53 protein-coding genes and 2 pseudogenes are annotated in these 56,041 nt (G+C 62.8%); 27 read left to right on the forward strand and 28 right to left on the reverse strand.

Features of this window, described 5'->3' with window-relative positions; genetic code table 11:
• Positions 1-85: 85 nt before the first annotated feature.
• A pseudogene (locus tag ACVWZA_RS19780) lies at positions 86-1,117 on the reverse strand (IS3 family transposase); the annotation flags it as partial.
• Between the two features lie 116 nt (positions 1,118-1,233).
• On the opposite strand from ACVWZA_RS19780, the pseudogene ACVWZA_RS19785 reads away from it, so the two are divergent.
• Positions 1,234-2,371 (forward strand): annotated as a pseudogene (locus ACVWZA_RS19785) (IS3 family transposase).
• 260 nt (positions 2,372-2,631) lie between these two features.
• On the opposite strand, the gene ACVWZA_RS19790 reads toward ACVWZA_RS19785, so the two are convergent.
• The gene (locus ACVWZA_RS19790; RefSeq protein ID WP_457313140.1) at positions 2,632-3,186 is read right to left on the reverse strand and encodes a nucleotidyltransferase family protein; all 555 of its coding nucleotides are present in this window, start codon (positions 3,184-3,186) and stop codon (positions 2,632-2,634) included.
• A gap of 464 nt (positions 3,187-3,650) precedes the next feature.
• Between ACVWZA_RS19790 and ACVWZA_RS19795 the strand changes: the two genes are divergently transcribed.
• The 3 genes from ACVWZA_RS19795 (at position 3,651) to ACVWZA_RS19805 (ending at position 5,354) form a co-directional block, all read left to right on the forward strand.
• Positions 3,651-4,517 carry a peptidoglycan-binding protein gene (locus ACVWZA_RS19795; RefSeq protein WP_457313142.1) on the forward strand — a complete coding sequence of 289 codons (867 nt, stop codon included), beginning with the start codon at positions 3,651-3,653 and terminating at the stop codon, positions 4,515-4,517.
• Positions 4,514-5,077: a hypothetical protein gene (locus tag ACVWZA_RS19800; protein ID WP_457313144.1), complete on the forward strand. Its 564-nt coding sequence runs from the start codon at positions 4,514-4,516 to the stop codon at positions 5,075-5,077. Before ACVWZA_RS19795 ends, ACVWZA_RS19800 begins: the two co-directional genes overlap by 4 nt.
• Before the next feature lie 91 nt (positions 5,078-5,168).
• A complete protein-coding gene (locus ACVWZA_RS19805) occupies positions 5,169-5,354 on the forward strand; it encodes a hypothetical protein (protein ID WP_457313146.1) in 186 nt (61 codons plus the stop codon).
• A 294-nt stretch (positions 5,355-5,648) separates the two neighbouring features.
• Here ACVWZA_RS19805 and ACVWZA_RS19810 read toward each other — a convergent pair whose 3' ends face one another.
• Positions 5,649-6,548, reverse strand: coding sequence for a HEPN domain-containing protein (locus ACVWZA_RS19810; RefSeq protein WP_457313148.1), 900 nt, complete (start codon positions 6,546-6,548; stop codon positions 5,649-5,651).
• A 391-nt stretch (positions 6,549-6,939) separates the two neighbouring features.
• On the opposite strand from ACVWZA_RS19810, the gene ACVWZA_RS19815 reads away from it, so the two are divergent.
• The 4 genes from ACVWZA_RS19815 to ACVWZA_RS19830 all read left to right on the forward strand — a co-directional run bounded on the left by ACVWZA_RS19815 (position 6,940) and on the right by ACVWZA_RS19830 (position 13,523).
• Complete coding sequence (locus tag ACVWZA_RS19815; RefSeq protein WP_457313150.1) at positions 6,940-7,527, forward strand: RNA polymerase sigma factor; 588 nt, start codon at positions 6,940-6,942, stop codon at positions 7,525-7,527.
• Between the two features lie 5 nt (positions 7,528-7,532).
• Positions 7,533-8,552, forward strand: coding sequence for a FecR family protein (locus tag ACVWZA_RS19820; RefSeq protein WP_457313152.1), 1,020 nt, complete (start codon positions 7,533-7,535; stop codon positions 8,550-8,552).
• A gap of 154 nt (positions 8,553-8,706) precedes the next feature.
• Positions 8,707-11,568 carry a TonB-dependent receptor domain-containing protein gene (locus ACVWZA_RS19825; protein ID WP_457313154.1) on the forward strand — a complete coding sequence of 954 codons (2,862 nt, stop codon included), beginning with the start codon at positions 8,707-8,709 and terminating at the stop codon, positions 11,566-11,568.
• A complete protein-coding gene (locus ACVWZA_RS19830; RefSeq protein ID WP_457313156.1) occupies positions 11,565-13,523 on the forward strand; it encodes an Atxe2 family lasso peptide isopeptidase in 1,959 nt (652 codons plus the stop codon). The genes ACVWZA_RS19825 and ACVWZA_RS19830 overlap by 4 nt, the downstream gene beginning before the upstream one ends.
• On the opposite strand, the gene ACVWZA_RS19835 is transcribed toward ACVWZA_RS19830, so the two are convergent.
• The 7 genes from ACVWZA_RS19835 to ACVWZA_RS19865 form a co-directional block, all read right to left on the reverse strand.
• Positions 13,470-15,233, reverse strand: a complete 1,764-nt coding sequence (locus ACVWZA_RS19835; protein ID WP_457313158.1) for an asparagine synthase-related protein — start codon at positions 15,231-15,233, stop codon at positions 13,470-13,472. The genes ACVWZA_RS19830 and ACVWZA_RS19835 overlap by 54 nt on opposite strands.
• The gene (locus tag ACVWZA_RS19840; RefSeq protein WP_457313160.1) at positions 15,230-15,892 is read right to left on the reverse strand and encodes a lasso peptide biosynthesis B2 protein; all 663 of its coding nucleotides are present in this window, start codon (positions 15,890-15,892) and stop codon (positions 15,230-15,232) included. The genes ACVWZA_RS19835 and ACVWZA_RS19840 overlap by 4 nt, the downstream gene beginning before the upstream one ends.
• A gap of 45 nt (positions 15,893-15,937) precedes the next feature.
• Complete coding sequence (locus ACVWZA_RS19845) at positions 15,938-16,072, reverse strand: benenodin family lasso peptide (protein ID WP_457313162.1); 135 nt, start codon at positions 16,070-16,072, stop codon at positions 15,938-15,940.
• A gap of 117 nt (positions 16,073-16,189) precedes the next feature.
• Positions 16,190-16,813: a GntR family transcriptional regulator gene (locus tag ACVWZA_RS19850; RefSeq protein ID WP_457313164.1), complete on the reverse strand. Its 624-nt coding sequence runs from the start codon at positions 16,811-16,813 to the stop codon at positions 16,190-16,192.
• Positions 16,810-17,685, reverse strand: coding sequence for a phytanoyl-CoA dioxygenase family protein (locus ACVWZA_RS19855; protein WP_457313166.1), 876 nt, complete (start codon positions 17,683-17,685; stop codon positions 16,810-16,812). Before ACVWZA_RS19855 ends, ACVWZA_RS19850 begins: the two co-directional genes overlap by 4 nt.
• Positions 17,686-17,699: 14 nt before the next feature.
• Positions 17,700-18,320, reverse strand: a complete 621-nt coding sequence (locus tag ACVWZA_RS19860) for an acyl-homoserine-lactone synthase (RefSeq protein WP_457313168.1) — start codon at positions 18,318-18,320, stop codon at positions 17,700-17,702.
• Between the two features lie 76 nt (positions 18,321-18,396).
• Entirely contained in the window at positions 18,397-19,137 is a 741-nt protein-coding gene (locus ACVWZA_RS19865; protein WP_457313170.1) for a LuxR family transcriptional regulator, read from the reverse strand.
• Between the two features lie 206 nt (positions 19,138-19,343).
• Here ACVWZA_RS19865 and ACVWZA_RS19870 point away from each other — a divergent pair, with 206 nt between their 5' ends.
• From ACVWZA_RS19870 to ACVWZA_RS19900, 7 genes are all read left to right on the forward strand, one after another.
• Positions 19,344-19,556 carry a transcriptional regulator domain-containing protein gene (locus ACVWZA_RS19870; RefSeq protein WP_457313172.1) on the forward strand — a complete coding sequence of 71 codons (213 nt, stop codon included), beginning with the start codon at positions 19,344-19,346 and terminating at the stop codon, positions 19,554-19,556.
• Positions 19,510-20,133, forward strand: coding sequence for a DUF2285 domain-containing protein (locus ACVWZA_RS19875; protein ID WP_457313174.1), 624 nt, complete (start codon positions 19,510-19,512; stop codon positions 20,131-20,133). Before ACVWZA_RS19870 ends, ACVWZA_RS19875 begins: the two co-directional genes overlap by 47 nt.
• 479 nt (positions 20,134-20,612) lie before the next feature.
• Positions 20,613-21,623, forward strand: a complete 1,011-nt coding sequence (locus tag ACVWZA_RS19880; protein WP_457313176.1) for an ArdC family protein — start codon at positions 20,613-20,615, stop codon at positions 21,621-21,623.
• On the forward strand, positions 21,620-21,847 hold the full coding sequence (locus tag ACVWZA_RS19885) for a hypothetical protein (RefSeq protein ID WP_457313178.1): 228 nt from the start codon (positions 21,620-21,622) through the stop codon (positions 21,845-21,847). Before ACVWZA_RS19880 ends, ACVWZA_RS19885 begins: the two co-directional genes overlap by 4 nt.
• A gap of 2 nt (positions 21,848-21,849) precedes the next feature.
• Positions 21,850-22,383: a DUF2958 domain-containing protein gene (locus ACVWZA_RS19890; RefSeq protein WP_457313179.1), complete on the forward strand. Its 534-nt coding sequence runs from the start codon at positions 21,850-21,852 to the stop codon at positions 22,381-22,383.
• A 4-nt stretch (positions 22,384-22,387) separates the two neighbouring features.
• Entirely contained in the window at positions 22,388-24,211 is a 1,824-nt protein-coding gene (locus tag ACVWZA_RS19895) for a ParB/RepB/Spo0J family partition protein (protein ID WP_457313180.1), read from the forward strand.
• A gap of 107 nt (positions 24,212-24,318) precedes the next feature.
• Positions 24,319-24,762, forward strand: a complete 444-nt coding sequence (locus ACVWZA_RS19900; RefSeq protein ID WP_457313181.1) for a hypothetical protein — start codon at positions 24,319-24,321, stop codon at positions 24,760-24,762.
• A 71-nt stretch (positions 24,763-24,833) separates the two neighbouring features.
• On the opposite strand, the gene ACVWZA_RS19905 is transcribed toward ACVWZA_RS19900, so the two are convergent.
• A complete protein-coding gene (locus tag ACVWZA_RS19905) occupies positions 24,834-25,442 on the reverse strand; it encodes a cation transporter (RefSeq protein ID WP_457313182.1) in 609 nt (202 codons plus the stop codon).
• A 523-nt stretch (positions 25,443-25,965) separates the two neighbouring features.
• Here ACVWZA_RS19905 and ACVWZA_RS19910 point away from each other — a divergent pair.
• The 6 genes from ACVWZA_RS19910 (at position 25,966) to rlxS (ending at position 30,782) form a co-directional block, all read left to right on the forward strand.
• A complete protein-coding gene (locus ACVWZA_RS19910; protein ID WP_457313183.1) occupies positions 25,966-26,286 on the forward strand; it encodes a DUF736 domain-containing protein in 321 nt (106 codons plus the stop codon).
• Positions 26,287-26,458: 172 nt separating this feature from the next.
• On the forward strand, positions 26,459-26,686 hold the full coding sequence (locus ACVWZA_RS19915) for a helix-turn-helix domain-containing protein (protein WP_457313184.1): 228 nt from the start codon (positions 26,459-26,461) through the stop codon (positions 26,684-26,686).
• On the forward strand, positions 26,679-27,218 hold the full coding sequence (locus tag ACVWZA_RS19920) for a S26 family signal peptidase (protein WP_457313185.1): 540 nt from the start codon (positions 26,679-26,681) through the stop codon (positions 27,216-27,218). Before ACVWZA_RS19915 ends, ACVWZA_RS19920 begins: the two co-directional genes overlap by 8 nt.
• Positions 27,212-27,817 (forward strand): lytic transglycosylase domain-containing protein, encoded by a 606-nt coding sequence (locus tag ACVWZA_RS19925; RefSeq protein ID WP_457313186.1) that lies wholly within the window; start codon positions 27,212-27,214, stop codon positions 27,815-27,817. The genes ACVWZA_RS19920 and ACVWZA_RS19925 overlap by 7 nt, the downstream gene beginning before the upstream one ends.
• A gap of 280 nt (positions 27,818-28,097) precedes the next feature.
• Positions 28,098-28,457 (forward strand): hypothetical protein, encoded by a 360-nt coding sequence (locus ACVWZA_RS19930; protein WP_457313187.1) that lies wholly within the window; start codon positions 28,098-28,100, stop codon positions 28,455-28,457.
• Positions 28,458-28,799: 342 nt separating this feature from the next.
• A complete protein-coding gene (gene rlxS, locus ACVWZA_RS19935; RefSeq protein ID WP_457313188.1) occupies positions 28,800-30,782 on the forward strand; it encodes a relaxase/mobilization nuclease RlxS in 1,983 nt (660 codons plus the stop codon).
• A gap of 169 nt (positions 30,783-30,951) precedes the next feature.
• On the opposite strand, the gene ACVWZA_RS19940 is transcribed toward rlxS, so the two are convergent.
• Complete coding sequence (locus tag ACVWZA_RS19940) at positions 30,952-31,881, reverse strand: DUF4238 domain-containing protein (RefSeq protein ID WP_457313189.1); 930 nt, start codon at positions 31,879-31,881, stop codon at positions 30,952-30,954.
• A 25-nt stretch (positions 31,882-31,906) separates the two neighbouring features.
• Positions 31,907-33,505, reverse strand: a complete 1,599-nt coding sequence (locus tag ACVWZA_RS19945) for a hypothetical protein (protein WP_457313190.1) — start codon at positions 33,503-33,505, stop codon at positions 31,907-31,909.
• A gap of 310 nt (positions 33,506-33,815) precedes the next feature.
• Between ACVWZA_RS19945 and ACVWZA_RS19950 the strand changes: the two genes are divergently transcribed.
• Positions 33,816-33,953: a hypothetical protein gene (locus ACVWZA_RS19950; RefSeq protein WP_457313191.1), complete on the forward strand. Its 138-nt coding sequence runs from the start codon at positions 33,816-33,818 to the stop codon at positions 33,951-33,953.
• Positions 33,954-34,160: 207 nt separating this feature from the next.
• On the opposite strand, the gene ACVWZA_RS19955 is transcribed toward ACVWZA_RS19950, so the two are convergent.
• The 5 genes from ACVWZA_RS19955 to ACVWZA_RS19975 form a co-directional block, all read right to left on the reverse strand.
• A complete protein-coding gene (locus ACVWZA_RS19955; RefSeq protein ID WP_457313192.1) occupies positions 34,161-34,643 on the reverse strand; it encodes an SgcJ/EcaC family oxidoreductase in 483 nt (160 codons plus the stop codon).
• A 32-nt stretch (positions 34,644-34,675) separates the two neighbouring features.
• Positions 34,676-35,197: an SgcJ/EcaC family oxidoreductase gene (locus tag ACVWZA_RS19960; RefSeq protein ID WP_457313193.1), complete on the reverse strand. Its 522-nt coding sequence runs from the start codon at positions 35,195-35,197 to the stop codon at positions 34,676-34,678.
• Positions 35,198-35,263: 66 nt separating this feature from the next.
• The gene (locus ACVWZA_RS19965; protein WP_457313194.1) at positions 35,264-35,983 is read right to left on the reverse strand and encodes a helix-turn-helix domain-containing protein; all 720 of its coding nucleotides are present in this window, start codon (positions 35,981-35,983) and stop codon (positions 35,264-35,266) included.
• Between the two features lie 529 nt (positions 35,984-36,512).
• Positions 36,513-36,896, reverse strand: a complete 384-nt coding sequence (cueR, locus tag ACVWZA_RS19970) for a Cu(I)-responsive transcriptional regulator (protein ID WP_457313195.1) — start codon at positions 36,894-36,896, stop codon at positions 36,513-36,515.
• On the reverse strand, positions 36,893-39,163 hold the full coding sequence (locus tag ACVWZA_RS19975; protein ID WP_457313211.1) for a heavy metal translocating P-type ATPase: 2,271 nt from the start codon (positions 39,161-39,163) through the stop codon (positions 36,893-36,895). Before ACVWZA_RS19975 ends, cueR begins: the two co-directional genes overlap by 4 nt.
• Positions 39,164-39,652: 489 nt before the next feature.
• On the opposite strand from ACVWZA_RS19975, the gene ACVWZA_RS19980 reads away from it, so the two are divergent.
• Complete coding sequence (locus tag ACVWZA_RS19980; protein ID WP_457313196.1) at positions 39,653-40,807, forward strand: hypothetical protein; 1,155 nt, start codon at positions 39,653-39,655, stop codon at positions 40,805-40,807.
• A 539-nt stretch (positions 40,808-41,346) separates the two neighbouring features.
• On the opposite strand, the gene ACVWZA_RS19985 is transcribed toward ACVWZA_RS19980, so the two are convergent.
• From ACVWZA_RS19985 to ACVWZA_RS20030, 10 genes are all read right to left on the reverse strand, one after another.
• A complete protein-coding gene (locus ACVWZA_RS19985; RefSeq protein WP_457313197.1) occupies positions 41,347-42,309 on the reverse strand; it encodes a hypothetical protein in 963 nt (320 codons plus the stop codon).
• Entirely contained in the window at positions 42,306-43,004 is a 699-nt protein-coding gene (locus tag ACVWZA_RS19990) for a MarC family protein (protein WP_457313198.1), read from the reverse strand. The genes ACVWZA_RS19985 and ACVWZA_RS19990 overlap by 4 nt, the downstream gene beginning before the upstream one ends.
• Positions 43,001-44,521: a putative glutamine/gamma-aminobutyrate antiporter GadC gene (gene gadC, locus ACVWZA_RS19995; protein ID WP_457313199.1), complete on the reverse strand. Its 1,521-nt coding sequence runs from the start codon at positions 44,519-44,521 to the stop codon at positions 43,001-43,003. Before gadC ends, ACVWZA_RS19990 begins: the two co-directional genes overlap by 4 nt.
• 64 nt (positions 44,522-44,585) lie before the next feature.
• On the reverse strand, positions 44,586-46,241 hold the full coding sequence (locus tag ACVWZA_RS20000) for a pyridoxal phosphate-dependent decarboxylase family protein (RefSeq protein ID WP_457313200.1): 1,656 nt from the start codon (positions 46,239-46,241) through the stop codon (positions 44,586-44,588).
• Positions 46,242-46,831: 590 nt separating this feature from the next.
• Positions 46,832-47,563 (reverse strand): VIT1/CCC1 transporter family protein, encoded by a 732-nt coding sequence (locus tag ACVWZA_RS20005; protein WP_457313201.1) that lies wholly within the window; start codon positions 47,561-47,563, stop codon positions 46,832-46,834.
• Between the two features lie 4 nt (positions 47,564-47,567).
• The gene (locus tag ACVWZA_RS20010) at positions 47,568-48,584 is read right to left on the reverse strand and encodes a glycosyltransferase (protein ID WP_457313202.1); all 1,017 of its coding nucleotides are present in this window, start codon (positions 48,582-48,584) and stop codon (positions 47,568-47,570) included.
• The gene (locus ACVWZA_RS20015) at positions 48,550-48,903 is read right to left on the reverse strand and encodes a hypothetical protein (RefSeq protein ID WP_457313203.1); all 354 of its coding nucleotides are present in this window, start codon (positions 48,901-48,903) and stop codon (positions 48,550-48,552) included. The genes ACVWZA_RS20010 and ACVWZA_RS20015 overlap by 35 nt, the downstream gene beginning before the upstream one ends.
• Before the next feature lie 22 nt (positions 48,904-48,925).
• Positions 48,926-49,462: a cytochrome b gene (locus tag ACVWZA_RS20020; protein WP_457313204.1), complete on the reverse strand. Its 537-nt coding sequence runs from the start codon at positions 49,460-49,462 to the stop codon at positions 48,926-48,928.
• 33 nt (positions 49,463-49,495) lie between these two features.
• Positions 49,496-50,755: a hypothetical protein gene (locus ACVWZA_RS20025; protein ID WP_457313205.1), complete on the reverse strand. Its 1,260-nt coding sequence runs from the start codon at positions 50,753-50,755 to the stop codon at positions 49,496-49,498.
• Positions 50,745-52,226 (reverse strand): multicopper oxidase family protein, encoded by a 1,482-nt coding sequence (locus tag ACVWZA_RS20030; RefSeq protein ID WP_457313206.1) that lies wholly within the window; start codon positions 52,224-52,226, stop codon positions 50,745-50,747. The genes ACVWZA_RS20025 and ACVWZA_RS20030 overlap by 11 nt, the downstream gene beginning before the upstream one ends.
• Here ACVWZA_RS20030 and ACVWZA_RS20035 point away from each other — a divergent pair.
• The 4 genes from ACVWZA_RS20035 to ACVWZA_RS20050 all read left to right on the forward strand — a co-directional run bounded on the left by ACVWZA_RS20035 (position 52,114) and on the right by ACVWZA_RS20050 (position 55,757).
• Positions 52,114-53,025 (forward strand): response regulator transcription factor, encoded by a 912-nt coding sequence (locus ACVWZA_RS20035; protein WP_457313207.1) that lies wholly within the window; start codon positions 52,114-52,116, stop codon positions 53,023-53,025. The two genes, ACVWZA_RS20030 and ACVWZA_RS20035, sit on opposite strands and share 113 nt — an antisense overlap.
• A 55-nt stretch (positions 53,026-53,080) precedes the next feature.
• Positions 53,081-54,367: a sensor histidine kinase gene (locus ACVWZA_RS20040; protein ID WP_457313208.1), complete on the forward strand. Its 1,287-nt coding sequence runs from the start codon at positions 53,081-53,083 to the stop codon at positions 54,365-54,367.
• Positions 54,368-54,472: 105 nt separating this feature from the next.
• The gene (locus ACVWZA_RS20045) at positions 54,473-55,021 is read left to right on the forward strand and encodes a DUF3833 family protein (RefSeq protein WP_457313209.1); all 549 of its coding nucleotides are present in this window, start codon (positions 54,473-54,475) and stop codon (positions 55,019-55,021) included.
• Between the two features lie 52 nt (positions 55,022-55,073).
• A complete protein-coding gene (locus tag ACVWZA_RS20050) occupies positions 55,074-55,757 on the forward strand; it encodes a ferritin-like domain-containing protein (RefSeq protein ID WP_457313210.1) in 684 nt (227 codons plus the stop codon).
• Positions 55,758-56,041 lie beyond the last annotated feature (284 nt).

A 56,041-nucleotide genomic window follows, 5' to 3' on the forward strand; every position in this document is an offset into this window, starting at 1 on the left:
TCAAGAACCACGACCGTTCGTCTGGAAGGCCGATCCCGATCACATTATCGCAGCTGTCAGGCGCGGGCACCAAACGTTGGAATCAATCCACTAGCTCGCCAGCGATGTAGCTGGGACCGTTATCGCTGAGCAGTCGGGGTTTGTGACGGGCATGGGCCTGGTCGCAACCTGAGGCTGCCAGCGCCATATCGAGGGTGTCGGTGACATCTTCGGCGCGCATCGTGCTGCACAGCTTCCAGGCGATGATGTAGCGCGAGTAATCGTCGAGCACGGTCGACAGATACATCCAGCCCCAGCCGATGATCTTGAAGTAGGTGAAGTCGGTCTGCCACATCTCGTTGATCCGGGTGGTCTGGGTGTGGAAGCGATCGGCAGCCTTGATCACCACATAGGCCGGGCTGGTGATCAGATCATGGGCCTTGAGCAACCGGTAAACCGTGGCTTCCGACACGAAGTAGCGTTGTTCGTCGGTGAACCGCACGGCCAGCTCCCGGGGCGACAGCTCGGACTGCTCCAGCGCCAGTTCGATGATCTGGTCATGGATATCGGTCGGGATGCGGTTCCACACCCGGCTCGGCGCGGACGGTCGGTCCTCCAATGCTTCGGGGCCGCCCTCGAGGTAGCGGTCATACCAACGGCAGAAGGTCCGGCGCGGGATGCCCAGTTGCTCCAGCGTGCGCCGGGCCGGCAGGTGCGACTGCTCGACGATCCTGATGATCTCGAGCTTCTCGGATGCGGGGTACCTCATTCGCCGTCCTCCCCATCCGCGATCATGCTTTTTTTGAGCAGGCGGTTCTCGAGCGTCAGGTCGGCGACGCACTCCTTCAGGGCACTGGCTTCGCGGCGAAGATCCTTCACCTCGTCGGTCGTGGCGGCACGGGCAGTGTCACCAGCCAAGCGGCGCTTGCCCGCTTCCATGAACTCCTTCGACCAGGTGTAATACAGGCTCTGGGCGATACCTTCCTTGCGGCATAGCTCGGCGATGCTGTCCTCGCCGCGCAGCCCATCGAGCACGATCCTGATCTTGTCCTTCAGCCGAGAAGCGCCGCCGGGTCGCCCGCCTGACCTGCTGCCCGTTTCCTGGACCATTTTGAGCTGGAAAATTCCAGTTTAGGATTGAGGGTCAGGAAGCGGAGCGAGTGATGAAGAGAGGTGGCTCGGCAAATCTGGATAGTAGGCCAAGTGGAGTTTCTGCCTGGAGGCGGCCATTGTGGCAGCCAAACAGGAGATCAGATGACGAAGCGAGCGCGCCGGAACCACAGTCCGACCTTCAAGGCAAAGGTGGCATTGGCTGCCGTTAAGGGCGAGAAGACGCTGGCCGAGTTGGCACAGCAGTTCGATGTTCATCCGAACCAGATCACGACCTGGCGCAGCCAGCTGCTGGAAGGGGCTGCGGGGGTTTTCGGATCGGAGGGCCACAGCGAGCCGGCGATCGACGTGAAAACGTTGCACGCCAAGATTGGCGAGTTGACGCTGGCGAACGATTTTTTGTCCGGGGCGCTCGGCCCGGATTCGTGATTAGGCGGGACTGTTGCCGAGCGCAAAACGATGATCGACCGTTCGCACGCGCTGCCGGTGGCGCGGCAGGCGCCAGGCGCTCGGGATAAGCCGCGGCAGCGGCCATTATCTGCCGCGACCGGTGTCGGCGATCGATCTCGCCATCATGCGGCGGATCGACGAACTGCACATGGCCTATCCGTTCGCAGGTAGCCGGATGCTGCGCGATCTGCCGGCGGCGAAGGCATCAAGGTCGGCCGCTTGCACATCGCGACTCTGATGAAGCGGATGAATATCGAGGTGATCTACCGCCGTCCGAACACCTCGAAGCCCGCGCCGGGGCACAAGATCTATCCCTATCTGTTGCGCAAGCTGGAGGTGACCCGGCCGAACCAAGTATGGGCGACGGACATCACCTACATCCCCATGGCGCGCGGCTTCGTGTATCTCGTCGCCCTCGTTGATTGGTTCACCCGGCGGGTTCTCGCCTGGCGGGTCTCGATCTCACTCGACACCGCGTTCTGCATCGAGGCGCTGGAGGAGCGCTGGCACACTACGGCAAGTCCACGATCTTTAACACCGACCAGGGTTCGCAATTTACGAGCACGGCCTTCACCGCTGTCCTCCACCGCGAGGAGATCGCCATCAGCATGATGGCAAGGGCTGCTGGCGGGATAACGTGTTCGTGGAGCGCCTCTGGCGCTCGGTGAAATACGAGGAGGTGTACCTGCATGCCTACGCTTCGGTCCCCGAAGCGCGCGTCGGCATCGGCCGCTACTTTGCGTTCTACAATGCCGTCCGCCCGCACTCCGCGCTTGGCGGCCGCACGCCCGACCAGATATACTTCGACCAGCTGCTTCTCGCTGCGGCATGATCAACCAGCGGCGATCCACTTATCCGGACCGCGAGCCTGTGCAGACAAGCCGAGCCACCTCTTTTGTAATGCAGACTTCTGACACTTTGATGCCCGCAGAAAACCGTGGCTGAGCAGCTGGTGTCACAACCGACCAAGATTGCTGAAAAACTCTCGCTTGCGGCTGTGGCGGCGGCATGATTCACCGCTGTAATTATTAGTTGCCTGCTCGGTCTCGGAAGGCTCTTGCCCTTAGCTGCCGCCGGAAAATACGGCAGCAATCAGCCCACGATCCTTAGCCATGGCCATCGCTCCTTGTAGCTCTGTGCCTTGAGCAAGAAGAGGTCTGGCCTCGAATTGAGCGGATTAATGCGTAGCGCCCCGGCAACGAGATCGGCCAAACCATTCGGAATGTATAGATCGCCAGCCTGCACCCCGATTCCGACGCAAGTGCAGGAAATGAGGTAACGATCGATTCCTGCACGGGCGGAGTCAAGCGCGGGGTAATGACCGCCGAAACGCTCGCGATACCAGAGATGTACACGCGCTTGGTTTCGTATCTCGACCGAGATTGGAAGATCGGCGGTGGCCTCGGCGACGTGACGAACCACCCGATCCTCGGCCTCCCAGGATAGGTCCCGGTCGTCGAAATAGAAGATGTCGTAATCCTTTATGCCCCATGTCGGATCGCGTTCGGACATCTCATTCCAAACGGTTTGAAATAGGCATCCCGCCGTTACATAGCATTCACGCAAGCGCATCGGCTTGAGGCGGCGAACCAGTTCTACGTTGAACGGATTCTTGAGTACGCACACGCGAAATTCGAGCTCGGTCATGCCGCGATCGTAGCACGCGCATGCCCGGTTTCGGCAATCATCCCATTGCTAACGAAACGCGATGTTTGGGCAGGAAGTGCCCCGCCGACTAGTGTCAGAACCGAACGAGACTGTTGAAAACTAACGCTTGCCGCCGTCGCGCCAGGGCGATTCACTCCTGTAGGGCTGCAGGGAGTGCGGGACATGATGGGTCGGAAGGTGGCGCAAGGGTCGCTGTTCTACGGCTTCCGGCTCGACGATCAGGTACCTGCGGATCACCTGTTGTGATCTTCCAAGTCTGGTCTCGCAACCGCTAGGAATCACATCGAAACCAAATCGTCCACCGTTACACTTCCGTTCTGACACGGCCTCTAACGTCCGCATCAACGACGGAGACTTTCGTCCTTGTGCACCACTCGGAACCACCGCTCGGAGGAACTTAGGTTAGCAACGTCGGTTCTGCAGTCGGGGAAAGGGAGCCTAGCATGGTCCAAAATAGAAAGCTCACCGCGGGCGAGATGCAGCTGGCGAGAACGGTCTACGCGTCCGCCATTCCCTTTGACCGGGTCTTCATCACCAACCTGGAGCTGGGCTCCGCCGTCACGCTTGCGGGTATGAACCCGTCCTCCGGCAGATTCGACTATACGGTCAACTGGAAAGACGGATTTGGCGGCATCATAACTGATTCCGAGCGCTGCGCCACGCTGATCCATGAACTCTGCCACGTTTGGCAGGGTGAGAATGGGGTCTGGCCCACCTTCTACATGGGCCAGTCGCTTTGGTCCCAGCTGTCCAGCGGTGTGACCGACGTCTGGAAGACCCGCAAGTGGCGGGGGTGGGGCACGCACCGCAGCACCGCCTACAAGTTCCCGCATTCTGCCATCGGCAATCCTTGGACCAGCTTCAACGTCGAGCAGCAGGCCTCGTTGGTGGAAAGCTGGTTCATGCCGGAACGCAAGCGGATACGGCCGGCGGGACTAGGCCGTGTCTTCATCTCCGACTTCGGCGATGGCGTGACCGGTGGCGACCGATCACGATGGGACCCGCGCTTTCCCTACATCCGCGACGTGATCCGCGCCCGCAATCGCAGTGCTGCCTACCGTCCGGTCACGCTTCCCGGCGGTGGCGATCCGCAGATAAAGGCCATGCAGGACCGGCTGGTGGCGCTCGGCTATCTCGAGGCGCGCCACGCCGATGGCCTGGTCGGGCGCAGCAAGAGCGCGACCCTGGACGCGGTTCAGGCCTTTCAGCGCCGCAACGGCCTGAAGACCGATTGCGACCTAGGCGGCCCTAACAGCCAGACGCGCCAGCGCTTGGCTATGCCGGCTACGAAGCTGGTGCGTGCGATATGATCCGCGGGGTGGCAGCGATCGCGCTCCTTCTCGCCGCGTGCAGCCGCAGCACGGGCGGTCCGCTGGAGCCGGTGGAGACGCCGGGCGTTCAAGTGTCAAAGGACGCGGACGGCGACCGCGCGGCCACGGTTCAGGCAGGAGCGGTGTCGGCCCGGGTATCGGCCCACTGGTCCGACACTGGCGGACAATCGGTCATGCTTGTTTATAATAATCGTGGTCGCACCGGCGTCCGCATCCAACTCGGTATGCTGGCGATGTCTGGCCCGGCGGGCGAGGCTGTGGTCATGTCCGCAGCCGACGTGACGAACGTCGATCTCCTAGACAAGCGCACGGACAACGACGACGCTCGCGTTCTTCTTCAGCGGGACGACTATGGCAAAGCCAGTGGCAGGTTGGACTTGCCGGCCGGCGCTGAGCGCCGTGTGGATGCTCAACTCAGCCCCTTCTCGAACATGACGGCCACTGCGGCCGGGAACGAGGTCACACTCCGCGTGCCCATGCCAAGCGCTCCCCGCAGGGTTGGATTTGTCGCGCGCCGGCCTTCCCTGCTGCCTTTCTAATTCCATTTCGTTGACGCGCGCAGTTCTCTGGACCGATGGGCGCACGTTAGCGACGAACGCGCAGGCCGATATCGCGTTTGTGAATGCCAGCATGAAGGCGCTGGTCGATCTACTCCCGGCTCAAGCGACTGCGCCGGCAAAACAGCGGCGGACCCTGTTGGCGGCTGCTCAAGCCGTGCGAAACTATCGCATCGACCGCGTCGAGGCCATCACTGCGTTCCAGCGCGTGATCGTGAACAGTGTCGATCAGATCCGAATTGGAGCAAATACTGTCTGAAAAAGCGGGCATGCGGGACACTATGACGCCAGTCTTCGTTAGAAATACAGCGCCGTAGCTGGCACACGGATAACCTCAGAATGGCCGGGTGGTCGGCGCGAATGTCCAAGCCGTTTGCGGCTAAAGGTGTCGGCCCATGCACCTCAGACATGGCTCAACACCCGGCTCACAATCGACGATGATGATCTACGGGAGTCGGGTCGCGCTGGACATTCACAAACGCGCCCGCAAGCCGCGTGCCGATATCGGTAAATCTCCGCTGAGGCCGTATGTCGCGCGAAACTTCGGTCGAGATTATCCGAGTGCCAGCCGCTCCTGGCAGATTTCTCGCACCAGCGATTGCAGCACATCGATACGCTCGCCGATCCATTCAAGCTCTTCGGGTGTGATCTTATAGTGCGGCGAATAGCGCGCATCGACATAGGCGCGCCGCAGCAGCTCGAAGCAGCGCTGACCGAAGCGAGTGTCGCGCGGCCATACCGCGATCAGTCGCGTCTCATTGCTTTCCGCCTGCGAGCGCAAGAAATTGAGCTTGTGCGACTTCGGGCTGTAGAGCGTCAGCACGAGCAGGACGCAGTGATAGAAACGCTCGGCCGCCTGATGATAGTTGAAAGCAGCTTCGTTCGGTCGATCAATGCTGACGAGAAATGCCGCACTCTTCTTAAACGCCTCTGCGCTCGAGAACCATTTGTCGAAGTAGCCTTGCGCTTCGGCCTGCCGCTTCGCACGCGCGATGTGGCGCGGCGGCTCGAAGTCGCAACCCTCCGTCTCATAGAGCACTATCCCGTCTCGCGCGATGTCGGCGAAGAACGGTCGCCCGTGCCGCAGCTGCTCGTTCAGGTCGGCGAGATCATGGACGATGAAATTGACCGGTGCCGAGATCGACTTCTCGATCGTGACGGCGCGCATAAAATGGTCGTCGGCCTTGGCCCAGAATTCGAGCACGTCGGTGAGGCGCCGGTCGCTGACGACGATGAGGATATCATAGTCCGAGAAATAGCCGCCCTTGGGATCGGCCACCCAATCGCCGCGCGCGAACGAGCCGAACAGCACGATCCTGAGGATGCGGCCCTGCTTCTTCCAGTCTCGTGTCGCAAGCGCGGTCGCGTCCTCGAACTCGGCGAATAGAATTTCGACCGCCCGTTCGAGATCGCGCCGGTTCCGGTCGGGAAGATGATCAAGGTCCGTTCTCATCGTGTTCAGTGTTCTCGATCGACAGGGCATTTGGCAAGGGCTGTTTGGATGATTACCCGAGCGCCGCAATAATAGACTTAAACAACACCTTGCGCCCGGGCTTGCAATGCCCCGCATAACGGATAAGTTGAGCGGGCGCTGCACAACACCGCGGCGCCGAGGCGCGGGAACACGTCCTGGAATTTGGTCCGGAAGATTGATTCGTGTCCGGGTCGTTGCTGTGAATGTCCAAGCCGGCTTCCGGCTAAAGGCGGTGACATCGCTCCAGGCTGCTCCCGGTTTCCGACGTTGGTCGGCGTTTCGACGTGGATCGTGCAATGGCTTGCCACATCGCTGGTATGGGTCGGGGCCGCGTCGAGCGGTCGTCCTCGGCCGTGTCGTGCGCCTGAGCGTGCGCGGCGACGAGATGGTCACCGAGTTCGTGAGGTCGCGCGTCTCGGCGGGAGATCCGCTGCCGCCGGAAGATCGTGCAATTGCGGCCGTCGCGGATCGCTCGATCGACGCGCTGTATCGCACGCAAGCGCCACGCCTGCTGCGCTTTTTCGCGCGACGTTCCGGCCACGACGACGCGCTCGATCTTGTACATGAAACCTTCGAGCGCCTCGTCCGCCGCGACAGTGATTCCGCGCCCGCCGTCGATCGTCCCGAAGCCTATCTCAGCAGGATCGCCGGCAATCTCCTGCGCGACCGCGCCAAGTTTGCCGTGCGACGCGCGGCCGCCTTCCATGTGTCGATCGACGACGTGTCCCTTACAGGCGACGATCCACACGACCAGTTGGAAGCGCGCGACATGATCAATCGCCTGGAAACCGCTATGCAGCTACTCCGTCCACGGACACGGGAGATTTTCATGGCGTGCCGACTTGATGGCTATACCTATGCGGAGGTCGCGGAGCGGGTTGGAATGAGTGTGCGCGGCGTTCGCAAGGAGATGAGCCGGGCCATCGCCGAGATCGATCGCGTTCTCGGCGAGGAATGACGGTGATGTCCGGCCACGCGTGCCGATCCGACGAGGCGGTGCGCCGTGATGCGTCCGACTGGGTGACGCTGGTCCACGACCCAGACAGCGCCGTCGATCGTGCGGCGTTCGAGCAGTGGCGCATGGCTGATCCGCGGCACGCCCAGGCATATGCCCGCGCCGAACGCGCTTGGGATAGCGCGGCGTTGCTGGGACAGACCAGTTTCGGGCGCGTACGCGGTTTGCCCGAGCGGCGGCGCATGATCGACCGGCCGCCGGTGCGTTACGCGTTTGCCGCCGCGGCAATGTTGGTTGTCGCGATCCTCGGCCTGTCCGTGAGCGGCGTTCGATTGGTCGGCCCCGATCGCGCGTCGCAAGCCACAGAGCTGGCGTCGCGCGTCGGTCAGATCCGGAAAATCGCACTGGCGGACGGATCGACCGTCACGCTCGATACCGACAGCGTGCTGCACACCGCATTCAGCAGCAACGAGCGCCGCCTCTATCTCTCACGCGGTCGCGCACGCTTTGTCGTGGCACATGATGCCGCGCGCCGGTTCGTCGTCATGGCCGGCAGCGGCTCCGTGATCGCCCGAGGGACGATCTTCGATGTGGCTGTCGCCGGCAACCACGTAAAGGTGGTGTTGCTGCGCGGCGTCGTCGAAGTGCGCGGCGGCCGTTCGCGATTGGCGGCATCGCAACCCGTGACCGCCCAGCTCAAGCCGGGCCAGCAAATCTCCTATGCCGCGGCCGAGCCGCTGGTAACTCCGCAGCCGGCTTCCGCGGTCGAAACCCAATGGCCTGCCGGGATGCTGAGCTTTGACCGCACCCGGCTGGCCGACGCCATCGCCCAAGCCAATCGCTATAGCACGACGAAGATCAGCCTAGCCAATCCCTCGCTCAATGATCTGCGCCTCACAGGTGCCTATCACGTTGGCGATGTCGCCGGCCTGGCGGAGAGCATCGCTGGCTCGCTCGGTTTGCATGTTGCCCGAACCAAGCGAGGCGACCTTATGATGTCCGCCCCGCCTTCGGCCCCTGCCAGTTGAAATAATTCGCTCAAGGGAGGGGCAGGTCTTCTCCCGCTGTCGTCAATCGCCCCGAACGACGCCGCCAAGTGCGTCGCGAGGGGAGACGACGAACGTGACTAGACGGTTCTCAAGAAGCATCTGTGTCTGCGCTGCCGGTGCCTCGATCATCGCGATGGCGACACAGGCTCACGCACAAAAGGCCGGTGAACAACGGTATGATCTTCGAGCCCAGTCGCTCGGAACCTCACTCCGCGCCGTGGCGCTCGTTTCCAGCACGAACATCATCGTTTCCTCCGCGCTGATCGAGAGCAAGCTCGCCCCCACGCTTTCGGGTCGGTTCACAGCTATCGACGCCGTTTCGGTGCTGCTGCGAGGATCAGGTCTTCGAGCAAGAATGACAGGCTCTCGGATTGTCATTGAGCGGGACGCGCCTCAAGTCTCGTCCGACGAAAACGAGTCAGAGATCGTCGTAACGGGAACGCGAATTCGAGGCTCCGCGCCGATCGGTGCCCCAGTCATAGTCCTCGATCGAAATGCTATCGAAAGCAGCGGTCGCGGCAGCGTCGCCGATATCTTTCAGTCGATCCCGCAGAATTTCAATGGCGGCCCGAGCGAAACCACGGTCGGCACGACGGCCCGTAACGGCGCGGGGGCCAACGCAGCCAATGGTTCGAGCATCAACCTGCGCGGCCTCGGGACCGCCTCCACGCTCGTTCTCTTTGACGGCAACCGGCCCGCGCTCGGCGGGACCACGGGCACGTTCACTGATGTCTCGCTCATCCCGCAGTCCGCGATCGACCGGATCGAAATCCTGACCGATGGCGCTTCGGCGATTTACGGCACCGATGCTGTCGCAGGCGTGGTCAATATCCGATTCCGCAATCGCTTCGAAGGCTTCGAGACATCGGCGCGATCGGGCACTGCCGACGGCGATTTTGGCGAACTTCAGCTGAGCCAGATCGCGGGCAAACGATGGTCGAGCGGTGGCATCGTTCTCGCCTATCAATTTGCCAAACGAGATCGGTTCAGCGGTGCGGACCGATCATTCTCAACTGAAGACCTGCGACCCTATGGCGGCCCTGATTACCGGTCGCTCTATGCGTCACCAGGCACGATCGTTGCCGCCAATGGTGCCGTATTCGGCATTCCGCAGAATCAGAACGGTGCCACGCTGCGCGCAAGCGACCTCATTCCCGGTCAGATAAATCGCCGTAATGCACGCAAAACGATCGACCTTCTGCCGAGTCAGCTCAGTCACTCGCTCTATGCCTCGTTCGACCAGGATATCACGTCCGGCTTGAGACTGTTCGCGCGGGGCCTTTATGCGCGCCGGTCGTTCGATCAGCAGCGCCCGCTTGGATTTCCCGAAACGGTCAGGGTGCCGGTAACAAACGCCTTCTATGTCGATCCGATCGGCACGAGACAGCCGATCAGCGTGCGTTATGATTTTACGCCCGACCTCGGTCAGCAGCGCCAGACCGGCACGGTCGATGGCCTGACCACTACCGCCGGATTGGCGGGCTCTTTCGGCCGCTGGAACTATGAAGCATCCGTCACCTATGGTAGCCAAATCCAGCATTTTAATGCCTTCAACGCGGTCAATACTGCGCGGCTCGCCGTGGCCCTTGCCGACAATAGCCGAGCAACCGCCTTCAACGTATTCGGCGACGGCAGCTTTACGAATCCCGCCACTATCGATCGGGTGCGCGGCGGCACGCGGCAGCGCACCCACTACGCCGTATGGTCGGGTGCCCTGCGCCTCGACGGCCCATTGGTCGATCTCCCATGGGGTACAGTTAAGCTTGCGATTGGCGCGGAACATCGTGACGAGCGGCTCGATTACCGCCAGACCGCCGATATCCGGCGGCTTACCCCAAACGATAGCCTGCTTGCTGGTCTGCCCGGCCATCGCAACATCGAGGCGATGTATGGCGAATTGGCCATCCCCGTCTTTGGCAAAGGATCGCGCTGGTTACCCGGTAAGCTCGATATTGCTCTGGCAGGCCGGATCGAGCGATACAGCGACGTGGGTCAGACCACGAATCCCAAGATCGGCGTGACTTGGCAGCTGACCGATGGCCTTTCGCTTCGGTCGTCCTACGGCACATCGTTCCGAGCGCCCAATTTCCCCGAACAGGCCGGAACCGCCGGCAACTTCTATGCGCCGGTGTTTCTTGACGATCCGAACGCGCCGACGGGCAAGACGCTGGCGCTCGGGCTGTTCGGCCTGTCGCCGTTGATCGGTCCCGAAAAGGCAGCGACGTGGACGATTGGTGCCGATCTGAAATCGCTGCCGGTGGACGGGCTCACCCTGTCCGCCACCTATTTCAACATCGCGTACCGGGATCGCATCGGTTCGGCGTCGGCGGATTATTTGAGTTTCCTCACTCGCCGCGACCTCTACGGCTCCCTCGTCACCGACAATCCCAGCCCAGCGCTGGTCGCCAGCTATTTCGCAGACCCCAACTTCTTCAACACGCTCGGCGTCGGACCGGGGGACATCAAGGTCATCATAGACGGGCTGATCCGCAACTTGTCGGAGGTCACCATCCGCGGCATCGATCTCGACATCGGCTATCAGCGGTCGCTCGCCGGGGGCACGGCCGCTATCGGCATGGCAGGCACCTATCTGCTCGCGATCGACCAGCGGCTCACACCGACATCACCTGCGGTGAATGTCGTATCCACGCTCGGGAATCCGACTGATTTGCGGCTGCGCGGGCGTGCGTCATGGTCTAAAGGCGGCTTCGATTTCGGCGCTTTCATCAATTATGTAGCTCGGTATCAGAACCAGACAACGACGCCGGCCGAGCGCGTCGGTTCTTGGACGACGGTCGATCTCCAGGTCGGCTATCGATTTGCCGATAGTGGCCCTTTTCGTAATGCTCGCTTCGCGCTGAGTGCCAACAATCTGTTCGATCGCGCACCGCCTTACGTGAATAATCATGCCTTCGACTCGACACTCGCCTATGATCCCGAGCAGGCCAGTCCGGTCGGCCGCTTGATCTCGGTTCAGGCGAGATTTGGCTGGTGATCGCGACGTTGCTGACGGCAGCAATTGCCGCCGTCTCACCTTCGCAGGGTATCGGCGTGCGCGACATCGTGGAGATTGCCGACATCGCCTCGCCCGTGGTTTCGCCAGACGGCCGTTTCGTGGCGTTTCGCGTTGATCGGCCCTCGATCGAGCGGAACCGGGTTGATTTAACCTGGTATATCGCGAGGGTCGATACCGCCGCGCCTGCGTGGGCGATTGCCGATGGCGGTAGCGGACTGTTCAACAGCGCGGGAACCCTCATCGCGGAAGTGCCGACCTGGTCTCTGGATTCACGCGCCATCTACTTTCGAGCGCTGATCGGCGGGGCGGTCCAGATTTGGCGGGCATCGCTCGACAGCAACGCTGCGGCGCAGATCACGGCGGATGCTGCCGATGTTCGCAATTTCGTGCTGACGGCGGGCGGTCGTTCGATCGTCTATCGCACGGGAGCTACTAGGGGCGCCATCGCTTTGGCCGAGGCGCGCAGCCGAGATTCGGGCGTGCTGGTCGATGCCACCGTCGATCTGGCGCTCGGCGTGTCGGGCGGCAGCATCGTCAATGGTCGGTCGGCGAGCCAGCGCTTGACCGGTCACTGGTTCGAGCGTCGCGGGCTGCTGGATGATCAGCCCGAGCAAGTCAAAATATTCACGCTGGAAAGGGCCGCATTTGCGTCCGCTTACGACGATCAGGTCTCGGGGATCGGAGAAACTGGTTCGTCTTCGACGATAGAAGAACCCGGAGCGGAGATGAAGCGGGAGGCTTGCCGAGCGATACGGTGCGGCACCCGACGGATCATTCGCGTCCAGCTTATTCCTGACAGCACCGACGTTTTGGTCACGACCGAGACCGCTGCATTCGAACAATCGCTCTATCGTTGGCGGAAGGAAGCAGCATCAGCGCGCGTGCTAATGCACACCGACGGATTGGCAAGTGGGGGGCGCGATCCGGTTACGCCATGTGGAATCACCCCCGTTATCGCCATTTGCGTCCAGGCAAGCGCCACCGTGCCACCTCGACTCGTGCGAATCTCGCTGCAAACCGGAGCGGCGAGCACGATGTTCGATCCAAACCGGAATGTGCGGTCGCGGATCGAAACACCGGCGCGACAGCTGACGTGGCGCGACGCTCAGGGTCGCCAATTCACTGGCCAGTTGCTTCTGCCGCGGCGCCTTGCAAAAGGTCAGCGTGTCCCGCTCGTGATCGACTATTACCGATGCCCTGGCTTCATGCGCGGCGGTGTTGGCGACGAAACCCCGCTACTGCCGCTCGCCAGCCGGGGCATCGCTACCCTGTGTGTCAATGCGGTGTTCGCGGCCGCAACGCAGGATTCACAGGCGGATTATGCAGCGGCGCTGTCGGGCATTCGCGCGATCGTCGCGCAACTCGGCAATGACGGCATCGTGGATACGAGCCGCGTCGGCATGGCGGGCCTGAGCTTCGGGAGCGAAGTCGTCATGTGGGTCGCCCGTCACTCCTCGCTGCTTGCGGCCGCCTCGATCGCGTCCGGGCAGCTCGAACCGGGTTATTACTGGTATAACGCCGTGCGCGGTCGTGACGTCCCGGATGCGTTGAAGGCAGCCTGGGACCTTGGCGATCCGGACCACGACCGTGCCGGTTGGGCAGCGATCGCGTCGGCACGCGATACCGACGCGATCCGAGTTCCCTTGCTGATGCAGCTGCCCGAACTCGAAGCGCGGTGGTCGATGGAACTCTATGCCAAGCTCAGCCGATCGGCGACGCCGGTCGAACTCTACGCCTTTCCGAATGCGGCCCATGTCAAAAGCCAGCCGCGTCAAAAGCTGGCAGCATACGGGCGCAACCTCGACTGGTTTTGCTTCTGGCTTGCCGGGCAGGAAGATTTCGACCCGACGAAGAGTGATCAATACGCCTCCTGGCGACATTTAGCGGCGAGGCGCATCCCGATCGTCAAGATCGAGGATCGAACACACCCATAGTTCGGCATCGACCAGTTCGAGAATCCTGGTGTAAGCAAAATTGTCGGCGCTGACGGGCTTGCGGAGCGCCTCGCCAACAGCATCCCGGTCGATAATCCCGTTGCGCACGAGGTGGCCGTGCGCCAGCAGATCCAGCAGCGTCGGCCGGGACCGGGCAAATGCCGGCAGCACCGCAGATTCGAGCCGCCCCTTGCTGCGCCGCCCCGTAATCTCGCGCGGCAGGCGGCTGTCGAACGCCTCGCGAACCGCCGCGCGATCGCGACCTCCGGTCATCCAGCGCCAACTCGGCACCGCGATGCACGCTTCGATGACCGGCTGCGACATCAGCGGGAACACCACGCCCGGCTCGACGGCACGATCGAACGCGTCCATCATTGGCATGATCCGCAAAATTGAGGCGATGTGGGTCCGCGATCCGCACAAGCCATCGCCGGGACGGTCGAGCCACGGGTGCAATTCCAAGGGCGGACAGGTGGCGTTACCCAAAAACGCCGTCGTGACAGGCCACCTCTGTGGTCGCGCTGCGTCTAGCACAGCGCGTTGCAGCGCATGGCGCGCAACGCTCCAGCTAGTGGTGCCGCTGATATCGGCAATATCGGCAGCAGTCTTGCATGCCTGCGCTAAGCCCGTGCAGCGAAACGCATCCAGCACGGGCGTTGGCGAAAGGATATAGCAGAAAACATTGTCGCCGCCGGTGCCACTGAAAATAGCGTCCGCGCCGAAGGATATGGCAGCCGAGCCGGCAACAACGTCGATCGCATCAAGGACGCCGAACCCGCTAGGTCGTGGACGAAGCCTGCGGGGTCGTCGCGTAAGATCGATGTCGTCGGCGTTGACCGGAAGATCGATAATCGGCGCCGACGCCGCCTCAGCCATCAGGTGTGCATAAGGCCGTTCGTCTCCATCGGCACCGGGCGTATGGATCGTCGCACAACGCCACGGACCGCTTCGTCCGGCAAGGCAGCTTGCGAGAATCGAAGAATCGAGGCCGCCGGATAATTCGAGCTGAATGCTGTCGTACCGTGAACCCCACGCCGCGACCGTCCGGGCGACAGTGTCAGCTAGCGCGTCTGGTCGATTTGGTTTGCACGCGCCGCGTCGCGGTGCGAAAGTCCAGGGTGACCAGAGCATTTCGCATGCCGGTGTGGGTGCCCCCAAGATGATACGTTGACCGGGCAAGAGCTCCGATACTGTCTCGAGCCCGGTTCGTTCGGTCGGCAATTGGCGGTAGCGCAGCAGATGCGCGATCCCGGCCCAATCGACCCTTGCAGCCAGCAGTCCTGAAAAGATCGCGAGGCGAAGGTCGCTGAACACAATGTCCCAGCACTTCGTCCGGCAATAAAAGAGCGGCAATGCGCCTGACGGATCCCGGAACACTGCGAGCGCATTGCTCTGCCGGTCTCGCCAGAACGCGACATAGGCGCCCCACAAATTTTCAGGAAGGTAGCGTCCATCCGCCCCTTCGATGGCGAGGCACTGGCTTGAACGAAGCACCCGGACACGTCCGCCGCCGGCGCGATCGAAAATCGTGCCGACAAGGGCACCTTCGGCGCCAATGAAGGGCAGGATCGATGCCGCGTCGTCAATGAACAGCGTGGCGCTGCCGATCGCCTGCCGATCGAGACCCAGTCGGTCGAGCCGCTCAAACGCGGCCTGAACCTCGTTTTGCGCGTCATCGCGCGGAACGATCACGATTAGGCCCGGCCTCATATCGACAAGATCGGTGTCAGTTCGCGGATTGGCGCGAGCGCATCCGTAAGGATGAATGCGTCGGTCTGGACCCAGCAATGCGCCGCAAAGGGCTGGTCGCGAACGCCGATTACGAGCGTGGCGTCGATTCCCGCAGCGACAAGAAGCCCGAAAAGCGCGAGCGAGTCGGGCAGGCAGGCCCGGGCGATCGGTATCGCGTTTCGCGCTCGCGCATATCCTCGCGCGAGCGCGACAGCACGGCCCTCGGATACGACCGATCTGGCACCAGCCTTCCATGTCCGCACCACCTCAATAGTGCGTTCAAAGCCGGTGACCCTTAACCGCGCTTGCGCACCAAGCACCGCAAGCCCGCACCGCACGACGCTAGGCCGCCGGTCGAGATCGGGAGTCACTTGTTCGAGCGCGCTTGCGGTCGGTAGCGCGAGGAGCAATCCAGCGACCCGTCTCCCCGACCCATCGCCGGCCAAAATACCCGCCGCGGCCAGTTTACGAGCCGCCTCTGTCTGCTCGACGGAAAGCCGATCGTCTCGGGCGAGCGTAAGCAACACATCCGCGGCAACTTTGCCAAGCCGGGAATAACGATCCGCGCGAAGATCGAGCACGATGATGTGCTCGGCGAAGGTAGCGATCCAGATATGCGGGGGCAGTGTATGGCGCATCGCGACATCGGCGCACGGACACAATCGCGACCGCGCGCCGCTTCGTCAGTCGTCGTTCGAGATGCCGGCGAGATCTCGATAGCCGCCCAGCTCGAAGTTCGTCACGCCGATACCGCGTGTCTCTTCGCTGGCGACGCCGAGATCGACAAGCTCGGCATGGACTTCCGTGTCGCGTTCCATGGTGCATTCCTTTGGTCAGCTGCGGGATAGCAGCAGTCCAAAGTTATGCGTTCGCTCGCGCTATCTGAATTTTATACGGATTTTATATTGAGATTGTTTGAGCTGACATCGTTACCTTCAGCGGGTGCCGCCATTGCGGTACAGTATCCGTACCACCTCCGCTGCGGCCTGCTGGCGTCGCCGGTGATAGGCAGCAACCTGCCTGCGTACGTCGTTGCGATTTGCGGCAGCGACGGCCTCTCGAAGGTTTGCGAGTTCGTCTGCGATGCCGTCGAGAATTTTTGTCTCCGCAACGCGTGCGGCGTGGAGCCTGTCATTGGCAGAGCTGATCGCGCGTCGATGCTCTATATTGCGCGATCGCTGAGCAATATCGGCGAACAATGCAGCGGTGGCATCGGCGAGAGCGATTGTCACTCCGCCGATCCGGGTTGATGACACGCCGCCGACGATGGGCTGGGTCGAACTTTTGATAGCCAATGCAAGGATCTCGGCGGTCCAGCGATACAGATCCTGCAATCCCGGCACGTCGATCTGCGGCAAATGAAAACCGTCACTTGGGCGAACCTCGACCAACCCTTCACCAGTGAGCTTATGCAGAGCGTCACGAATCGGCGTGACACTGCTATTGAGGGTGTCGCCGAGCATGGATGGGTCTAGGCGGTCGCCCGGCCGGAATTCGCGTTCGCAGATGCGACGCTTCAGCGCGTCATAGACGCGCTCCGATGTTGCTCCCGAATTCACGATGCCCGGCGTTGGTCATCGACGAACGCGGCGATCATCGCTTCCTGGTGGGGACGTAGCGCGTCGATCGCGCCGATCGCGTCCGGAACGTCTTCACCGAGCAGGACCGACGGACACTGCCCCTCATAATTACCGAGGTTGGGGCGGTGCTGCCGATAACCGACCAAGGCGGCAAGTTCCGGCGAAAAACTTCGCGCTACCGGCGGCGGATAGGCGAGCCATTGGTTCTCATAGGGCTTTAGCCAGCCGAGCGCATAGCCGACCACCAGCCCGCGCCGAATCTCGCGCGTCACGTTGCCGCCGGCCCCGTGTAGCGTTGATCCGAGGAACAAAAGCGCCGAACCCGGTGCCATTTCGGCGGGGACGGGATCGGTGTCCGGCGCGATCTCGAGCGCCTTCACGCCGTGGCTGTGCGGCCAGACCATCGTTGCACCGTTCTCGGCACGGAACTGTGTCAGCGGCCAGATGACGTTGACGAGATACTCGACCTCTCCTTTGCTCGCCGCCCACATATCCTGATCGCGGTGCGGGAGCTGAGCGAGAGCGCCGGGATGCACGGCGATCGCCTGGGTAACGTTGAGTTGCAGCGTGTCGCACCACGGCGACAACAGCCTTTCGACGATGCCGGTGATCAGCGGATGCTGAACGAGCATCGGCATCCGATCCGATCGCGCCAGCAGCCGCCCGAACCGTTTGGTCTTCGCGCCGTAGAAGCCGCCTTGGCAATAGGGAGTTCGCGCGAACGTCGGCGCGAGCTCGTCGTCGAGCGCGGTGATGTCCGCCTTGGGCAGGACATTGGGGATGATGCAATAACCGTCGCGTTGGAGGCGATCGGCCCAAGCATCGATGAGCGTGTTGGAGGATGAGGTCATCGGACGTCTCCTGTTCACGCAGCGATGCGCTGATTGCTGGCCCGCACGGTATCGTCGGCCTTGATCCCGGCGCGCTCGAGCAGCGCAGGCGTCTCCGGGCCGATGTCGATCCTGAGCGCCGCAAGCACCGATCCGTCGACGAGTTGCGGTAGCCCGAGCGGCAGGCAGCGCCAGCCGAACGCGAGAATCTGTTGGAACCACCCCATCTCCGCGATCGCGGTGTAATGGGTGAAGCCGTGCGCGAGCGCATGATCGACAAGTGCCGCGACCAGCGTGTCTCGCACCTGACGGCGCTCGCGGGCGTTCAATCGGCGATCAAGGCAGAAACGGGTGATTTCGGCGATATGATTGCCGCGCGGCGGCGACCCCTCGCATAGCTGCGCGTAGAGGGTATCGAGGATATGGGGCCGGAGCGTTGGCAGCAGTCGCGCCGATCCGAGATGCTCGCCGAAACGGTCGGAGAGGATCAGATAGGTCGCATGCTCGGTGTCGAACTGGTCGATCTCATAGCGCCCGTCGAGCACGGGGACGTCCCATTTGAGCAGGTCGACGAACACCGACTTGCGTGCCGCGAACATCGCGCGGAGCGCCTTGTTGCTCGTCGGCGCCGCAGCGGAACGAATGATACGAAGCATGGGCATTTCCTCAGCCGTGAATGCGGTTGAGGATCGCGAGGACGGCGGGTCCGCGCTATTCCCAGAAAAGGGAATATCAGCGCTTCAGGACATCGGTGAAGCTGAGCGTTCCATCGAACAAGGCCCGGATCGCCAGCAATGTCCGCTTCTGCACTCCGTATCGCTCGCGTGCCTGCTTGAGATGGCGGATCACGGTCTCCTCGCCGATACCAAGGATACGGCTGATCTCCCAGTCGCTCTTGCCACGTGCCGCCCAAAGCAGACAGTCGCGCTGGCGGTCGGTCAGCACCGGCGGCGGCGGCGTCGCCATGTGCCCGCGCTGCGACCACAGCCGGCGCGCCGCTTCGAACGCGAACGTGCCGGCGAGCTGCGCCAGCGGCAGCATGGCCTCGAGCATCGGCCGGCCCGCGTCATTGGCGAACGAGCACGATCCGCGCGCCTCGCCAGGGACATTCGCGGGGACCGTGAACCCGTCGCCGATCCCTTCGGCAAGACCAAGCGCGAGCACACGCCGATCTGTCGCGGTCAACGGAATCATCTGTGGCATCTTCGACCAAGTAAAGCCTGCGCTGGTCACATGGCTGGCGCGATGAACCGGATCGGACACGCCGAGCGTGTTGGCATCGTAATATTCGGCCCATTTGTCCGGATAGTTATGCAACCGGATCGCGGTGCCACTCGCGACGATGATATCGACGTGATGGGTGAGCGCGAAGTATTGGAATCCGAGATCTGCCGCGATCGCGGCCATTACCACGTTAAGGTCGTGCGCGCTGCGCACGGCCTCGACGATACGAATGAATTCGATCGTCATCATGTGCATGCCCATCGGGCAGCATCCCGACCGCAGGCGGCGCCTCAAATCGCCGCTGTTCCCGCGATCGCCCTTCCCTGTTTTCTCGGGCGAAGCGACGGCATCTCACGCCGACGCTTCGCGAATCGTGTAATAGAATTGCAATATCATAAATGGTTGCTGCAGATAAGTCCCGCTCGCAGCTTATCACAGCGAGCGGCGCCCGAGGCGTGACCGACGATGAATCCGCGGCGTGGCGCGATCCGCAAGACTATCTTCGCTTGCGCAACATCGATTGCGCCGGATTGATGTGGGAATGGCTGCGTCGCGACCCCGGCTATGTCGACTGGTACACCCGCGCGAGCACCGCGACGCGGGGTGCTACGCTATTGGTCGATGGCAAGATTGACGACCCGGCCCAGTGGGGGATTCACTTTCGCTGAGCATCCGGAGCGTGCGGCCCCGGATGCGCGGATCATTTGGCATGCCGATCTCGATCCCGGCGCGCTGCGCGTCGTCGCTTTGCCGGCCGCGTTACAGGATCCCGACGGTATCGATTTGCAGCATCTCGCACCGTGGCTGACGCTCGCGGTCGGTAGTGATGACCGCGAACATGCGGTCCTGTCCGACGGCTGGAATCACATCCGGCTCGATCTCGAGGCCGGCAGTCTCATCAGCGGCCCCGTGGTCCTCCATTATCGCCTGCACGGACGGCGTAGCGCCGAGACAAGGCTTCTGCCGTTGCGTCGATTCCTTCATCTGTGCCGCCACCGGCGCTTCGCGGCATCACTATTTCCCGCTGATTCCTGGGTGCCGCGCGGACTGATACTGCTCCGCGTCCACGATGCGCTCCGGGCGGGTGCGAGTCACCGCGAAATGGCCGATGCCCTGTTCGGCGAAAAACGCGTCGCGCGCGACTGGCGTGATCCTTCGGAGTCGCTGCGATCGCGGATTCGACGCCTGGTCACAGAGGCGCGGTCGATGGCGCGCGGCGGCTACCGCTCGTTGATGCGCCGCTAGCTTGAAGTTGCCCATTCTCAGATTTTCGAGAACCGAACGGGTCACTGCGTTTTCCACGCCGACTCCGACGATCCCAGGGGTTTATACCGGCGCTGTCCGGCGCCTCGCGCCGGGCTTCGCCCGCGCGACCGCGCTCTATGGCTCGGGCTTGCCCTCGCCACCTAGCCCCTGGCGGGTCTCGGCCTGACGGTGACGATCGGCTGGCGCCGGGACGGGCGGTGCCCGTCCCGTGTCGCGGTCGCCGCGCGGATGCGCGGCGGCGCTGTTTGTGGCCTTCCCGGGCAAGCGCGGGTGGGCGGCGCTCCCTGCTAGGCCCGCCCGCGTCGCCGGCAAGCCGGGCTGCGCCCGGCTCCTCCACTGCGTTCCGGCCTGCGGTGCCGCCGCCGCTCGCGGCGGGCCTCTCCGGTCGCATCTCGCCGCCCACCCCCGCTTTTTCGGGGAGGCCATGCGGGTTTTTGGGGCGGTGATGGAGGCTTGCGATGCGTTCCCCGACCAGCCCTCGCGCGAAGGCCAAGCGCCGGACCCGCGCGGCATCGACGGCGCGCAGCACAGGTGCGCGTGATACCCGGCCCGCACCCGAGGCACCCCGCACCAACCTTTATGACGAGGTGACCGTGCGCATCGTGGGAGAACTCGAAGCGGGGCGGGTGCCGTGGGTTCAGCCTTGGGGCCGACCCGGCGGCACCACCACCGGCTTGCCCCGGAACGCCCTTACCGCACGGCATTATTCGGGCGTCAATGTGTTGATCCTGTGGGGCGCGGTGATCGATCACAGTTTCCCGTCGCAAGGGTGGCTGACCTTCAAACAGGCCATCGACGCGGGCGGCGCGGTCAGGAAGGGCGAGCGCGGCACGACCGTGGTCTATGCCGACCGCTTCATCCCCGAGGCCGAAAAGGCCCGCGCCGTCGAAACCGGCAACGACGCCAAGACCATCGCCTTCCTCAAACGCTTTACCGTGTTCAACGTCGCGCAGTGCGAGGGCTTGCGTCCCGGCCTCGCGCCCGAACCCGTCCCGCTCCCCGAACGCGAGATCGTGCCGGTCGCAGAATGCATGATCGCAGCCAGCGGCGTCGATTTCCGCATCGGCGGCAATCAGGCGTTCTACGTCCCCGCAAAGGATTTCGTGCAGGTGCCGCCGCAACCGGCGTTCTTCGAGCAGATCAATTACTATCGGACCTGCCTTCACGAACTGACCCACGCCACCGGCCACCCGTCGCGGCTCGACCGCAAGCTGTTCACCGGGTTCGGCAGCAAGGATTACGCGCGCGAGGAACTGGTCGCCGAAATGGGATCGGCGTTTCTCTGCGCGGCACTCGGCATCGTCCCGACCGTGCGTCACGCCGATTATCTGGCATCGTGGCTCGACGTGCTCCGCGAGGACAATCGCGCGATCTTCCGCGCCGCCAGCGCCGCAACTAAAGCCGCCGATTGGTTGCTCGCGCGTCATGCCGAACATTGCACCCCGCAGAATCAGGCAGACGCGGCATGACCATGACCGCTGCCACGCCCGCACCCGGTTTCGAGATCGAGGCGACCGCCATCGGGCCGCAAACCCTCGTCCCCGGTGTCGTCCCGATCACGCAACTTGATCGGCTGACCGCGCGCGCCGCCGCCCCGCTCGAACCCAAGAAGCCACAGCATCCATGCGACCTCGGCTTGTTCGACATCAACGCGCGCAACCAGCTCGACCTGTTCCAGCCGAAGGATTTGTGACGATGGATTTGCTCACGCCCGACTTGCGCGACGCCTTGATCCGCAACGCCGCCGCGCGGCGCGACGCTTATCGCGCGCACGCCTGCGAACCCGACCCCCCGCCGGTCGTCAAATTCTTTAATCCCGTTGGTGCCGCGACGTGGCTCGCGACCGAACTCGATAGCGATGGCGATACGCTGTTCGGCCTTGCCGACCTCGGCTTCGGTTGCCCCGAACTCGGCAGTTTCAGTCTGTCGGAGATAGCTGCCGTCCGACTGCCGCTCGGTCTTTCCATTGAACGCGATCTTGGTTTTGCCAGCCTCATAGCCTTGTCGCTCTGGGCGGACACGGCGTGTGCGACCGGGTCGACCATCCAGACCGAAGCGGCATTTGCCGACGCAGAAATCCGGCTGCGCGCCGCCCTGACCTACCTCGCACCCGACCAGCTTCCGCCATCCGAACCGGATGGCGGCCGACGCTGCGGCCGTTCGCCGCAATCCCGAAAACCGGTCCGCATCCCCTTCAAAGAAACACGGACCGGCACTCACAAGGAGTAGAATGATGAAACTCGATTTTATCGCGCTCGACAAGCTGTCGGTCAGCAAGGCCAATATGCGTTACGGCAAAAAAGCCCCCGACGTGTCCGACATATTGCCGACCGTGCGCAGCCGGGGCGTCCTACAGCCGGTGATCGTCCGCCCCAATTGCGGCCCCGGCCTGTTCGAGATCGTCGCCGGAAGCCGCCGCTTCCATGCGGCGAAGATCGTCGCCGACGAACGTCGCGCGGCGGGCGATCCGACGCCCGAACCAATGCCGTGCGCGATCCTCGACGAGGGCGACGATGCCGCCGCCATCGAAGCGTCGATGATCGAGAACATGGCGCGATTGGACCCAGACGAGGTGACACAGTGGGAGAATTTCACCCGGTTGGTGAAAGAGGGCCGCAAGGTCGAGGACATCGCCGCGACCTTCGGCTTGCCCGACCTCGCTATCAAACGGGTGCTGGCGCTCGGCAATCTGTTGCCCGCGATCCGCGATCTGTTTCGCCACGAACGGATCGATGCGGCGACCGTCCGTCACCTGACCCTCGCCAGCAAGAGCCAGCAAAAGGCATGGCTGGCGCTCGCCGACGACGAGAATGCCTATCTCCCGACCGGCCATCAATTGAAGGCGTGGCTGTTCGGCGGGCAGTCGGTGCCGGTCAAACACGCGCTGTTCGACGTGGAGGCAAGCGGCCTTGTCACCATCGCCGATCTGTTTGGCGAGGACCGCTATTTCGCCGATGCCGATGCCTTCTGGACGGTGCAAAATGCAGCGATCGAGGCGCGCCGTTTGGCGGTCATCGAGGAAGGCTGGGCCGATGCGATTGTCGTCCCGTCGTCCGAACATTTCTCGACCTGGGAATATGAGAAGGCGGGGAAGCGTAAGGGCGGGCGCGTCTATCTCGACGTGCGCGCCAATGGCGAAGTGACGATCCACGAAGGCTATGTCAGCCGCAAGGAAGCCGCGCGGCTCGCCAAGTCCGAAACGGCTGCGAAACCAACCCGACCCGAAGTCACTTCGACGATGCAGACCTATATCGACCTGCATCGCCACGCCGCCGTCCGCGCAGGCATGACCGCGCATCCCGGCGTCGCGCTGCGCTTGATGGTCGCCCATACGATTGTCGGGTCGCACCTGTGGACGATCAAACCCGAGCCGCAATCCACCCGCAACGACGAGGTCCGCGATAGCCTCGACAACTGCAAGGCCGAGGCGGATTTCGACGAACGTCGCCGGGCGGTGCTGGGCGTTCTCGGCTTTGGCGAAGACGAGCCGAACGTGACCGGCGGGAATGGCGACGATTACGATTTGGTCGCCATTTTACACCGATTGCTCGATCTGCCCGACCGGATCGTCATGGAGGTGATCGCCATCGTCATGGGCGAAACCCTCGCCAGCGGCAGTGCCGCCGTTGAGGCGGTCGGGACGCACATCGGCGTCGATATGACGCATTACTGGCTGGCGGACGATGCGTTCTTCGCGTTGCTCCGCGACAAGCAGGTGCTGTTACGGATCGTCGCCGAGGTCGCGGGCGAAACCGTCGCCGCCGCTAATGGGGGCGAGAAGACCAAGACGATGAAGCGCATCATCCGCGACCATCTGGAGGGTGCGAACGGGCGCACCAAGCGCGAGGATTGGGTGCCGCGTTGGATGGCGTTCCCGCCGACCGCCTATACCGAGCGTGGCGGCGTCGGCACGGTGTCGGCTCACGCCAAGGCCGAGGCCGCGCGCGAGATCGGGCAGCAAACCGGCGACGATGAGCCGGCCCCCGCCGCCCCCGGCAAGGTGATCGCCTTGCCGCAGAGAGAAGACGATGCCGACGCGGTGTCACTGGCGGCGTGATCCCTTGGGGAGCGGCGCGAGGCCGCTCCCCATTTTCTCGACCCCTCAAAAAATCGGCCGCGCGCCGCCGCCGTCCCGGCGGCTGGCGCGCGGAAAGGAGCAATGACATGGCCGACCGTGTTTCCGTATCGATCGCCATCGGCGGCGATCTTACCGCTGGATTATGCAACCAACTGGTCGATCTCATCACCGGCGAAGGGCTGTCCACTGACTGGGATGGCCCCGATTTCGACGCTTCGCAAATCCCGCCTGACGATGCGCTTCGCCTCCATGCGCACGAGGTCGCATGGGGGCGGCTCGACGATCTCGAAGGCTTTTGCGTCGATCATCATCTGCCGTTCGTGCGCTGGTCGGGCGGCTATCCCGGCCAGTTCGGTCCCGAAATCGCGGTGTTCACGGGTAGCGGCGAGGTTCCGTTATTCGCCGCCGACGAGGAGGAATATGTCGTGATCGGACTGTCGACCGCTGAACGGCTTGGCAGTTATGATGCGATCCTCGCGTACTTCGCTGCGGCCGAATTTGTGCCGCCGCCGCTACGGCTGACGGGCTGAATCTCGATTGGTTCCTGCTGATCCAGCGCCCCCGGCGCGGCGCGGCGGTCAACCATGTTGCCCGCCGCCGCTCAGGCGGCAGCGCGATGCTCGCGCCGCGCCGCGCTCCAGACCTCACGCGCGGCATCGGCGTTCAACGCCGCGATGCCCAGCCCGACGATCACATCGGGCCACGCCGATCGCCATACCGACGCGGTGACGACCGCCGCCGCGATGATCGCGACATTGGCGAACGCATCGTTACGCGCCGACAGGAACGCCGCGCGCGTCAGGCTCCCGCCATGATGCCGGAACCGCGCCAGCAGCAGCGCGCAGAACAGATTGACCGCGAGCGCGCCAAGCGCGGTCGCCGACAGCGCCAGCGGGTCGGGCGCGATCGGCGCACCGATCTTCGCCCAGGCGGTCCACAGCGTCGCGATGCCGGGCGCGAGCAGGATCAGCGCGAGCGCGATGCCGATTCGCGCCCGCGCCCGCGCCGACCAGGCGAGCGCCATCAGGATCAGCAGATTGACCGAGGCGTCTTCGAGGAAATCAACCGAATCGGCGAACAGCGACACCGAACCGATCCGCAGCGCGACCGCGAATTCGACCCCGAAATAGGCCAGATTGAGCAGCGCCACCACGCCCACGGTCCGGCGTAGAGCGGCGGCATCAGGAACGGATTCGAGGTCGATCGGCATCGTACCAGTTCCAGCCAGTCACCGCCGCCGCGATTGGCGCGGGACGGTCCCGCTGTGCCAGCAAAAGAGCGACGACGCATCTCTTCCGCTCACACTTGCGACGTCGGTTTGGCCCGTCGTCGAACGCAGCCCGCGATGAATTATATCATCAGCGCGGTGCACTGCGGGCGGTGCAGCACGACCGATGCACAGGATCCAGGGCTGACTTTGCCTGCGAAGCCGCCGGCGCAGATGACCTGATCCGGCAGTCGTTTTTCAGTCTCATGTTCGAGTCCCGTGCCAACCATCCGGGCTTGTCGGGCGCATGACCTGGGCCGGCCGCGGGCCGGCGAAACCATCGTCGACAGCTCATTTCCCCGCCCGCTGTGCGGGCTCCTCGCGGCCGCTGCGCTGCAAATGAGCCGCCGCCTTCCGGTCCTCCGCTGCGCTGCGGCCTGACGGTTCGCCGACCCGCTAACGCCGTCCCCACGGTCGGCCCATCGCCCGCGAATGGTTCGCAACGGCGACATCAAGGAGACCTGCAATGCCTGCCATCGGATATGTCACCCGCGACGGAAACGGCTTCAAGGGCCAGCTCAAGACCCTCTCGATCCGCACCGACATCGAAATCCTCCCGAACACCCGCAAGAGTGGCGACCGGCAGCCCGACTATCGGGTCATGGCGGGACCAGTCGAAGTCGGCGCGGGCTGGAACCGGGTCAGCGAGTCTTCGGGGAACGAGTATGTGTCGCTTTCGCTAGCCGCCCCTGAGTTCGGGCCGCGCCGCCTCTACGCCAATCTCGGCCGCGCCGCCGGTCAGGACGACGATGACGCCTTCGCGATCATCTGGAATCCCGCCGACTGATCGCGACCGGTTCCCGCGCCTACCGGGCGCGGGAACCGCTTCGCTCTTCCAATGGAGGGGGGTCGGAATCGCGTATAGTCGATTCCGACCCTCCCCGACCTCAGTTCAGACGCGCATCCCGGCCGCCGCGACGCGCGGCGTAAGGCCGCGTTCGGAACGAGCGAGGCGCAGGATGGCGAATACCGACGAAGACGAGAATGCACGCGCGGCGCGCGCCTTGAAGGGTTCGCCCTTTCTCAGCCCCGAACAGGCGGCGCATTATCTCGGCGTCTCGACCCGCACGCTTCAGGAACATCGTTCCGGCGGGACCGGACCGCGCTTCCGCCGACACTGCCGACACATCCGCTACCATATCGACGATCTCGACGTCTGGTCGCTGGGGGAGACGGGCAATGGCTGATCCCCGTCGCGCCATGCGCGCAAAGCGGCATTTTCGGAGCGGCTGCGCAATCGCGCTGGGGCTTTTGGGCATCGCCGCCGCGGCCACCATCGCGGTCCCGCCGCGCCCGCTGCTGGTCTGGAATGCGAGCGCCAGCGCGCCCGTCGGCCTCTATCTGGTCGGCGGCGCGGACGACATCGGCAAGGGCGACATGGTGATCGCACGACTGGCCGAGCCATATCGCTCGCTCGCCGCGCAGCGCCATTACCTTCCGGCCAACGTGCCCTTGGTCAAGCGCGTCGTCGCGATGCCGGGTGACCGTGTTTGTGCGGACCGCAACATCATTCTCGTCAATGATGAACCGGTTGCGGCCCGTCTCAAGATCGATGCGAGCGGTCGGGCGATGCCGTGGTGGCGCGGGTGCGTTCGGCTTCGGCGCAGCCAGCTCCTTCTGCTCATGACCGACAGCCCCGCATCGTTCGACGGTCGCTATTTTGGCGTGAGCGCGCGCCGCGACCTCGTCGGTCGCGCCCGCCTGATATGGGCATGGTGATGTTGCTCGCGGCGGCATTGTCGGTCGCATCGGCGACGGTCGCGCCCGATAAGGTGACCCGCTGGCGGCCCTATTCCGAGCAGGCATCGGGGCGCTGCGGGATGCCGGTCCTGTGGATCGAGCGCGTCATTCGTGCAGAAAGCGCTGGGCTGACGACGCTCGGCGGTCGCCCGATCACGAGCCGCGCTGGCGCGATAGGGCTGATGCAATTGATGCCCACAACCTGGGCAGCGATGCGCAACCGGTTCACGCTTGGCCCCGATCCGCATGATCCGCGCGACAATATCCTCGCCGGCAGTTGCTATCTGCGGCTGATGTATGATCGGTTCGGCTATCCCGGTTTGTTCGCCGCCTACAATGCCGGCCCGGCGCGCTACGCCGATCATCTCGCGACCGGACGCGCGCTGCCGGGCGAAACGCGCGCCTATCTGGCGGCACTGGTCGGTGGCGAAACCGGACCCGCCAAGTCACCAAATACGCCGCCGCCTAGCACGATATTCTATGTGCTGATGGCGCGATCAGCGAAGAATGAGCCGTCGGCACCGGCCGCCGCAAATGGTCTGTTCGTGGCGCTCGGCAGCGACATGTCCCGGCACTAGGCATCAGTGCGCACAATGCGGATGGGGTGGGGCTCGTCTCGGCAAGGCCAAGCATGACGGCCGCCGGAACGCCTATCAAGGCCGGCGGCCCCTCCAATTTTGCTGCGAAGCGGAAGCGTGCTGCGCACGCGCGTTTGTTCGTTTTCAGCGCAACAAAATCGGTTCCTCCGCCGCCGCTCACGCGGCGCTTACGGCTTCGCCTCCAGCGGCCCTGACAGCCGCTCCGCCGCCCGTCGGCGAGGGGTCGCCCTCGAATGGTCGAGGAGAAAAGGAGCAGGTCATGAACATGATGCAGAGCATTGGAACGGCGTCGGATCGGGTGATGGCGGCGCTGCTTTCGGGACTGGAGATCGAGTTCGGGCGGGGCGCGGGAGAGGCGCTGGCGCAGCGGTTTCTGGAAGCGGAGGAGGTGGATTTTCACTGGGATGCGCGGGTCCAGGAACGCTGGATCGGCGCATATGCGAGTGTCGATGAGGAGGATCTGGAGCTGGATCGAGTGGCGATTGTCGGGCGGTTGGATGGCAAATGGTTCGTCGCGGTGATGATCGTCGATGGCGATGGCAATGCGCACGGGATGATGGGCAAACGGAGATTCCGGGGTCGCGTGCAGGCACAGCAGGCGTTCGACAAGACGCAATGAGGACAAGTTTCGAGGAGCGGCGCTCGGTCGGGCGTCGCTCCTCTTTTTTACCTCGGCTCGGTTGGATCGTGAGCGGGAATGAGAGGGGATTCGGCGGTTTTTGCGGGAGGGCGGCGTAAGGCAAGATTAAGCAATGGTGCCGGTCCTGCGGACCATCACCATAAGCTGTTGTCTGCACATCGTTTTTTGAGAGGATCGCGAGCGATTCTTGGCACTAGACGGCCGATCATGGTGCCAAGCGCGTCTCCATGCCGCGGAACAGCTCGATTTTTTTGGCACCGGTTTTCATGGAGTTGCAGCCGAGTCATGCTGGCCGCTCAACCCGTGAGCTGAGGGTCCAGCATGGCGAGCGAAGACGATTTCGAACCCCGCCTGGGGCGCATCCGCGCCAAGGGCAGCAAGCAAGGGCGCAAGTTCCTCCACCGCGTCCTGGCCGCCGCCAATCTCGCGCGCGGCGGCACGGGCGTGTCCGGTCGGCGCGGCCGGTTCGACGGGAGCCGGATCGGGCGGGGTGCTGGCGTTGGCCGGGTGCTCGGCAGCCGTGACCATTTTGCCGCGTTCCGCGCGCGCCGCGTCATCATCAAGGCGAGCACCGTCAAGCTGGCGGGCAAGGGCTATGGCGCGGCGCGTGCGCACCTGCGCTATGTCGAGCGCGACGGGACCACCCGCGACGGTGGACGCGGACAGCTCTACGGCGCCGACACCGACAAGATCGACGGCAAGGCGTTCGTCGACAAGGCGAAGGGCGATCGTCACCAGTTCCGCTTTATCGTGTCGCCCGAGGATGGCGCCGACTATGATGACCTGCAGCCGCTCACCCGCCGCCTGATGGCGCGCATGGAAGAGGATCTGGGGACGAAGCTCGATTGGGTCGCGGTCGATCACTTCAACACCGGCCATCCGCACAGCCACATCATCGTTCGCGGCAAGGACGACCGCGGCAAGGATCTGATCATCGCGCGGGAATATCTCACGCAGGGGATGCGCGAGCGTGCCGCCGAGCTGGTCGATCTCGATCTCGGGCCGCGCACGAACGACGCCATCCAGGCCCGGCTTCATGGCGAGGTCGAGCAGGAACGGTTGACCAGTATCGATCGTTTGCTGCTGAGCGACGCCGATGCCGTTCGGTTGGTCAGCGCGGGCGCGAGCGATGCGTTCGACCAGACCGTCCGCATGGGACGGCTGCGTAAGCTGGAACGGCTGGGCCTCGCCGACCAGATGGGCGTCGCGACCTGGCGGCTCGCGCCCGATCTTGCAGCCACGCTGAAACAGATGGGCGAGCGCGGCGACATCATCCGCACGATGCAGCGCGCGTTCGCCGCGCGCGGGCGGTCGCCGGCGCTTGCCGATCAGGCGATCTATGAACCGACCGCGCCCGACGCCCGACCGCTGATCGGCCGCGTTATCCAGCGTGGGCTGTCCGATGAGGCTGGCGACCGACACTATCTGCTCGTCGAAGCGACCGACGGCCGCACTCATTATGTCGAGATCGGCAAGGGCGAGAATGTCGAACCCTATGCCAGCGGCGCGATCGTGCGGATCGAGGCCGTCGCGACCGCGGTGCGCGAGGCCGACCACACCGTTGCCGCGATCGCCGCCGCAAATGGCGGACGCTACGATATCGATGCGCATCTTCGGCATGACTCGTCCGCGACCGAGGCGTTCGCCGAAACCCATGTTCGCCGGCTCGAGGCCATCCGGCGGCTGACCGGCGGTGTCACGCGCGAGGCGGATGGGACGTGGATCGTCGCGTCTGATCATCTCGATCGCGCCGTGGCTTATGAAGCCGCGCGCGCCCGGGATCGTCCGGTAACGATCCAGATACTTTCGACGCAGCCGCTGGAGAAGCTGGTCGGCGCCGAGGCAGCGACTTGGCTCGACCGCGAGCTGGTCGCGGCCGATCCGGTGCCGCTGCGCGATACCGGGTTCGGGCATGACGCGCGTGATGCGCAGGCCCGGCGGCGGCAATGGCTGATCGCGCAAGGGTTCGTCGAGGAAATGGATGGTCGCAAGGCATATCGCGCCGGCATGATTGCCGGCCTTCAAAGGCGCGAGTTGTTGCGCGTCGGCGCGCAGCTATCTCGTGAGATAGGAATGCCCTTTGCCGAAACCGAATCTGGCGCGCGGGTGAGCGGCATCTATCGCAGGCCAATCGACACGATGAGCGGGCGATTCGCGCTGGTCGAGAAGTCGCGCGAGTTCACGCTGGTGCCGTGGCGCCCTGTGCTCGATCGCCATATCGGCAAGAGCGTGTCCGGCATCGTGCGCGGCGACGGGATCAGCTGGAGCTTCGGTCGTGGGCGTAGCGGCCCAAGCATTTCGTAGTTTGTCGGACCTGCTCGACTGCTTCACGGCCGCAAAGACCCAAAAGTGGCCATCCGCGGCGATCTTCATGCTTCCGCAGTGCGGACATTCGTTCATATCGATCTAGCCGCAGCGTTTGGGACGGCACGGATCCCGACCCGACCGCCGAAGTAGTAGCTACGGCTCGACCTCAATCGCTCGGAATATTTTGGCGCCACTCCACCGGCCCTGAGCGACGCTTGAACACAATTTTCGCCGGCGTCTCGGACACGAGGTCATAGGGCGCCCAAGACATGTCCTCGACGAGACGGTCGCGTCCGCAGACCATGTGTCTTACCATCGGGAAATTGGCGAATTGACCTGCGACACTGCGGTTGAACCCCTCAGCGGTATCAAGCGGCATTTCGTTGTTTACGAACGCGCCCCCGAAATCGCCGACGACGACCAGAACGAGCGTGTGAGGGTCGACGGCCAATACGCGCTGGAAGGGCACCATGCTCGGTAAGGGCATGTCGATGGCTGGGTGCGCCGGCGCTGGCGCCGAGAGTACCGGCGTGGTGGACGTACGCAGAGGAATCGGTGACCGGGCAACCTGAATCAGCGATCGATCATAGTCATTGGCAAATGAGCGCAGCGCCATTGCATTGTACATGGCCTTCGCATCTTCCGGATTGGCGCGAAGATATGCATACATTTCGCGCTCCTCGTCCGTGAACTTCATGTTGGATTCGGGATCGGCGGCCATCGCCGCTAGTTCCGCTCCAGTCTGCAGATAGTGCGGCGTGCGGGTCTCAAGGTGGCGTACCAGCGAATAGAGGATCGGGCGGTCGGACATGTCCAGCTCCGCAGTGTGGCCTTCCACGATCTTCGTCCAAGTGTCACTTTGGCTGATCGGCGTCTCAATCGATCGGTTAATGTCCGTCTCCACGGAAACCGGGCGGCCGCGCTCCATGTGAACATAGAAGTCGCGTTCATAGCCGATGCTCTTAATCGAACGCTCTTTCCAAACCGCGACCGTGCCTTCCTTGGCCACTGTGGTCACTTTGGTGCGCGCGTCATCAACCGCGAAATTGCGCAGAAAAAATTGAGGGACGACATGATGGTCGCGGGGGTCGTTCATGCTGGATTGCCCTCGACTGAGGCAGCTATCGGGCCTTGCGTTTTCGAGATCCGACCGGTCGATCGAGTCCAGTCGGCAAGTCACACTTGAGCGGTTGGTCGCCCGGCCCTTGCGACGCAATTACCTGCAGGTCGCCGAGTGCCAGGATATTGCCCTCCGCCGCCATAATTTCGAGTTGTCGTCGATACGCACGCTCGATTGGCTCCGGCGCCCATTCCGATGCATTAGCGACAAAGCTGTGCAGAATGCGGGCAGTGCCGAAACCTATCCGCCGCCGCCCTCCGTTGAGTCGCTCGTCCTTTATCAGCGCGCGGCGCGCCACGACGCCCACCATCGTGTCGCCAATCTCCGCCCAGCTATATGCAAGCATCGCCGCGAATTTCTGCGGGATCCCGCGCTCGGGATTGAAATCGAGCCGCATCAACCGTTCGCTGGCCAAGGCGCACATGATTTCGAGTTGCCAGGCGGCTGAGTTGAGGCTGGCGAGCGATGACGGCGGCATCGGCTTGCCGGCGACCGAAACGGCATTGCGAACAACAGCGATCGACAATCCCATCCACGGCCAACCGCTGCTTTGATCCTGGCCCTGCATCTCGATGAAGCCAAGGTCCAGCAACTGTCCCCCGACCTCGACTTCGACAAAGACCTTGGCGCCAGAAGCTGTCGCCTGGAGGTGGGCGAAGAGCGCAAGCTCCTCGATATGCGTCACGACATCCGCCTCGAGGCTGGCCTTGGCCCTGACACGACCGTGAGGGCCGTAAACGACGTCGAGGCATTCGGTCACCGCCCGCCAGGCGCGGACATCCCCATCTTCGGCGGCATAAAGTTTCGCTGCAACTGCAACGGACGCACCGCTAGGAAAGGTTGCGCGAAGGAGCGCAGCTTGTCCCTCGGGAGCGAGAATTATGCGAACGTCGCGAAGGTCGACTTCGGGTTGGCCAGCGCTGATTCCGAAGCGCTCGCTGCGATATACGAAGCGATTGGCATCGATGTGCGGCTTGAGGCCAAGCTGCAGGTCGAGGAGGTCATTTGCACCGCCGAGTGTGAAGGTGACGTTGGCGGTGCCGCGCGATTTGCCGAAGCCTATCGTGTCGAAGATGTGCGTCTTGGTAGCAGCATAAGGTGCCCGGACGTTCGAAATCTGAAGTTCGATCCAAGGCAACAATTCCCCGGTCTGTTCGTCCTTGTCGTCGAACGTGATCGATACTCGCTGAAGGTGCGTGTCCACGCGACCCTCGGCATCGGCCACACGCGCGACCTGGAGCCAGGCGCCGATCAGCGACGCCCAGACATGTTTCACAAAGAAGCGCGGCCTGTCCTCGCCAAGCATGACTAGGACGATGAAGGTCGGCAGCGGCGAACTAGCGTACCGAAGCGCATTGGCGAGGTTGATCGCGACCGAGCGATCAGCGCCTTCGGTGGCCTTGACCTGGACAAGGGCGGCAACCGGACCTCGCTGCATGTCGAGTGCGATCGCTGGCTGTGGCCGCGGCGGAAATTCGATCGCCATATCCCAGCCGAAGTCGTCTTCGCTCGACTTGTTGCAGGTTACGTCCGCTTCCGAGCAGAGAAGGCTGAACAGCTTCTCTCCGCGACGGCCGATCATTTGATTATGCTTCGACATGGCGATCCTTGCCCTCGGCGTAGCAAACCGCTGGGGTTGCGCCCAGCCCCTCTCCGCGGTGGCTCCTGACCGGCAACTTCGCGGCGGGCAGGACCCACATGCGGTCATACACAGGCTAAATTCGGCTTCCCCGCTTCCGCCATCCATTCATGTTTGGCCGGCGCGCTTCGACTAGCGCGATCGGCCGTCCACGCCAATTTCCGGCGCACTTACCAGCGCATTCAGCTCGCGGCCGCAGGAGGACAATAGAACCTGCATTCGCCGTTTTCGCGTGCTCGTGCGTTGGCGTGGAACCGCAAAGGAGAAGAACATGAACGCCACACGGATTCCCGGCAATGAGCCTGACCCCGGCGATATGTCCACAGAGCCCAGCCCTGGAGGGCCGAACGATCAACCGGAAAAGCATGACTTGCCCGACGAAGCCGAAAAGCTGGGAGATTTCGCTTAACTTGCTTGCTGTCCGGTAGAGGGAGACTTCTATCCGGCGGCTCGCCCGCCGCGAGGACCCATACCCGGTCATTCAAGAGCATTTGGCTCACTTTCAATAGCCGCCGTTCGTTCAGCTAATCTCGTCGAAAGAATGACCGAAAATCGCAGCTGAGCCGAACGCAGCTTTTCAAGATTTTCTCCAAAGGAGCTCTCGCGGCAATGCCGTTCACCGCGGCTGCGGGACGTTTGGATTGATGAACGTGCTCTGGAAATTGCGGATGCGCCAACCCTCGTCGGTCCGAACCACGACATCCGTCACTCGCCCCTGCGGATCCGCGTAATGCGTGCCATCAGGGTCCGCATAAGGCTTCAGCCGCCATCGATACTGCAGGACCGCGACCTTCGGCCCGACCGCGCTCACCGACACATCGCTCGCGACGATGGGATTGTCCGGATAAATCCGGGTCAAGGCGAAGGCGATCCCCTGCTCGACTTCGGCACGACCACGCCACCACATTCCATAGGCGTTGATATGCTCGGCATCCGGCACGAACTGCCCTGCATAGGCTGCGGCGTCGTGGTTCCGCCAAGCCGTTTCCATGGCTGGCACCATCGCCTTAATCGCCGTCATATCCTCGGGCGATAGCATCGTTCGTGCCTCCTTGGCTGGTGCAGCATATGGGCCGAAAGATGCGCCCGCCAGCAGCATAATTGCTACCATTGCCACGACAGACCGAGCCCTCACGACTTGGAGCCTTTGAGCGCAGGGTCGAAGCGCTGGGCCTCCTCCACGATCGTGATGTTGGCGCCGTGGACGATCACGAAGCGATCGCCATCGCGCGCGAGGACCAGCGACATCCTGTCGCGGCTCGGTGGATTGAGGTGACCGTCGGGCGTCTTGAAAGCGCCCAGCGACCAGCGCGTGACGACGCTCACTGCGCCGCCCGCGATCGGCACGATGGACTCGATCGCGTCGAGTGACTGGTGAACGCCCTTGAACATCAGGTCGAAATAGATCCGGTGAGCATGTTCGACCTCGGCACGCCCCTTCCAGTGCATACCGACGATATTGACCCAGTGCGCGTCCGCCCGGAACAGAGCGAACATGGCGTCCATGTCGGACGCGTTCCAAGCGGCAAGCCACCGATTGAGCAGATCCTGGACTTTGCGGGTCGTATCGTCCGATGCCATGGTCGCTTCTGTGGCCGCTGCGGTCATCACCGGTATCGCCATCAGACTGATGGCCAGATCGCGTCGTGTCATCGCTGCTCGCTCCCGTTGCTGCGGGAGGATTAGCTGAGCCATCCTATGCGGAATTGAACGAATCCGTCATGCACCCGACCATTCGGCAAAGAACCGCGCGGGCGTGGTCCCACTGAAGGCATGGGAGTCGCGGATGAAATGCGCCTGATCGGCATAGCCTGCATCGTGGACGAGATCGGTCCACAGTGCGTTGGGATCAGCCTCCTTCGCGGCGAGAACTGCATTGAACCGGATAGTTCGGGCATAGAGCTTCGGCGGAAGCCCGACCTGCGTAGTGAAACGACGCGTGAACTGTCGCTCGCCCAGCCCTGCGCGCCGCGCAAGCGCATCGATCCGAAGGCACCCGCCAGCGCGCGACAACAGCCAAGCCGCATGGGCAACCACATCGATCGGCCGGGCATCGGCCATCCGATCATGTATCCAGCGCTCAGCAATGGCGACGCGCGCATCGAAATCGATCGCGCCTTGCACGGCCCCGCGAAGTCGTTCTGACGCGGCACCGACGATATCGCTGGCGCCGACACCTTCATCGACCAACTCGGACATGTCGATACCGAACAGCGCGTGGAAACCTGCAGGCTGGAACCGAACCGTGAAAACGTCGATCTCGCCCGACATGAACAACTGGGTGCGGCGATAGCTTTGCGGCCCGACGACGACCATCTCTGGCGAAGCATGTCGCAAGCCTTCATCATGCGACACACCGTAAGGTTCGGCGACATAGATCTCGATAAATTGATCGGGTCTGGCCGGTAGCGGTTTCGTGATCACAACGTCATTCAGCACCGCCCGGCGCTCGCTAAACGACCGGACGATTGGCCTGATCGCAGCACAGGCCTTTGCATTGCGAGTTCGCATGATTATCAACCATCCGTCGTGTGATGGTGTCAGGTCTACCGATGTTTCCGCATTCGCCAAAGGTCATTTGCTGCTGGCAACGCGGCTCGCTGTTGAGACGACACTTCGCCGGGAGATCAGCCATTCCCTAGACGAGGACGATGACCCATAATCGGTCATTTAATGCCCTCCAAGACATTCCCAACTCCGGACACTCGTTCATGCGGGCTTGCCGAGCGCACTCGCCGCGCGGAATGACGACAATTGGGACTTATCTGCCGTTCGAAGCGGCAGCGACCGCTATTGCTGCAAACGGACGAAACATCCGTCCCTGCGTGACCTGCGCACAAGCAAATGTCGGGGCCGGTTGCTGATCGGCTGCTCCTAGGCCGGCCAAGCAAGAAGTTGCCCCGGGGCAGGTGTCACAGCCGTTCGGTGTTAGCCCTCGCGGCGGTCGAGTAACCCTTAGCCGTGCAACCTATTCAGCCAAATGCTCGATGATAGGGCAATCGGGGCGATCATCCCCGTGACAGGACTGAGCAAGTTCAGTGAGTGATCGGCGCATGGCTTCCAAGGCGCGGACCTTGCGGCCCAGTTCGGCAGCGCGCGATTGCGCCAAGGCCTTTACTTCGGCGCTCGACCGCGCGCGATCCCACCAGAGTCCCAGCAGCGTGCGGATTTCGTCGATCGGGAATCCTAGGTCGCGCGCGTTGGCGATAAAGCGCAGCCGATGAACGTCGGCATCCGAATATTCCCGGTAGCTCCCGCGCCGGGGCGGCAAGGGCACCAAGCCGATTTTTTCATAGTGGCGGATCATGCGCTGCGAGATGCCGCTCGCATCCGATGCCGCGCCGATGTTCATAGCTTCACCGTGTTGAGCCGCAGCGCGTTGAGGACCACGGTAAGGGACGAGAGCGCCATCGCCGCGCCCGCCAGCATCGGCGAGAGCAGAATGCCCGCTACCGGGTAGAGCACCCCGGCCGCGACGGGCACGCCGATCCCGTTGAACAGGAACGAGAAGAACAGGTTCTGGCGGATATTCCGCATCGTAGCGTGTGCGAGCTTGCGGGCACGCACGATCGCCGAGAGATCGCCGCGCGTGAGCGTTATGCCGGCGCTTTCGATCGCCACGTCCGTTCCCGTGCCCATAGCCAGACCAACATCGGCGGCGGCAAGGGCGGGAGCGTCGTTGATCCCGTCGCCCGCCATCGCGACCTTGGCACCGCTCGCCTTCAGTTCGCCGATGATACGCGCCTTGTCTTCCGGCCGCAGACCGGCGCGCACGTCGTCGAGCCCGCCGACGGCGCGCGCGACCGCATCGGCGGTCGTTTGATTGTCACCAGTCAGCATGATGACGCGGAGCCCTTGCTGGCGAAGTGCGGCGATTGCCTCTCCGGCATTGGCGCGAACCGGATCGGCGACGGCGAGCAGACCGGCAAGAGCACCGTCGATCGCCACCAGAATGACGCCTGCGCCGTTGGCGCGATGACGATCGGCGGCCTCTTCGAGCGGCTTGGGATCAGCGCCGACCCGGCTCATTTGCGCGGCGTTCCCGATCACCACCGAGCGGCCGCCAACCGTTGCGCTGACACCCAAGCCGGTTTGCGATGCGAACTGGGCGACCGTCCCAAGCTTCAATTCACGTTCCTTGGCGGCGACGACGATCGCGTGGGCGAGCGGGTGTTCGGATTGCCCTTCCACAGCGGCAGCAAGGGCGAGCATGTCGTTTTCCTCGACCGCGCCGACGGTCTCAACGGCGATCAACGACGGCTTCCCTTCCGTGAGCGTACCAGTTTTGTCGATGACCAGCGTATCGACCTTCTCTAGCCCCTGTAGCGCTTCCGCGTTCTTCACCAGTACGCCGGCTGTCGCGCCACGTCCTGTGCCGACCATGATCGACATGGGCGTGGCGAGACCCAGCGCGCAGGGGCAAGCGATGACGAGCACCGCGATGGCGTTGAGCAGCGCATGGCCCATCCGCGGCTCAGGACCGACCAGCGACCACACCACGAACGTCGCGATAGAAACCAGAACGACCAACGGGACGAACCAGCCAGACACCCGATCGGCGACCGCCTGGATTGGAGCACGGCTCCGCTGCGCGTCCGCGACCATACGGACGATGCGCGCGAGCATCGTATCCGACCCGACCGCGCGGGCTTCCATGACAAGGCTGCCCGTGCCGTTGACCGTTCCCCCGGTGACGGCCGCCTCGACCTCCTTGAGGACGGGCGCGGGCTCGCCGGTGAGCATCGATTCGTCGACCGAAGAGCGTCCCTCGACTACGACGCCATCGACAGGGATCGCATCGCCAGGGCGAACACGTAGCCGATCGCCGGCCGCTACGTCGGCAAGGCTGACTTCCTCCTCGGACCCGTCCGATCGCACCCGGCGGGCCGTCTTGGGGGCAAGATCCATGAGGGCGCGGATCGCGCGCCCCGTCGCTGCCCTGGCACGCAGTTCAAGGACCTGTCCGAGCAGCACCAGCGCCACCACCACCCCGGCCGCTTCGTAATAAACCGGGACCACGCCCCCGTGCATTCGGAAGGTCGGGGGGAATATGCCGGGCGCGACCGTCGCGACCAGGCTGTAGAGGAAGGCGGCACCGACCCCGATCGAGATCAGCGTGAACATATTGAGATGGCGGGTGCGAAGCGAGGTCCATCCCCGCTCGAAAAACGGCAAGCCTGCCCACAGCACGATCGGAGCGCTGAGCGCGAGCTGTATCCAAGGTGAAGAGGCAGGACTGACGACATGGATGCCGAGCATTTCGGCGACCATCGAGATCGCCAGCAGCGGCACGGCGAGCACGCCCGCCACCCACAGCCGGCGCGTGAAATCGACCAGCTCAGGATTAGGGCCATCGTCGAGCGACGGTTCTTCCGGTTCCAGCGCCATGCCGCAGATCGGGCACGTCCCCGGTCCCTCCTGACGGATTTGCGGGTGCATGGGACACGTCCAGATCGCTCCCGGCGTCGCTGTTGGCTCAGGCTTCGGCTTGTCGCCGAGATAGGCAACAGGGTTGGCGACGAACTTGGTCCGGCAACCGGCGCTGCAAAAATGATAGGTTTGTCCGGCGTGCTTGGCATGATGCGCCGTTTTCGCCGGATCGACCGTCATCCCGCACACCGGGTCCGTAACCGTCGCCGCGCTCTCGGCGGCCTTGCCGCCAGAGCAGCAACCGCTCGTTTTGCTGGTTTGTTGTGCCGTCACTTGTACATCCGAGCAGCAGGACGAGGGCGCAACAGCCGCCTCCGCCGCTGCTTTTCCCGAACAGCCGCAGCCCGTTGCATGGGATCGGGATTGTGGGTCGTTCATGACATGAAACTCCTTCGACCCAAAAGCATGTAGGATCTGACATCATGTCAGGGTCAAGGCCTATCCGCTGCGATGGTCAACTATCGGAATCTACGCGGCGCAGGCGGTTATGCATTCTTGCAAAGCGCTAGCAGGCTGCATTGGGCCGAACCGTCGCTGTTGCCAGCTCGCGTTGATGGCGCTGCGCCGCCGAGCAGCGCGCTCAACCGTGGCCAGCACCACAACGGGCCTTCCCGCACGAATTGAGTCGTGCGCTGTCCACGATCGGTGACAGTCGCGGTGCCGCCAGCGGAGCTACGAATGTCTGATCCACACCCTATGAACCGAAATTGGCGTTTACGTCTGTCCGCGATCACCACGCCGCTGGCGTCCATCTTTGGCAGCGGGTTCCTGGTAATCGTCTCTGTACTGGGCGGCAGCGTCGGACCGTGGTCGGCACCGGCAATGGCGGCGATATGCCTACTTGCCTACGCCGTTGGCTCAGTCATCCGCCACAACATTCGCCATGCCGAACCCCTGATCGCAGCCGACGACACGCCACGACACGTGACAATCCTGTCCACGGTTTCCCAGCTCGCTTTGATCCCTGCTTATGTCATATCGGTCACGCTCTACATCCGGATACTGGCATCGTACGCGCTCGGCTTTGCCGACATAGATAGCCCGTTTGCGGAGAAGGTACTGACCACCGGCGTGATCAGCATCGTGCTCGCCCTCGCGGTGACAAAGGGGCTGCGCGCGCTGGAGTCAGCTGAGAAATGGGCGCTCGCAGGCACCGTTGTGATCATGCTGCTGATGCTCGGCGCATTCGGAGTTTACGACGCTCAAGCCCTCGCGAAACATGGCATCATTCTGCCCACTGTGCCGGGCACCGACGCCTGGCATATCGTTACGGTACTCGCGGGTACATTGATCGTCGTTCAGGGGTTCGAGACGACACGCTATCTAGGCGGCCAGTTTGAGGCCGAGACGCGCATCCGAGGGTCGCGTGACGCGCAGATCGTCTCGAGTGCGGTATATATATTGTTCGTGGCCAGCGCGACGCCACTATTTCATTTTTTGCCCCGACAGGTCGCGGACAATGCGCTGATGCAACTCGCGGGAATTGTTGGGATCTGGCTCACCTATCCGCTGGTGCTGACCGCTATTTTCAGTCAGTTCAGTGCTGCAGTCGCTGATGCGATCAGCGGATCTGGTAGTCTCATAGAGGTCTCTCGAAGCACGCTTTCCAAGCGCACGACTTACCTCCTCATCTGCAGCTTTGCCATCGCGCTGTGCTGGGCCACGACAACCTTCACCATCCTGGCGCTCGCTTCGCGCGCGTTCGCCTTCTATTATCTCATGCAGTGCCTCGTCGGCATCGCAGTCTCGAAAAAGTTCGAAAACAAAGCGCTCTTTTGCCTGATCGCGCTAATCCTCGCGTTCGTAACCGCATTTGCAACGCCGGTCGGGTAACCACGACAACATCGACATTCCGACCGCGCGGCCTGCAAGCGCATGGATTAAAGGTCGACCGGATACTTTGGGCTCAGGTGGCTAGCCTCTCGGAGCCTAAATCGGGCGCGCCCGCTTGCGAGGTTCGCATCATTCGAACAGCCGGTTCCGTCGGGAGCGGACGTTCATCAGTTATCGCGCCAACGACCGGCTTTGGTCGACTCCAGCCGGTCGCCCGGATCGGCGACAAGTGGGACTTGCCAGCCATTCCCGTCTGGACGGTTTAATGTCGGCTTCAAACGGGAGCGGACATTCGCGAGTCGAGATTCGATTCGCTTTTGAATTGGCAAAGTTGGCCGATTTCGGTCTTTCCGGCTTTTTAGGCGAAGTTCTGAGATACCCGCAGTCTCATTGTTCCGAGTTTTCACAATTGATGCAATTGATACCGAAAGCATAGAGGACATTGGGGCTGCGGTGTCCCTCGCGTAAGCGATCCAGCAGCGGCACACTACAAGGTCGCGACAGCCACTTCCCGTTCGAAATTGCAGGCAAGTTCGACGCTAGAATGCTAAGGCGATCGCGACTTGCGGTGCGATATATGAACGCGTGTTTTTACCAGCGAACGATGCTTCGACCCCTACGATGATCCCGGCCCTCCCCGACCAATTATATTCGATCGCCGGAGCAATCGCCGTGCTGGAGGCGCGGTTGCCGCTTGTCGCAACTGGGGTGCCGAGCCCATCGATGCCTAAAAGATGCACGCGGCTGGCGTCGCTGCGAACGAGATCGAGCGCTAGCACCCAACGCTGATCGATCGCGTACCCGGCGGCGACGCCCATCTGCGTCGCAACGCTCGGTCGTGCACGCCCAAAAAACCCTGCAGTGGTGCCATAGACGCTCGAATCCCGCACTTCTGGCGACGCGAGCGGCTCGGTCACTGATGCAAACAAGCGAACCCGCATCGGGTGCCCGCCCTTCGTGTCGAACAAGGATTCGACCACGATCCCCTGCTTCGCCAGGGTCGCACCTCCTCCCAGTCCATTGAGTGCTGTGCGAAGATGGTCGTAGCGACCAGTGGGGAGCACCAGTCCAGCGCTTGCAGTGATCGACGGCGATCCGGTGCGACCATTCTCCTCTTTAAGGCGATATTCGAGTTCCACCGGAAGATCGGCAATCCCCATACTCCGTGCCGAGCGCCCGTCGGTCGAGCGGACGAAGGTCGGTAGCGCCTGAAAACTCAACCGGTCGGTTATGGCATATTTTACGACGAGCACGGTCTGCGCTTGATGGACGCCGTTGCCGCCAGCCTGCCGATGGCCGTCATTTTCATATGCTCCTGTATCGATCTTATAGATCAGATACGGCTCAATCGCGAGAGTGCCAGCCTTGGCGAGCGCAGGCGAAGACGCCTCTAGCGAGCCCGTAAACCACTGGTTTCGCACTGCCGGATCCGCCTCTTGGGCGGCCGCCGCGCAGGGCAAACCCAGCGCAACAAGGGTCACGAAGGCCCGCGACGTTCTCATTTCACCATGTTCCCAACGCCAAGCCCGGGGAACAGCACAAGCAGTGCGCTGGCCATGCCGCCGACCGCGATCGCGACGACCAGCAGGCCGAACACCTTTTCGGTAATGAGCAGCGCCTTTTCGCCGATCACGCGGGTGATCGGTGCCGCGAGGAAATCGAGTGCCACGATTATTGCAGCGTTCACAAGTATTGCGACCGTCGCCGCCAGATATACCGGTCGGTTACCACTGCCCCAGGCAATAACTACCGAAAGGACGCCCGGCCCTGCGTAGATGGGAAAGCCAAGCGGCATGATTCCGACTGAAGACGGCGACGGCGCGACAACGCGACTTGTCGCCACCGGCACGTGAGTGTTCGACGCGCGGTGATGGTGGCTCACCTTTGGCTCCTCGTCGGTCGGGGTCGGCGCGTTCAGCATCCGCCACCCGATCACGCCGATCACCGCCATGCCCGCGACACGCAGCGCCGCGACGCTGACTCCGAACACCGAAAGCGCTGCGTTGCCAGCGAAAAGCGCTAACAAGCCAGCGATGACATAGGTTGCCGCAGCAATCAGTGCGGTGCGGCGCTGACCGCCTGCAGTCTGCCCCTCAGTGCTCGCCACGAACAGCGGCAAGATCGCGATGGGCGCGGTGATCGCGAACAACCCGACGATCATCGTGACCAGCGCGCTGGTATCGAGCGCGCCGGTCATGCGACAGCCTCGAAAGGCTCGAAGTCCGAATCCGCGGCTTTCCATTCGGGCTTGTGGAAAGCGTAGATCAGGAATGGGATTGCTAGGAATAGCGCAGACCCCGCCATCAGCGTGCCGATATAAAGGACCGGATTGCCGGTGCTGATCTGCGCGGGCGGAATGAAGCTGAACCCTAGCGCGACAACCGCGCCCGCCAAGCCGACCAATCCGACAAACCACATCCCAACAATGCCGCCGGGAATGCGGAATGGGCGAACGCGGTGGGGTTGAGAATAGCGCAGGCGGATCGCGGCGACATATAGCAGGACGTACATCACGAGATAAATGATTGTCGCCATCTGGCTGAGCAGTTGGTAAGCCGATTCAACCGAAGGCAGCACCGAGAAGGCGATGCAGAGCAATGTCACGAGCAACCCTTGCAAGAGCAGGATCGCGACCGGCATGCCGTGCGCGTTCGTCTTCTGAAGGAGATTCGGCAGATAGCCCGCTTTGCCGACGGCCAATAGCCCGGTCGACGGTCCGGCAACGATCACGCTCACCTGTCCCAGCACGCCAAAGGCGAGCATTGCTGCCATCACATTTCCGAGCCAGGGCAGGCCAAACGAAGCCCATAAGGCATTGTAGGTAACGAGCAGACCGCGATTAATATCGATAGCCTCGCGGGGCACGACCGCGCCCACGGCGAGTGTGCCAAGAACAAAGATTACCACGACCATTACAGTCGCGATCAAGACCGACAAAGGATAGTTGCGGGTGGGATTGGCGAGATCCTTCACGTGGACAGCCTGCATTTCCATACCGGCAAAATAGAGAAAGACACTCGCTGCCAGCACCATACTGTGAAAATTGCTAAAATCGGGGATCAGGCTACTGCCGAAATCAAGGTGCATCGGCTTGCCGCTAACGAGATAGGCCACGCCCAGCCCAATCAGGATGGCGCCGGGAATGATCGTGCCGAACAGGCCACCGAGCGAGCTCAGCCGCGTTGACGAGGCCATGCCGCGGAACGTGAAAAGCGTGACTGACCAATAAACAGCCAACAGCACGACGATCGTGTAGAGCTTGTTGTTGGCTAGCGCCTGGTCAAATGTCGGCGGCCACCAGATGTAAGCAAGCGCAGCTGCGGCAAAGATCAGCACGGTCGGGAACCATATGACGATCGCCTGCCACTGATAGTAGATCGCTGCGAAACCCCAGCGCGGGCCGAACGCCTCACCAATCCAACGGAACACGCCGCCTTGCTTTGGGAAAGCCGCAGCGAGTTCGGCGGCGACCAGCGATACCGGTATTAAAAACACGATCGCGGCGAACAGATAATAGAAGATCGACGCCATGCCATATTCGGCCTGTGCCGGCATGCCGCGCAAGCTCACGATCGTCGTCACGTTCATGATCGCGAATGCCAGCATGCCGATCACGACTTTGGGTTGCGTTTTAGTCTGTCCGCCATGCGCGAGCCAGCCCGCGACTTTCGGCGTGCCGCCAGAATCGGCGACAGGAAGGGAGCTCGCGGTCATGCAAATAGCCTTGATGAAGCACGCCACCGACCGAAGTCGGCGGCGTGGAAAGAGATCGGAATGATCAGTGGTTCAAGACTTCGTCGCGCGCCTCTTCGACACAGCGTAACGCCCAGTGCATCGTTTCGGGTGTGATGAAGACGTTCATTGGAAACGATTTGAGTGCGTAAACGACGGCCTCTGTATCGGTGCCATCGCGGTTGTATAAGGTGTCGCGAAAGCCAGTGCTGAAGCTCATGTACGGCGTATACTTGCCGTCTATCTGCTTGCCGGTGCGGAACCATTCGAACAGCTTGTTGCCAACCGCTTCGGTTAGATGGTTGTGCTTGATCAGGTCACTGCGCAGTGCCGGATCGCTCATCTCACGCTCGTATTGCACGTGGGCATCGACGCCCTTTGGATAGACGCGGAACAGTGTGATCAGCCCGCTATCGTCGGGGTTGACGCACACCATGTCAGGATGGCTACCGAGAAGATCATAAAGATAGTATTTGGTCTCGAGGATCCCGCCAAGGATCGCCTGCATGCCTTCCTTGCCGAAATATTTGAGCGTGGCCCAACCGGCAAGTGAGCCCGATGCCGTGCGCGAAACTTCGAGCGTATAATACATCGGATTATATGGCGTGCGCGCCTGTAGATAGGCATCAGCGCCTCTCCGATGAATCGATTCAAATTCGGTCGCGTCGCGATACAGGAAGCAGCTACTGACATAGGGTGCCCAGCCGACCTTGTGGAAGTCGATGCCAACGCAATCGGCAAATTCGAGCTTGCGCATCGCGTCGCCGTTGCGCTTCAGCACGGGCAGGATGCGGTCGGAGAACTCGAGCGGATTGGCCTCGAAATCATAGTCCTTGAAGTAAATCCACGACCAGCCGACCACGGCATCGGCATACAAGACTGCCTTGCCGAAGCCTCCGGGATTCGGGTGCCGATCCATCACTTCACGCACTTGGCCGATCGGATCGAACGCACTCGCGTCGGTCGTGCCCATCGTGCATACGACGGTCGCAACTGGAATACCGCGAGCGGCGAAATCGGTAAGCAACTCCTCGAGATGACCCAAGTCCATCTGGTTTGTCGCTACATCGGTGCGCACATGGACGATATTGTCCATGCCAAGCCCGAGCCAGTCGGTCGCATTCTGCTGCACGTAATGTGCCTGCTGCGAACAGATCACCTTTGCGTCGGTCCGCACGCCTTTTTCCCGCGAATCCCTCAGTACCCGAGTGAGCCCGTATTTCAGGCCGTACGTCCAGCAGCCACCTCCGCCATAAGTGTAGATCGCGCCGCTGTTGACTGCGTTCCAGCCGAACATGTTACTCACCATGCCCGCAGTCTCGAGCTCAGCACGGTGGACGTTCCAGGCATATTCGCCCTCAAGGATATTGGCGGAGAAAACCTGCGACAACATCGAGGCAACGACCGCCGCGGTATTAGATTGCGGGATCACGTTGCACATCGTCAGCGGGTTGCCCCAATTGGGCGCGCCTTCGAATAGTTTCACTACATCGTCGAGGACCGCGTCGAGATCGCCCATTGCTTGTGGCACGGTGATATTCTTCACATCCGGGTAGGAGTATGTAAGGGCTGGGTTCGTGCCGAGAAACGCCGGGCCGCCTTTTTTAGGCCGCAGCATGTCCAGCTTCTCGACGAACTTACCGATCTGTCGTGCGAGCGGATCGTCCTCCCCACGAAAGGGCGAAGGAAATTCGCTCGCCATTTTGGCGTGATATTTCGCCCATTTCGGCGGGTTTGGCGACGGATCCGTTTCAATAGCATCGTCTACCGAGGATGCGTGAGCGATGGCTGCTGAAGCGTGGGTGCGGTCGTACATGGCAATACCTCTGATCGTCGAAGGAGCGGCGCGAAGCTCTCCCATCGAACTATCGCAAGCAGCATTACAGCCTCGGAAACTACGCAGGAGGGTCTGAGAGTTTCGGAGCAGGCGCGTTTTTTAGGCTTCGATTCGAGAGACTTTCGCGCCGTTGGACATTACTGCATAGTAAGTGGCGTCACTGCTTCAGCCGCCGGGATCTCCGAGGCTTTGGGAGCCTGCAGGAACGGCGCATGCCTCTGTGAATGGCGACAAATTGACGTGTCGCAGAACGACCGGTTCGTGGATTGCGCACTGCACGTTATGGCAGAAGCCGCCGTTCGCCGTGTGGGACCGGAACGACCGAGGCTGGTCTACTGCTGCCGACGCCTCTTGGGACAAAGCCGTCATTCGATGCGTGCCCATTGAACGGCAGCTCCGACCTAAACCGGCCATCCGTGCTGCATGCATCTGACTGCATGTAATGGGAAGGCGAATTAGCCGACTGCCGTGTGGAACACATGGCCGACGCCCGCCGTCACCGCCATGGCGATCGACCCCCACAGCACGACCCGAAGCACGCCTGGCACAACCGGCGCCCCACCCGCGTGCGCCCCTGCCGCGCCGAGCACCGCCAGCATGACGACCGCGACAGCCGCGATTGCCCACACTACACCAGTCACCGGCGCCAGCACGGCGGTGACGAGCGGCGGGAGTCCACCCGCGAGGAAGGACCCGGCCGAAGCGATCGCCGCCTGGAGCGGGTTGGCGGTTGAGGTGTCGGTGATGCCGAGTTCGTCGCGCGTGTGCGCTTCCAACGCGTCATGCGCAGTAAGCGCGCTCACCACTTCGATGGCGAGGGGCTTGGGCAGGCCGCGCTTGATGTAGATCGCAGCGAGCTCGCGACTTTCGTGCTCTGGGTCGGCCCGGAGCTCGAGCCGTTCACGCTCAATATCGGCCTTCTCTGAATCCGCCTGCGAGCTTACCGAGACATATTCCCCGGCCGCCATCGACATCGCTCCGGCGACGATCCCCGCCACACCGGTGAGGATGATCTGCGACGGTACGGCGGCAGCGGCGGCGACGCCGACCATCAGACTAGAGGTCGAAAGCAGCCCATCGTTTGCGCCGAGCACCGCCGCTCTCAGCCAACCGATCCGCGTGACGAAATGCGTCTCGCCATGGCCCTTGGCGACCGCGTCGTGTGCGCCGGCATCCTGTGATTTCATCTGATTATTCCTGAGACTGGGATTGGTAGGTATCGAGCGCATCAGCGATCGCGTTCGCGGCGGCATCCGCACCGTGCTCGCCGCGCATGGCGTGAGCAATGCGTGCAGCATTGGCGCGAAAGGATGGCTGGCGCAGCAGGACGGCAATCTCCCGGGTGGCGCGCCGCACGGTAAATCGACGGGGTTCGAGGCGAAGTCCAACGCCCAATCGGACAAGGCGTGCAGCGTGGTCGTGCTGGTCGCCCATGTGCGGCACGATCAGCTGGGGCTTGCCAGCGCGCATCGCTTGGCCAGTCGTGCCGACACCGCCGTGATGAATGATCACCGCCGCTTTTGGGAAGAGCTGGGAGTGGGGCGTGTATCCGCAGCGTAGCACGTCGTCGTCACGACGCGGCGGCGCCGCGCCGCCTACCAACAGGATCGCGCGCATGCCCAGCGAGTGCGCCGCCGCAGCAGCCCTTTCGTAGAAACCGCCGGCGCCATCGACGGCGAAGGTACCCAGAGTGAAAACAAGCGGCGGCGGGCCAGCCGCAAGAAAAGCAGTGATCGCAGGATCCGGCGCGTGATCGCCGAACTCTGCGCCGTCGAACTGCGGAAAGCCGACGATCCGCGTCGCGCCCGCGGCATCGCGCGGTAGCGCAGCCAGCTGCGGGGAATAGCAACCCAGCCGCAATAGCGCGCGATCCGGCGCGTCGAGCAGCGCCCTTGCTCCAGTAGGCGGCAACCCTTCCATGCTTCGGGCGCGGTCGATGCGTTTTCCATACAGGCGGTCGAGCACCGAGCGAAGCGCGCCATAGGCAAAGCGATTCCAGCGAGCGCCAGCCGCGCCGACTGGCGCGCCACGCATCATCCAGAAATCACGGGTATGCGGCGGATCATAGGCCGACAGCATCGCCATCGGCTGAAGAATGACCGAAATCATCGGCACATTGTTTTTCTCTGCGACGATCGGCGCGGCGAAGACGAAAACCGAAGCAATCATCGCCTCAGCGTCGGCCGCCACAGCTTCGAGCGCGGTCACGTTGGCCGAAAGTCCGGGCAGCAGGGACCTGTTCGAGCATGACACGTTGATTGCCCATGATCCGACGCACGGCGGCGTCGTGGCTCAGTGCCATGTGCCTGGCGATCGAATCAAAGCCCGGGCGGACGCCAACCGCGTCAAGGCCGGCCTGCACGCACTTTTCCACCTGATCCTCGGGCACTGCCAAAACCGGTGAAAAGCCTCGGCTTCGCAGCGCCAGCGCGATCGCAATGAACGGGTGCAAGTCACCGAGCGTCCCGACAGTCGTGAGCACGATCCTGCGCATAGGCATCGTCTTCCCATCGCGATCGGTTTGCATCAGGACCGCGCTTGTCGCGATATCAGACCATCCTCTGCAGCGTGCGATCACGTACCACGATAGCGTGGTAGAGCGCGCCAAGCACGTGCAGTCCGACGACGACCAGCAATGCGATCGCAGCCGTTTGATGCACGTCGCCGAGCGCCATGCCGAGCGGCGAACCCGGCGCCGACAATGGTGGCAGTGGAACAAACCCGAACAACATCACCGCATATCCACGCGCCGACGCGTTCGCCCAGCCCAAAAAGGGTAGCGCGATGAGGAAGGCATAGAGGCCTGCGTGGGTCAGACGCGACACCCATTGCAGCGCCAGCGATAGGGATGCCGGTGCAGGCGGTGGTCGATGTGTCAGGCGCCAGACCAGGCGCACAAAGACGAGCAACAGAATCGCGGTGCCGATCGACAGATGCCACGCGATCAGCCCGAGCGGCGCGACGCCGCGGTGGATATCAGGCATCGTCCAAGCGACGGCGAACTGAACGATCAACGCACCCACAGTGAGCCAGTGCAGCGTCCGCGCGACTCTGTCATACCGCTCACGATCAGCCGTCTCACGCATCGCATCCGTCCTCGGTCGTAATTGGTACAAGGCTCAGTAAGCCGGCCCGCTAGCGCAGCGCGCGCAGGTCGTCAGCGTCTGGACCAATCGCACGCCAGCGTAGACCCCGGCGCGGTCCGCGACGCGCTCGCGCGCGACGCTGAACAGAACCAAGCTCTGCGAGGCGAAATTGCGTCCGAAAGTACCGGTGTAGATCCGGTCCTGCTGCGTCGGCTTAACCGGATCGGTCGTCCAGCGTTGCGTTGCGGACAGGTCGAACTGCCATGGCCCCTGCATATACTCGGCCGCCTCGGTGGCATAGTTGCGATCGCTGCCTGGCATCCCGAGATAGTTGGCGCGGCGCGCGCCCTCCACATAGAAATGCAACTGCGTGTAGCGCCGCTGGAGCGTACGGCGCACCGTATTGCCGAGCGGAATCGCGATATCGCCACCGAGCGTCGACCAGAACTCGCCGCGCGGCACGCCGTAGGTGCGCCCCCAGCGGATCGCGCTCGCCTGGAAAGTCGCCTGTGCGCCGTGGCCGACCGGCATGTTGAGCACGTCATAGGTCACCGAAACGTTGGTCGGCAGATGTGTGTTGCCGACCCCCCCGTCCTTATAGTGGATCTGCCCCTCGTCGTACGGGAAGCTGCGGTGCAGCGGTGAGCGGTCGACCATGAAGGCCGACACCGAAAGCTGCTGCCAGCCATATTTCTCGCTGCCGAACACGTGCAGTTTCTCGACGCCGAGCATCTCGCTCGGCTCATAGCCTTGGTCAGGCTCTTCGATGAAATCGGCCGAGAAGGGTCCGGGCAGTAAGACATAGGCGCGGCCGAAATTCTGCACGAACTTGCCGACGCGCCACGTGCCGTAGCGGACGTAGAGCTCCTTCATCTTGCCGCCGATCTTGCGTCCCGCACCCTGGTTGACGAACAGGTCTTTGTTGGGGTCGTCGGCCGGCCGCGGTTCGCGCGCCTTGAACTGAAATAGCCCGTAGAAGGTGAGCTGATCGCTGGTATCGACCACGAAGGTGGAATCGAAGCGCAAATAGGGTTGTGGTCCGCGGTTCGGACCGGCGTCCGCCGCCAGCCCCGAGAACTCGAAATTGGCGAGCGTGTCGAAAGTGAACTTAGGATAGGATTTCACTGGCTCGGCGCCCATGTCCATGCCGCCGTCGCTACCGCCGTCGCCGCCCTTAACCTTGCCGGCCTGGAGTGTGTTGCCGTTGGTCGTTCCGTCCGATTGCGCGAGCGCCGCCGGCGCCCAGCCGAGCAGCGCCAATACGCCGGCAGCGGCGTACACACTAGCTCGCATGACGACCCTCCGGCGTCAGCGCGCTCATCTTCATGTCGCCCATTGGGCCCTTCTTGGGATCATAGACCTCGATCGTCGCCATCATGCCTTTGTCCTCATGCTCGAGGATATGGCAGTGGTACATGAAACGACCGACGATCCGCGGATCGGTAAATGCCATGCGAATCTTGACCTCACCGTGTATCGGCACGTCGATGGTATCGCGTAGGCCCACGAACGGCTGGGGCTTCCCGTTGATGCTTACGACCTGGAACGGCAGCTGGTGGATGTGGAAGACGTGCAGTTCCTGCGAGGCGTTGCGGATCGTCCATTCCTCGATCGATCCAAGCGGGACCTTCACGTCGATGCGTTTAGGGTCAAAGGTTTGGTGGTTGATGAAGAACAGGCCGGTGGTCACGTCTTCGGAGAAGACCACCAAGCGATGCGCATCAATATGATCGCCGGGCACCGGCACCTGCTTCGGCGCGTTGACAACAAGCGGACCCAGCGGCGTCGGTGCAGGCCGCGACGGATCTGACGCCACAACAACGGACGCCAGTTCTTGCGCGGGAAACAGATCGCCGAGTGGACCGGTATCATTCTTCTCCTGCATTAGGCGGTATCGACCCGTTGCACCTGCGGTTGCCAAGACATCGACCCGTTCGCTCGGCCCGAGCAACACCTCATCGGTTGGTTCCGGCGTCACCAACGGGCGGGCGTCGCGCCCAACGACAATAAGTTTCAGCCCCTTGGCGCGCAGCCGGAAATAGCCGTTGGCGGTCTGACCGCTCATCCGCCAAAGCTGGGTCTCGCCGGGTTGCATTGCGATCACCGGATCGAGCTGGCCGTTGATCGTCTTGACCGTGCCGTGCGCCGGCTTCGGCACGTTGTTCAGTCGGCCCTTGGTGTTCGGCGAGAATTCCTTGAGCGCCATCAACCGCTCGACCAATGGCTTGGTCGCGGGCACCTCATCCTGGAATCCCTCGATGACGAGCGTGCCACTCAGGCCACCCATGACCTGGCGCTCGGCGAAGTCGTGGCCATGAGTGTGATACCAATAAACGCCGGGCGGATGATCCTTCGGGATTGTGAAGATGTAGTCCCAGCTCTCCCCCGGCGCGATCATGCGCATCGAGTTGTCGCCATGCCCCTCGGGACTGACCGACAGGCCATGAAAGTGGACGTTGGTGATCTGGGGCAGCCGGTTGACGAAGTGCATGCGCAGCGTATCGCCAGGTTTCAACCGAAGCACCGGGCCTCCATATTCACCGTTGTAGGTAGCGCCGTCGATCGTCTGCCCGCCGATCAAGACCTGCGTGGGCCGCGCTTCGATGGTGACGGCGAGGACACCGTCGATGCTCCGATAGACGGTCGGGGTCTTGAGCGGCGATGACGCTGGCCGAGCGACGTCCGAGGAGGCATGGGCCCCGACTTGGCTGCCAGGTATCAGCAGCGCCAAGACCAACAGCGGCGTTAAACTTTTGAGTTTCATGTCGGATTGCCCGTTTATTTACGTCATGAGTAACCGGGCCTGCCCGGCACCGTCGACTAAACACGAGTTCACAGTCTGCTATTCAGTTGACGGCTGCGCTCTACGGAGCCGAACAGGAGACGTGACCCACATTCTGCTCATCGAGGACGACGCGGGGACCGCGACCGAGATCGGTCTCGAATTGCAGGCGGGCGGCTACCGAGTGACCCACCGCCTTCGCATTTCCGAAGGCCTGGATGCGGCGCGAAGCGACGACGTGGATCTCCTTATTGTCGACCGTCAGCTACCTGATGGCGAGGGGCTCGATTTGATTGCTAGGCTTCGGGCAGAGGACCGGCGCACGCCAGCGCTCGTTCTGAGCGCGCTCGGCAGTCTCGACGATCGCGTGCGCGGGCTGCGGTCGGGCGGAGACGACTATCTGCCCAAGCCCTTTGCGCTGGTCGAACTCGTCGCCCGCGTCGAGGCGCTGCTGCGCCGTCCGAATGAAACGCGCGACACGCGTCTCATCGCCGGGCCGCTCGACCTCGACCTGTTCGCGGGCGTGGCGACCCGTGCGGGCCGCCCGCTCGAACTGCTGCCGCGCGAACTGAAACTGCTCGACTATCTGGTTCGGCGTCCGGGCCGGATCGTCACGCGTTCGATGCTGCTGCAGGACGTGTGGGGCTACACCTTCGAGCCAAACAGCAATGTCGTCGACGTCCACATGGGGCGGCTCAGGCGCAAGGTCGACGCCGAAAGTGAGGCACAACTCATCCGCAACGTGCGCGGCAGGGGATATGTGTTCGATGTCCCCGTCTAATCCCAGCGCGCGCGCGACCTGGCGATGGGGCGGAGCGATCGCCGGGCTGCTAATCGTGCAGTCGCTCGTCCTGTCCGGCCTTTTCTGGGCGTTGGCCAGTGGGAGCCACATTCGCGCGGCTGACGCGACGTTTGCTGCCGACTGCCGCACGCTCGGAGCACTCTCCGATGCGGATCGTCATGCAGGCCTCAGGCGGATGATTACCGAGGACATTCACCGCGATCGATTCCTCGCTCTGTTCGATCGATCCGGCCGGCTGATGGACGGTAACGTAGCGGCCATTCCTGACGGCGTTGGCCTCGGCGCGGCATCCTCGGTCGCCGACGTCGTCCCGACCCAGCTTCCCGGCAAGACCCGTGACACTGCCCGTCTCAGGCTCTGCGTCATGCCGGATGGCGATCAGCTCCTGACCGGGATCGACCTCGACGAAGCGGAGGAAGCGCTGCTTGTCGTGGAGCGCTCCCTGGTTTTCGGCTTAATCCCAGGCCTGCTGCTCGCAGTTGGATTCGGCATGATCGCGGGCCGCCGCGCGGCGTGGCAGGTGGAGACCGTTCGCCGCCTGACCGAGAGGATCGTCTCGGGTGAACTCGAGCAGCGTCTGCCCGTCGGCTCGCGGCCCGACAGCTTCGGTCTCCTATGTGCCCACATCAACACCATGCTGGATCGGCTCCAGACATTGGTCGCCGACGTACGCGGGGTCGGCGACGATATCGCTCATCAGCTTCGGACGCCGTTGACCCGATTGAGAGCGCGAATCGAACGGGGCTTACGCGAAGCTCAGCACCGCGAGGGGTTTGAGACAGTCGCTGACGCCGCGCTCGTCGAGATCGACAAGCTGCTCGGTATCGTTGCGGCGCTGCTGCGCATTCGCGAACTCGAGGATCATGCCCGCCGCAGCCGCTTCGCGCCAATCGACCTCGCGCATCTGATCGAGGACGCGTGCGAGCTCCACCAGCCCACCGCCGAGGATCGTGGCATCGACCTTCGATGCACCATCTCGGCGCATGTCACGATCGAAGGTGACGCCAGCCTGCTGATGGAGGCGGTTTCGAACCTGATCGACAACGCCATGAAATTCGGTCCTGACGACGGCGTCGTTGCGGTGTCGCTGACCGACGATAACGGCGCTGCCGTCATCACCGTTGCGGATCAGGGCGGCGGCATTCCTACAGCCGACAGGGTGTTCGTAACTCAGCGCTTCTACCGCGGTCGTCATGAATGCGAAGGCGCTGGCCTGGGCCTAAGTCTGGTGAAGGCCATCGCCGACCTGCACGGCTTCACGCTGCACTTCGGCGACACTGGGAGCGCTGTGTCGCTCGTCTCGATCACGAGGAGAGTCTGAACTCGAATTTAGGCAGCACCGCACAAGACAGACGCTACCGTTGTGATGCGCGCTCGGGGTTGTATACCCGGCTCGGCTTCCTTGTAGTCAAAACGAGCCAGATCAATGACCCTCGAGGTTTCGGCAGCGACCCGCCAGACGCTGAAGGGCATGATGGCTCTGGTCGCCATACTCGAGATGGGTGGCTGCGCGACGGGGGAGAAGATGGTGCGACCATCAGTCCCTACTCCGCACTTCGACGCCAGTGCTTTCTTCGTCGGCCGCACGACGGGGGAGGGCATTCTCAAGATCATGTTCCGCCGACCCGAGATCATCCATGTCGACGGCACGGGGCACGTGCTCGGCGACCGGACGATAGTTCTCGACCAGTCGGTCAGACGGGAGGGCCACCGAACGACTCAGCGTCAGTGGCGCCTGCGACCCGAGGGACGCGGCGGCTACGTGGGCACGCTGTCCGATGCCGCCGGCCCGGTGGTGGGGACCGTCGATGGCAACCGGCTCCACCTTGCCTTCAGGCTGAAGGGCGGTCTGCGCGCCGAACAGTGGCTGTCGCTCGATGGCAACGGCATGATGGCACACAATGTCATGATCGTCCGCAAGTTCGGTGTTCCGGTCGCGCACCTCACCGAGACGATTACCCGAGCGCCCGCATGATCATGCCAAGAGAACATGAGAGCCCGCAGCTGGCCCGAGAAAGTGATGACCGATGCTGAAGGTGCTCCGCGATCGATATCTAGACCTGCTGGGATCGATCTACATCTACAACGAGTATCGCGGATACACGGCAATCGACCGCGTCCTCGAGGCCGCCCGCGTCTGCGCATCCGGCGACCCGACGTTTATCGCAGCCATCGAGCGGCATCGCGCCGACGAGCGCAAGCACTACATGATGTTCCGGCGATGGTTTGAGCTTCGCGGGGTCATGCCGCTGCTGGTCGATCGGACCTGCGGGCACATCGATCGGTTCGTCGAGATCATGTTCGGCAAGCGCATCGACGACCTTGATACTCAGGCCATCATCGCGGATCATGCCCAGTTCGAGAAACTGTGCCGGGTGATTTCCCTCACCGAGCAGCGCGGCCACCGTCAGGTGGAGATCCTGCTGCGCCATCCGCTGGTGCGGCATGACCGGGTTCTGATGAAGATCTTCCGCATCATCGAGAAGGACGAGCCGAGCCACTGGCAGCCCTATGATGCATGGCTAAAAGCTAACGGGAAACGCGAACCAATGTGGTGGGAGCGTGCCGTCGATACGTTCATTCACTCGGAACTGCTGTTCCTGAAGCTACCCACGCTCTTCCTGTCGACACGTCTAAAGCGCAGGGCGGAATGGGCGGACGATCGCGATCCGGCCACCCGCCTAGCGTCTGCGTGCGAGTTAGCGACGTAAACTCAGCGCCCAACAGATGATCTATTAGGATGCCGATCGCGCTACCAGGCTGTTAGCGGCGAGCGAAGAAAAACACGTTATGCATCGAACTTACGGGGCGGGGTCCGGCGATGTCGGCTATCGGCATGAGTCGACATTCCCGGCACCGCATCGGAAAGGCGCGTATTGGTCGCTTCCTGCCGACGGTAAACTGTCAATCGGCGCGGCAACGGGGACCGGGATCGGCATGTAAAAGGAGACCACTCACGTGCCGTCGTTCTGGGGGATGTCGGCGTAGGGCGTAG

The sequence above is a fragment of the Sphingomonas sp. UYAg733 genome, from assembly GCF_054057355.1.

Bases quoted from the DNA above. Each gene is read 5' to 3' on its own strand.
- ACVWZA_RS19790 (WP_457313140.1), bottom strand. From the start codon at position 3,186: ATGACCGAGCTCGAATTTCGCGTGTGCGTACTCAAGAATCCGTTCAAC.
- ACVWZA_RS19795 (WP_457313142.1), top strand. From the start codon at position 3,651: ATGGTCCAAAATAGAAAGCTCACCGCGGGCGAGATGCAGCTGGCGAGA.
- ACVWZA_RS19800 (WP_457313144.1), top strand. From the start codon at position 4,514: ATGATCCGCGGGGTGGCAGCGATCGCGCTCCTTCTCGCCGCGTGCAGC.
- ACVWZA_RS19805 (WP_457313146.1), top strand. From the start codon at position 5,169: ATGAAGGCGCTGGTCGATCTACTCCCGGCTCAAGCGACTGCGCCGGCA.
- ACVWZA_RS19810 (WP_457313148.1), bottom strand. From the start codon at position 6,548: ATGAGAACGGACCTTGATCATCTTCCCGACCGGAACCGGCGCGATCTC.
- ACVWZA_RS19820 (WP_457313152.1), top strand. From the start codon at position 7,533: ATGTCCGGCCACGCGTGCCGATCCGACGAGGCGGTGCGCCGTGATGCG.
- ACVWZA_RS19825 (WP_457313154.1), top strand. From the start codon at position 8,707: ATGGCGACACAGGCTCACGCACAAAAGGCCGGTGAACAACGGTATGAT.
- ACVWZA_RS19835 (WP_457313158.1), bottom strand. From the start codon at position 15,233: ATGAGGCCGGGCCTAATCGTGATCGTTCCGCGCGATGACGCGCAAAAC.
- ACVWZA_RS19840 (WP_457313160.1), bottom strand. From the start codon at position 15,892: ATGCGCCATACACTGCCCCCGCATATCTGGATCGCTACCTTCGCCGAG.
- ACVWZA_RS19845 (WP_457313162.1), bottom strand. From the start codon at position 16,072: ATGGAACGCGACACGGAAGTCCATGCCGAGCTTGTCGATCTCGGCGTC.
- ACVWZA_RS19855 (WP_457313166.1), bottom strand. From the start codon at position 17,685: ATGACCTCATCCTCCAACACGCTCATCGATGCTTGGGCCGATCGCCTC.
- ACVWZA_RS19860 (WP_457313168.1), bottom strand. From the start codon at position 18,320: ATGCTTCGTATCATTCGTTCCGCTGCGGCGCCGACGAGCAACAAGGCG.
- ACVWZA_RS19865 (WP_457313170.1), bottom strand. From the start codon at position 19,137: ATGATGACGATCGAATTCATTCGTATCGTCGAGGCCGTGCGCAGCGCG.
- ACVWZA_RS19875 (WP_457313174.1), top strand. From the start codon at position 19,510: ATGGCAAGATTGACGACCCGGCCCAGTGGGGGATTCACTTTCGCTGAG.
- ACVWZA_RS19880 (WP_457313176.1), top strand. From the start codon at position 20,613: ATGCGTTCCCCGACCAGCCCTCGCGCGAAGGCCAAGCGCCGGACCCGC.
- ACVWZA_RS19885 (WP_457313178.1), top strand. From the start codon at position 21,620: ATGACCATGACCGCTGCCACGCCCGCACCCGGTTTCGAGATCGAGGCG.
- ACVWZA_RS19890 (WP_457313179.1), top strand. From the start codon at position 21,850: ATGGATTTGCTCACGCCCGACTTGCGCGACGCCTTGATCCGCAACGCC.
- ACVWZA_RS19895 (WP_457313180.1), top strand. From the start codon at position 22,388: ATGAAACTCGATTTTATCGCGCTCGACAAGCTGTCGGTCAGCAAGGCC.
- ACVWZA_RS19900 (WP_457313181.1), top strand. From the start codon at position 24,319: ATGGCCGACCGTGTTTCCGTATCGATCGCCATCGGCGGCGATCTTACC.
- ACVWZA_RS19905 (WP_457313182.1), bottom strand. From the start codon at position 25,442: ATGCCGATCGACCTCGAATCCGTTCCTGATGCCGCCGCTCTACGCCGG.
- ACVWZA_RS19910 (WP_457313183.1), top strand. From the start codon at position 25,966: ATGCCTGCCATCGGATATGTCACCCGCGACGGAAACGGCTTCAAGGGC.
- ACVWZA_RS19915 (WP_457313184.1), top strand. From the start codon at position 26,459: ATGGCGAATACCGACGAAGACGAGAATGCACGCGCGGCGCGCGCCTTG.
- ACVWZA_RS19920 (WP_457313185.1), top strand. From the start codon at position 26,679: ATGGCTGATCCCCGTCGCGCCATGCGCGCAAAGCGGCATTTTCGGAGC.
- ACVWZA_RS19925 (WP_457313186.1), top strand. From the start codon at position 27,212: ATGGTGATGTTGCTCGCGGCGGCATTGTCGGTCGCATCGGCGACGGTC.
- ACVWZA_RS19930 (WP_457313187.1), top strand. From the start codon at position 28,098: ATGAACATGATGCAGAGCATTGGAACGGCGTCGGATCGGGTGATGGCG.
- rlxS (WP_457313188.1), top strand. From the start codon at position 28,800: ATGGCGAGCGAAGACGATTTCGAACCCCGCCTGGGGCGCATCCGCGCC.
- ACVWZA_RS19940 (WP_457313189.1), bottom strand. From the start codon at position 31,881: ATGAACGACCCCCGCGACCATCATGTCGTCCCTCAATTTTTTCTGCGC.
- ACVWZA_RS19945 (WP_457313190.1), bottom strand. From the start codon at position 33,505: ATGTCGAAGCATAATCAAATGATCGGCCGTCGCGGAGAGAAGCTGTTC.
- ACVWZA_RS19950 (WP_457313191.1), top strand. From the start codon at position 33,816: ATGAACGCCACACGGATTCCCGGCAATGAGCCTGACCCCGGCGATATG.
- ACVWZA_RS19955 (WP_457313192.1), bottom strand. From the start codon at position 34,643: ATGCTGCTGGCGGGCGCATCTTTCGGCCCATATGCTGCACCAGCCAAG.
- ACVWZA_RS19960 (WP_457313193.1), bottom strand. From the start codon at position 35,197: ATGACACGACGCGATCTGGCCATCAGTCTGATGGCGATACCGGTGATG.
- cueR (WP_457313195.1), bottom strand. From the start codon at position 36,896: ATGAACATCGGCGCGGCATCGGATGCGAGCGGCATCTCGCAGCGCATG.
- ACVWZA_RS19980 (WP_457313196.1), top strand. From the start codon at position 39,653: ATGTCTGATCCACACCCTATGAACCGAAATTGGCGTTTACGTCTGTCC.
- ACVWZA_RS19985 (WP_457313197.1), bottom strand. From the start codon at position 42,309: ATGAGAACGTCGCGGGCCTTCGTGACCCTTGTTGCGCTGGGTTTGCCC.
- ACVWZA_RS19990 (WP_457313198.1), bottom strand. From the start codon at position 43,004: ATGACCGGCGCGCTCGATACCAGCGCGCTGGTCACGATGATCGTCGGG.
- gadC (WP_457313199.1), bottom strand. From the start codon at position 44,521: ATGACCGCGAGCTCCCTTCCTGTCGCCGATTCTGGCGGCACGCCGAAA.
- ACVWZA_RS20000 (WP_457313200.1), bottom strand. From the start codon at position 46,241: ATGGCGAGCGAATTTCCTTCGCCCTTTCGTGGGGAGGACGATCCGCTC.
- ACVWZA_RS20005 (WP_457313201.1), bottom strand. From the start codon at position 47,563: ATGAAATCACAGGATGCCGGCGCACACGACGCGGTCGCCAAGGGCCAT.
- ACVWZA_RS20015 (WP_457313203.1), bottom strand. From the start codon at position 48,903: ATGCAAACCGATCGCGATGGGAAGACGATGCCTATGCGCAGGATCGTG.
- ACVWZA_RS20020 (WP_457313204.1), bottom strand. From the start codon at position 49,462: ATGCGTGAGACGGCTGATCGTGAGCGGTATGACAGAGTCGCGCGGACG.
- ACVWZA_RS20025 (WP_457313205.1), bottom strand. From the start codon at position 50,755: ATGCGAGCTAGTGTGTACGCCGCTGCCGGCGTATTGGCGCTGCTCGGC.
- ACVWZA_RS20030 (WP_457313206.1), bottom strand. From the start codon at position 52,226: ATGAAACTCAAAAGTTTAACGCCGCTGTTGGTCTTGGCGCTGCTGATA.
- ACVWZA_RS20045 (WP_457313209.1), top strand. From the start codon at position 54,473: ATGACCCTCGAGGTTTCGGCAGCGACCCGCCAGACGCTGAAGGGCATG.
- ACVWZA_RS20050 (WP_457313210.1), top strand. From the start codon at position 55,074: ATGCTGAAGGTGCTCCGCGATCGATATCTAGACCTGCTGGGATCGATC.